The organism is Pseudomonas sp. F007 (assembly GCF_057814275.1).
The window spans coordinates 108,089-165,759 of the sequence record NZ_JBVATA010000001.1 but is presented as its reverse complement, the minus strand read 5'-3'; the positions used below and the strand labels follow the sequence as shown (position 1 = coordinate 165,759).

46 protein-coding genes (2 of these 46 running past the window's edge) are annotated in these 57,671 nt (G+C 58.2%); 36 read left to right on the top strand and 10 right to left on the bottom strand.

Annotated elements, in window-relative coordinates:
• Positions 1-927, top strand: partial view of a SulP family inorganic anion transporter gene (locus ACZYR5_RS00810; protein WP_489088323.1) — the 3' portion only. 840 nt of this gene lie to the left of the window's left edge; the window shows 927 of its 1,767 coding nt (coding positions 841-1,767); its start codon lies off the left edge, out of view; its stop codon occupies positions 925-927.
• 2 nt (positions 928-929) lie between these two features.
• On the opposite strand, the gene mnmC is transcribed toward ACZYR5_RS00810, so the two are convergent.
• On the bottom strand, positions 930-2,918 hold the full coding sequence (gene mnmC, locus ACZYR5_RS00805; protein WP_489088324.1) for a bifunctional tRNA (5-methylaminomethyl-2-thiouridine)(34)-methyltransferase MnmC2/FAD-dependent 5-carboxymethylaminomethyl-2-thiouridine(34) oxidoreductase MnmC1: 1,989 nt from the start codon (positions 2,916-2,918) through the stop codon (positions 930-932).
• A gap of 248 nt (positions 2,919-3,166) precedes the next feature.
• Between mnmC and pap the strand changes: the two genes are divergently transcribed.
• From pap to ACZYR5_RS00790, 3 genes are all read left to right on the top strand, one after another.
• The gene (pap, locus tag ACZYR5_RS00800; protein WP_489088325.1) at positions 3,167-4,690 is read left to right on the top strand and encodes a polyphosphate:AMP phosphotransferase; all 1,524 of its coding nucleotides are present in this window, start codon (positions 3,167-3,169) and stop codon (positions 4,688-4,690) included.
• Between the two features lie 105 nt (positions 4,691-4,795).
• Positions 4,796-5,980, top strand: coding sequence for a thiolase family protein (locus ACZYR5_RS00795; protein WP_489088326.1), 1,185 nt, complete (start codon positions 4,796-4,798; stop codon positions 5,978-5,980).
• 114 nt (positions 5,981-6,094) lie between these two features.
• The gene (locus ACZYR5_RS00790) at positions 6,095-7,060 is read left to right on the top strand and encodes a DMT family transporter (RefSeq protein WP_489088327.1); all 966 of its coding nucleotides are present in this window, start codon (positions 6,095-6,097) and stop codon (positions 7,058-7,060) included.
• A 37-nt stretch (positions 7,061-7,097) separates the two neighbouring features.
• On the opposite strand, the gene ACZYR5_RS00785 is transcribed toward ACZYR5_RS00790, so the two are convergent.
• The gene (locus tag ACZYR5_RS00785) at positions 7,098-8,492 is read right to left on the bottom strand and encodes a class II fumarate hydratase (RefSeq protein WP_489088328.1); all 1,395 of its coding nucleotides are present in this window, start codon (positions 8,490-8,492) and stop codon (positions 7,098-7,100) included.
• Positions 8,493-8,685: 193 nt separating this feature from the next.
• On the opposite strand from ACZYR5_RS00785, the gene ACZYR5_RS00780 reads away from it, so the two are divergent.
• The 5 genes from ACZYR5_RS00780 (at position 8,686) to ACZYR5_RS00760 (ending at position 13,086) form a co-directional block, all read left to right on the top strand.
• Positions 8,686-9,207, top strand: coding sequence for a DUF2059 domain-containing protein (locus ACZYR5_RS00780; protein WP_489088329.1), 522 nt, complete (start codon positions 8,686-8,688; stop codon positions 9,205-9,207).
• Between the two features lie 12 nt (positions 9,208-9,219).
• Positions 9,220-9,516, top strand: a complete 297-nt coding sequence (locus tag ACZYR5_RS00775; protein ID WP_489088330.1) for a BolA family protein — start codon at positions 9,220-9,222, stop codon at positions 9,514-9,516.
• Positions 9,517-9,695: 179 nt separating this feature from the next.
• A complete protein-coding gene (trhO, locus tag ACZYR5_RS00770; RefSeq protein ID WP_489088331.1) occupies positions 9,696-10,637 on the top strand; it encodes an oxygen-dependent tRNA uridine(34) hydroxylase TrhO in 942 nt (313 codons plus the stop codon).
• Positions 10,638-10,673: 36 nt separating this feature from the next.
• Complete coding sequence (locus ACZYR5_RS00765) at positions 10,674-11,276, top strand: DsbA family protein (RefSeq protein ID WP_489088483.1); 603 nt, start codon at positions 10,674-10,676, stop codon at positions 11,274-11,276.
• Entirely contained in the window at positions 11,269-13,086 is a 1,818-nt protein-coding gene (locus ACZYR5_RS00760; protein ID WP_489088332.1) for an ABC transporter ATP-binding protein, read from the top strand. The genes ACZYR5_RS00765 and ACZYR5_RS00760 overlap by 8 nt, the downstream gene beginning before the upstream one ends.
• A 1-nt stretch (position 13,087) precedes the next feature.
• Here ACZYR5_RS00760 and ACZYR5_RS00755 read toward each other — a convergent pair whose 3' ends face one another.
• Positions 13,088-17,548: a hypothetical protein gene (locus ACZYR5_RS00755; protein ID WP_489088333.1), complete on the bottom strand. Its 4,461-nt coding sequence runs from the start codon at positions 17,546-17,548 to the stop codon at positions 13,088-13,090.
• Between the two features lie 270 nt (positions 17,549-17,818).
• Here ACZYR5_RS00755 and ACZYR5_RS00750 point away from each other — a divergent pair, with 270 nt between their 5' ends.
• Both ACZYR5_RS00750 and ACZYR5_RS00745 read left to right on the top strand, forming a co-directional pair.
• A complete protein-coding gene (locus ACZYR5_RS00750; protein WP_489088334.1) occupies positions 17,819-20,278 on the top strand; it encodes an EAL domain-containing protein in 2,460 nt (819 codons plus the stop codon).
• Between the two features lie 45 nt (positions 20,279-20,323).
• Positions 20,324-21,118, top strand: coding sequence for an iron-containing redox enzyme family protein (locus ACZYR5_RS00745; RefSeq protein WP_489088335.1), 795 nt, complete (start codon positions 20,324-20,326; stop codon positions 21,116-21,118).
• Positions 21,119-21,163: 45 nt separating this feature from the next.
• Here ACZYR5_RS00745 and ACZYR5_RS00740 read toward each other — a convergent pair whose 3' ends face one another.
• From ACZYR5_RS00740 to ACZYR5_RS00720, 5 genes are all read right to left on the bottom strand, one after another.
• Positions 21,164-22,090, bottom strand: a complete 927-nt coding sequence (locus ACZYR5_RS00740; protein ID WP_489088336.1) for a GGDEF domain-containing protein — start codon at positions 22,088-22,090, stop codon at positions 21,164-21,166.
• 130 nt (positions 22,091-22,220) lie between these two features.
• Positions 22,221-22,961, bottom strand: coding sequence for a YciK family oxidoreductase (locus ACZYR5_RS00735; protein WP_489088337.1), 741 nt, complete (start codon positions 22,959-22,961; stop codon positions 22,221-22,223).
• Between the two features lie 149 nt (positions 22,962-23,110).
• On the bottom strand, positions 23,111-23,782 hold the full coding sequence (gene mupP, locus ACZYR5_RS00730) for an N-acetylmuramic acid 6-phosphate phosphatase MupP (RefSeq protein WP_489088338.1): 672 nt from the start codon (positions 23,780-23,782) through the stop codon (positions 23,111-23,113).
• A gap of 4 nt (positions 23,783-23,786) precedes the next feature.
• A complete protein-coding gene (gene ubiG / locus ACZYR5_RS00725) occupies positions 23,787-24,485 on the bottom strand; it encodes a bifunctional 2-polyprenyl-6-hydroxyphenol methylase/3-demethylubiquinol 3-O-methyltransferase UbiG (RefSeq protein ID WP_489088339.1) in 699 nt (232 codons plus the stop codon).
• A gap of 63 nt (positions 24,486-24,548) precedes the next feature.
• Positions 24,549-25,880 (bottom strand): TRZ/ATZ family hydrolase, encoded by a 1,332-nt coding sequence (locus tag ACZYR5_RS00720; protein WP_489088340.1) that lies wholly within the window; start codon positions 25,878-25,880, stop codon positions 24,549-24,551.
• Positions 25,881-25,988: 108 nt separating this feature from the next.
• Here ACZYR5_RS00720 and mtnA point away from each other — a divergent pair, with 108 nt between their 5' ends.
• The 22 genes from mtnA (at position 25,989) to ACZYR5_RS00610 (ending at position 53,341) form a co-directional block, all read left to right on the top strand.
• Entirely contained in the window at positions 25,989-27,065 is a 1,077-nt protein-coding gene (gene mtnA / locus ACZYR5_RS00715) for an S-methyl-5-thioribose-1-phosphate isomerase (RefSeq protein WP_489088341.1), read from the top strand.
• A gap of 404 nt (positions 27,066-27,469) precedes the next feature.
• Entirely contained in the window at positions 27,470-30,124 is a 2,655-nt protein-coding gene (gene gyrA / locus ACZYR5_RS00710; RefSeq protein WP_489088342.1) for a DNA gyrase subunit A, read from the top strand.
• A gap of 213 nt (positions 30,125-30,337) precedes the next feature.
• Positions 30,338-31,423 (top strand): 3-phosphoserine/phosphohydroxythreonine transaminase, encoded by a 1,086-nt coding sequence (gene serC / locus ACZYR5_RS00705; protein WP_489088343.1) that lies wholly within the window; start codon positions 30,338-30,340, stop codon positions 31,421-31,423.
• A complete protein-coding gene (gene pheA / locus ACZYR5_RS00700; protein ID WP_027620100.1) occupies positions 31,423-32,517 on the top strand; it encodes a prephenate dehydratase in 1,095 nt (364 codons plus the stop codon). The genes serC and pheA overlap by 1 nt, the downstream gene beginning before the upstream one ends.
• A gap of 11 nt (positions 32,518-32,528) precedes the next feature.
• Positions 32,529-33,641 carry a histidinol-phosphate transaminase gene (hisC, locus tag ACZYR5_RS00695; RefSeq protein WP_489088344.1) on the top strand — a complete coding sequence of 371 codons (1,113 nt, stop codon included), beginning with the start codon at positions 32,529-32,531 and terminating at the stop codon, positions 33,639-33,641.
• A 28-nt stretch (positions 33,642-33,669) separates the two neighbouring features.
• Positions 33,670-35,877 (top strand): bifunctional prephenate dehydrogenase/3-phosphoshikimate 1-carboxyvinyltransferase, encoded by a 2,208-nt coding sequence (locus ACZYR5_RS00690; RefSeq protein WP_489088484.1) that lies wholly within the window; start codon positions 33,670-33,672, stop codon positions 35,875-35,877.
• Positions 35,874-36,563 (top strand): (d)CMP kinase, encoded by a 690-nt coding sequence (gene cmk, locus ACZYR5_RS00685; protein WP_489088345.1) that lies wholly within the window; start codon positions 35,874-35,876, stop codon positions 36,561-36,563. The genes ACZYR5_RS00690 and cmk overlap by 4 nt, the downstream gene beginning before the upstream one ends.
• A 119-nt stretch (positions 36,564-36,682) precedes the next feature.
• On the top strand, positions 36,683-38,377 hold the full coding sequence (rpsA, locus tag ACZYR5_RS00680) for a 30S ribosomal protein S1 (protein WP_027620104.1): 1,695 nt from the start codon (positions 36,683-36,685) through the stop codon (positions 38,375-38,377).
• A gap of 192 nt (positions 38,378-38,569) precedes the next feature.
• Positions 38,570-38,851: a hypothetical protein gene (locus ACZYR5_RS00675; protein ID WP_489088346.1), complete on the top strand. Its 282-nt coding sequence runs from the start codon at positions 38,570-38,572 to the stop codon at positions 38,849-38,851.
• Positions 38,852-39,012: 161 nt separating this feature from the next.
• Positions 39,013-39,309, top strand: coding sequence for an integration host factor subunit beta (gene ihfB / locus ACZYR5_RS00670; RefSeq protein WP_003218804.1), 297 nt, complete (start codon positions 39,013-39,015; stop codon positions 39,307-39,309).
• Positions 39,310-39,333: 24 nt separating this feature from the next.
• Positions 39,334-39,570: a lipopolysaccharide assembly protein LapA domain-containing protein gene (locus ACZYR5_RS00665; RefSeq protein ID WP_489088347.1), complete on the top strand. Its 237-nt coding sequence runs from the start codon at positions 39,334-39,336 to the stop codon at positions 39,568-39,570.
• 375 nt (positions 39,571-39,945) lie between these two features.
• Positions 39,946-41,373, top strand: coding sequence for a lipopolysaccharide biosynthesis protein (locus ACZYR5_RS00660; protein ID WP_489088348.1), 1,428 nt, complete (start codon positions 39,946-39,948; stop codon positions 41,371-41,373).
• 86 nt (positions 41,374-41,459) lie between these two features.
• Positions 41,460-42,863 carry a hypothetical protein gene (locus tag ACZYR5_RS00655; protein WP_489088349.1) on the top strand — a complete coding sequence of 468 codons (1,404 nt, stop codon included), beginning with the start codon at positions 41,460-41,462 and terminating at the stop codon, positions 42,861-42,863.
• A 151-nt stretch (positions 42,864-43,014) separates the two neighbouring features.
• Positions 43,015-44,223 carry a glycosyltransferase gene (locus ACZYR5_RS00650; RefSeq protein WP_489088350.1) on the top strand — a complete coding sequence of 403 codons (1,209 nt, stop codon included), beginning with the start codon at positions 43,015-43,017 and terminating at the stop codon, positions 44,221-44,223.
• Between the two features lie 2 nt (positions 44,224-44,225).
• Positions 44,226-45,260, top strand: coding sequence for a polysaccharide biosynthesis protein (locus tag ACZYR5_RS00645; RefSeq protein ID WP_489088485.1), 1,035 nt, complete (start codon positions 44,226-44,228; stop codon positions 45,258-45,260).
• 3 nt (positions 45,261-45,263) lie between these two features.
• Positions 45,264-46,382, top strand: coding sequence for a UDP-2-acetamido-2,6-beta-L-arabino-hexul-4-ose reductase (gene wbjC / locus ACZYR5_RS00640; protein ID WP_489088351.1), 1,119 nt, complete (start codon positions 45,264-45,266; stop codon positions 46,380-46,382).
• A gap of 23 nt (positions 46,383-46,405) precedes the next feature.
• Positions 46,406-47,536 (top strand): non-hydrolyzing UDP-N-acetylglucosamine 2-epimerase, encoded by a 1,131-nt coding sequence (wecB, locus tag ACZYR5_RS00635; RefSeq protein ID WP_489088352.1) that lies wholly within the window; start codon positions 46,406-46,408, stop codon positions 47,534-47,536.
• Positions 47,537-47,551: 15 nt separating this feature from the next.
• Entirely contained in the window at positions 47,552-48,805 is a 1,254-nt protein-coding gene (locus tag ACZYR5_RS00630) for a glycosyltransferase family 4 protein (protein WP_489088353.1), read from the top strand.
• Entirely contained in the window at positions 48,805-49,770 is a 966-nt protein-coding gene (locus ACZYR5_RS00625) for a UDP-glucose 4-epimerase family protein (protein WP_489088354.1), read from the top strand. The genes ACZYR5_RS00630 and ACZYR5_RS00625 overlap by 1 nt, the downstream gene beginning before the upstream one ends.
• A complete protein-coding gene (locus ACZYR5_RS00620; RefSeq protein WP_489088355.1) occupies positions 49,770-50,789 on the top strand; it encodes an MraY family glycosyltransferase in 1,020 nt (339 codons plus the stop codon). Before ACZYR5_RS00625 ends, ACZYR5_RS00620 begins: the two co-directional genes overlap by 1 nt.
• 109 nt (positions 50,790-50,898) lie before the next feature.
• The gene (locus tag ACZYR5_RS00615; protein WP_489088356.1) at positions 50,899-52,893 is read left to right on the top strand and encodes a polysaccharide biosynthesis protein; all 1,995 of its coding nucleotides are present in this window, start codon (positions 50,899-50,901) and stop codon (positions 52,891-52,893) included.
• A 112-nt stretch (positions 52,894-53,005) separates the two neighbouring features.
• On the top strand, positions 53,006-53,341 hold the full coding sequence (locus tag ACZYR5_RS00610) for a ComEA family DNA-binding protein (RefSeq protein ID WP_489088357.1): 336 nt from the start codon (positions 53,006-53,008) through the stop codon (positions 53,339-53,341).
• A 112-nt stretch (positions 53,342-53,453) separates the two neighbouring features.
• Here the strand turns inward: ACZYR5_RS00610 and ACZYR5_RS00605 are convergent, their stop codons facing one another.
• Together ACZYR5_RS00605 and ACZYR5_RS00600 are read right to left on the bottom strand one after the other, a co-directional pair.
• On the bottom strand, positions 53,454-54,011 hold the full coding sequence (locus ACZYR5_RS00605) for a TetR/AcrR family transcriptional regulator (RefSeq protein ID WP_489088358.1): 558 nt from the start codon (positions 54,009-54,011) through the stop codon (positions 53,454-53,456).
• A 156-nt stretch (positions 54,012-54,167) separates the two neighbouring features.
• Positions 54,168-54,335, bottom strand: a complete 168-nt coding sequence (locus ACZYR5_RS00600) for a DUF2897 family protein (RefSeq protein ID WP_071554261.1) — start codon at positions 54,333-54,335, stop codon at positions 54,168-54,170.
• Between the two features lie 264 nt (positions 54,336-54,599).
• Between ACZYR5_RS00600 and kdpF the strand changes: the two genes are divergently transcribed.
• The 3 genes in view from kdpF to kdpB are tightly spaced (at most 23 nt apart) and all read left to right on the top strand, a layout consistent with a single transcriptional unit that may run on beyond the window.
• Complete coding sequence (kdpF, locus tag ACZYR5_RS00595) at positions 54,600-54,689, top strand: K(+)-transporting ATPase subunit F (RefSeq protein WP_489088359.1); 90 nt, start codon at positions 54,600-54,602, stop codon at positions 54,687-54,689.
• Positions 54,690-54,697: 8 nt separating this feature from the next.
• On the top strand, positions 54,698-56,392 hold the full coding sequence (gene kdpA / locus ACZYR5_RS00590) for a potassium-transporting ATPase subunit KdpA (RefSeq protein WP_489088360.1): 1,695 nt from the start codon (positions 54,698-54,700) through the stop codon (positions 56,390-56,392).
• Between the two features lie 23 nt (positions 56,393-56,415).
• Positions 56,416-57,671, top strand: the 5' portion of a protein-coding gene (kdpB, locus tag ACZYR5_RS00585; RefSeq protein WP_489088361.1) for a potassium-transporting ATPase subunit KdpB. 802 nt of this gene lie beyond the right edge of the window; 1,256 of the gene's 2,058 nt are visible here — the first part of the coding sequence; its start codon is at positions 56,416-56,418; its stop codon lies beyond the right edge, outside the window.

Below are 57,671 nucleotides of genomic sequence, written 5' to 3'. Positions count from 1 at the left end.
GGTGGCTGCGCGGTAGCGCTGGTCTCGTTCGCCGACACCAGCGTGCTGTCACGGGTCTACGCGGCGCGCACCCGCAGTTATGTCGACCCCAACCAGGAAATGGCCGGCCTGGGCTTTGCCAATCTGGCGGCCGGGTTTTTCCAGGGTTTTCCCATCAGCAGCAGTTCGTCGCGCACCCCGGTGGCCGAAGCCGCAGGCTCGAAAACCCAGTTGACCGGGATTGTCGGTGCACTGGCGGTGGCCTTGTTGTTGATGGTGGCGCCGAACCTGTTGCAGCACCTGCCCAATGCCGCACTGGCGGCGGTGGTGATTGCCTCGGCGATTGGCCTGATCGAAGTCGCTGACCTGCGACGGATCTATCGCATTCAGCGTTGGGAGTTCTGGCTGTCGATTGTCTGCACCATCGGCGTCGCGGTGTTCGGTGCGATTGAAGGGATCGCCCTGGCCATCGTGCTCGCCGTGATCGAGTTTCTCTGGGATGGCTGGCGCCCCTATTCCGCGGTGCTGGGGCAGCCCGAGGGGGTCAAGGGCTACCACGATATCCAACGTTATCCACAGGCCAGCTTGATCCCCGGGCTGGTGCTGTTTCGCTGGGATGCACCGCTGTTTTTCGCCAACGCGGAACTGTTCAACGACCGCGTGCTGGACGCCGTGGCTGCCTCGCCGACGCCGGTGCGCTGGCTGGTGGTGGCCGCCGAACCGGTGACCAGCGTCGATGTCACTTCAGCCGACGTGCTGGCGGAACTGGATGACACCCTGCATGCAGCGGGCATCAAATTGTGCGTGGCCGAAATGAAAGACCCGGTCAAGGACAAGCTCAAGCGCTTCGGCCTGTTCGCCCGCCTGGGGGAAGCGGCGTTCTTTCCCACCATTGACGATGCGGTCAGCAACTATCAGGCCCTGTATCCCGGCGACCGCCAGCACTGAAGTCATTGGCCGGCCTTGCCCCTGATCAATTGGCGCAAAGCGAAGCGATTGGGGTGACAGGCCTCGGCCACAGCACGCGGCAGCGGCAGGGGCTCGTTGTCCAGCCAGGCCGCCAGCAATTCGCCGGACAGCGGCGCGGTGATCAAGCCGCGCGAGCCGTGGCCGCTGTTGACGTACAACCCTTCCAGCCACGGGCAAGGGATGTCCGGAACCTGCCGTGCATCCCGGGCCAGCGCCGCATAGGCTTCGCCGAAGGCATTGCGGTCGGCGAGCGGGCCGACGATGGGCAGGTAGTCCGGGCTGGTGCAGCGAAAGGCGGCCCGGCCCTGCAACTGCTGCGGGTCGAGTTGATCGGCGTGCAGACGCATCACCAGATCGGTGGATATTTCCTTGAGCATTTCCAGGTTGCCCAGGTGCTCGGCGGTGGTCGGCGTCAGGTCGTCGCTGTGGAAATCGAAGCTGGCGCCCAGAGTGTGTTCGCCCAGGCGCGCCGGGGCGACATAGCCTTCGGCGCAGACCACCGTGGCCAGGGATTGGCTGTCGGCGGTTTGTGGCAGGCGGGTGATTTGCCCGCGGATGCGCTTGAGCGGCAATTCGGCGCTTTGCGCGAAACGCTTGATTTCGGCCGCGCCGGCGAGGACCACCAATGGCGCGCTGGACAACAAGGTTTCGCCGTCCCAGGCTTGCCACTGGTCGTCGACCTTGCGTAACTCCACGGCTTCGCGGTGACTCAGCAACTGTACGCTGGGGTGGACCGCCTGCCATTGGCACAGCGCTGGCGGATGCACCCAGCCGCCCTCGGGGTAGAACAAGCCGCCGTGCTCCAGGGCGATGCCGGCGCGAGCTTCGGCCTGCTGCTGATCAAGCTGATGCACCAGGTCGGCGGGGAAGGCCGCCGCCAGTTGCGCGTGGCGTTCGGCTTCCTTGGCATTGAATGCCAGTTGCAGCACGCCGCAGTCGTCCCAGTCAGTACCACGTTGCAGGTGTTCGAGCAGGCGGCGGGTGTGGCCGAAACCGCTGACGATCATCTGCGACAGGGCGGTGCCGTGGGCCGAGAGCTTGAGGTACAGCACGCCCTGGGGATTGCCCGAGGCTTCCTGGGCCAGATCGGCATGCCGTTCCAGCAGGCTGACCTGCCAGCCACGGGCTGCCAGGCTGGCGGCGCTGGCGCAACCGGCCAGGCCGGCACCGATCACCAGCGCGCGACGTTCACCGCGCCATGGCGCCGGCCGAGCGAACCAGGGTTTGGCGCTGGCGGCAGGCGGAGTGTCTTCAGGCCAGCCAAGAAACGCCCCGCGCAGGATCTCCCATTTATGGCCGATGCCCGGCGTGCGGCGCATTTTGAAACCTGCGGCATTGAGCAGGCGGCGCACCCAGCCGGTGCTGGTGAAGGTGCTGATGGTCGAGTCGGGGGCTGCCAGGCGCGCCAGTTCGGCGAACAGTTCGGCGGTCCACATGTCCGGGTTCCTGGCCGGGGCGAAGCCGTCGAGAAACCAGGCGTCGATCTGGGCATCGAGTTGCGGCAATTGCTCCAGAGCGTCGCCGATCAACAGGGTCAGGGTCACGCGGCCGTTATCCAGCACCAGCCGCTGGAAACCCGGGTGGATCGCCACGTACTGCGCCAACAATTGATCGGCGAAAGGTTTGAGCTGCGGCCACAGCGCCAGCGCCCGCTGCAGGTCGGGCGGGCTCAGCGGGTACTTCTCGACGCTGATGAAATGCAGGCGCGCACCGGCCACGGCCTGTTGCTCGAACAGTTGCCAGGCGTAGAGAAAATTCAGCCCGGTGCCAAATCCGGTTTCACCAATCACCAGCTTTTCGTTTGCCTTGAGTGCGGCAAAGCGTTCACTCAAGCGGTTCTGCTCGATGAACACATAGCGGGTTTCGTCCAGGCCCGACTGATCGGAGAAGTACACGTCGTCGAACACCCGCGAGCGCGGGCGGCCTTGGTCGTCCCAGTCGAGTTGGGCGTGGGGCAGTGCAGGATTCATGGCAGGCTCGGTGCGGGCAAGGCGGGCATTCTAGCTGATCGCGGCCGGGCTCACTCACCTTGTAAGGGCGAGCCTGCTCGCGAAAAACTTGTGTGCGCCCCGTTCATTCAGAATGCCCGCGTTTTCGTTGACGGCCTTCGCGAGCATTCGAGCGTCGACCGGCTGCTCCTACAAAAAAGCTGGACAGCATTGCGCACAAGAGGGCCATCAATCCGCTAGTCTTGAGCCATCTTGGAAGGGAGTCAGCCATGTTCGAATCCGCCGAAATCGGTCACGTGATCGACAAAGAAACCTATGAGGCCGAAGTCCCGGCGCTGCGTGAAGCCTTGCTCGAAGCCCAGTTCGAACTGCAGCAGCAAGCGCGTTTTCCAGTCATCGTGTTGATCAACGGCATCGAAGGCGCCGGCAAGGGCGAGACGGTGAAGCTGCTCAACGAGTGGATGGACCCGCGACTGATCGAGGTGCGCACCTTTGATCAGCAAACCGACGAAGAGCTGGCACGCCCACCGGCCTGGCGCTACTGGCGGATGTTGCCGGCCAAGGGGCGCATGGGGGTATTTTTCGGCAACTGGTACAGCCAGATGCTGCAGGGGCGGGTCCACGGCCTGTTCAAGGACGCGGTACTCGATCAGGCGATCACCGGCGCCGAACGCCTGGAAAAACTGCTGTGCGACGAAGGGGCGCTGATCTTCAAGTTCTGGTTCCACCTGTCCAAGAAACAGATGAAGGCCCGCCTCAAGTCGCTGCAGGACGATCCGCTGCACAGCTGGCGCATCAGCCCGCTGGACTGGCAGCAATCGCAGACCTACGACAAGTTCGTGCATTACGGCGAGCGGGCGATCCGCCGCACCAGTCGCGATTACGCGCCGTGGCATGTTATCGAAGGGGTCGATCCGCATTACCGCAGCCTGGCGGTGGGCAAGATCCTGCTCGAGGGCCTGCAGGGAGCGCTCAAGCGCGCCAAGCTCAAGCCGGAGAAGGTCAGCGCCGCGCCCTTGACCACCAGCGTCGACCATTTCAGCCTGCTGGACAGCCTCGATCTCAACCAGCGCCTGGACAAGAAAGACTACGAAGAGCAATTGATTACCGAGCAGGCCCGCCTGGCCGGCTTGCTGCGTGACAAGCGCATGCGCCGGCACGCGCTGATCGCGGTGTTCGAAGGCAACGACGCCGCCGGCAAGGGCGGGGCGATCCGCCGTGTGGCCGCGGCGCTGGACCCGCGTCAGTACAGCATCGTGCCGATTGCCGCACCCACCGAGGAAGAACGTGCGCAACCCTACCTGTGGCGCTTCTGGCGACACCTTCCAGCGCGCGGCAAATTCACCATCTTCGACCGCTCCTGGTACGGCCGGGTGTTGGTTGAACGCATCGAAGGCTTCTGCACCCAGGCTGACTGGATGCGCGCCTACAGCGAGATCAACGACTTCGAAGAGCAGATCAACGCTTCCAATGTGATCGTGGTGAAGTTCTGGCTGGCCATCGACAAGCAGACCCAACTGGAGCGTTTCCAGGAACGCGAGCAGATCCCCTTCAAGCGTTTCAAGATCACCGAGGACGACTGGCGCAACCGCGAGAAGTGGGATGACTACCGCACCGCCGTGGGCGACATGGTCGATCGCACCAGCACCGAGGTCGCGCCCTGGACGCTGGTGGAAGCCAATGACAAGCGCTGGGCCCGGGTCAAGGTGTTGCGCACCATCAACCGCGCCCTGGAAGCCGCGTTTGAGAAATCCGACCGACATGCAAAAAAGCACAAGGACGACAAGAAGTAGTTCGATGGGCTCGCATACGCGGGGTGAATGATTGTCGCGGTCGGCGATCAGGTGGATCTATGCTCGATCCACTTCTTTCAACGACAACAACACTCGAGGTATGCCATGCGTGAAGTAGTGATCGTCGACAGCGTACGAACCGGCCTGGCCAAATCGTTCCGCGGCAAGTTCAACCAGACTCGCCCGGACGACATGGCGGCCCATTGCGTCAACGCATTGCTGCAGCGCCATGGCATCGACCCGGCCAGCGTCGAGGACTGCATCGTCGGCGCCGGCTCCAACGAAGGCGCCCAGGGTTTCAACATTGGCCGCAATGTCGCGGTGCTCTCGCGCCTGGGCACCGGCACTGCCGGCATGACCCTCAACCGTTTCTGTTCCTCGGGCCTGCAGGCGATTGCGATTGCCGCCAACCAGATCGCCTCGGGTTGCAGCGACATCATCGTCGCCGGTGGCGTCGAGTCCATCAGCCTGACAATGAAAAGCGTCAACACCGACAACCTGGTCAACCCATTGCTCAAGGAGCAGGTGCCGGGGATCTATTTCCCCATGGGCCAGACCGCGGAGATTGTCGCCCGGCGCTATTCGGTCAGTCGTGAAGCGCAGGACCTCTACGCCCTGCAGAGCCAGCTACGCACCGCCCAGGCGCAGGCGGCCGGGCTGTTCAGCGACGAAATCGTGCCAATGGCGGTGAAATACAAGGTCGAGGACAAAACCACCGGCGAGGTGCAAATCCTCGATGGCATCGTTGACCGCGACGATTGCAACCGCCCAGACACCACCTACGAAAGCCTCGCCGGTTTGAAGCCGGTGTTCGCCGAAGACGGTTCGGTGACCGCAGGCAACTCTTCGCAATTGTCTGACGGCGCCTCGATGACCCTGGTGATGAGCCTGGAAAAAGCCCTGCAACTGGGGCTCAAGCCCAAGGCGTTTTTCCGTGGTTTTACGGTGGCGGGCTGCGAACCGGACGAGATGGGCATCGGCCCGGTGTTCTCGGTGCCCAAGCTGCTCAAGGCCAAGGGCTTGCAGGTGGCGGATATCGATCTCTGGGAGCTCAACGAAGCCTTTGCTTCGCAGTGCCTTTACAGCCGCGACCGCCTGGAAATCGACAACGACAAGTACAACGTCAACGGCGGTTCGATCTCTATCGGCCACCCGTTTGGCATGACCGGCTCGCGTCAGGTCGGTCATCTGGTGCGTGAGCTGCAACGGCGCAACCTGCGCTACGGCATCGTCACCATGTGCGTCGGCGGTGGCATGGGCGCGACCGGGTTGTTCGAAGCGGTGCGCTAGCCTGGCAGCGACCGATACAGTCCCAGCAGCGGCTGGTGCGTAACTGTCACTGTGTGTGTACGGCGAGGAAGCCTAGAATGGGCTTTTCTCGCCGTTGGTTCTTTTGGGGTTCGCATGCACATTTCGTCCGGTCGCTGGGGTTACGGTCTGTTCCTGGCGCTGTTGACCTCGTTCCTCTGGGGAATCCTGCCGATCAAGCTCAAGCAAGTATTGGTGGTGATGGACCCGATCACCGTCACCTGGTTTCGCTTGTTGGTGTCCGGCGGTTGCCTGTTCGTCTATCTGGCCGCCACTCGCCGACTGCCGAGCCGCCAGGCGCTGGGGCGCAAAGGCGGCTGGCTGGTGTTGATGGCGGTGTTCGGCCTGGTCGGCAACTACATCCTCTATCTGATGGGCCTGAACCTGCTGAGTCCCGGCACCGCGCAACTGGTGGTGCAGGTGGGGCCGATCCTGCTGCTGCTCGGCAGTGTGCTGGTGTTCAAGGAGCGTTTTACCCTGGGGCAGGGCATTGGCCTGCTGGTGCTGATGGTTGGCTTCGGTCTGTTTTTCAATGAGCGCCTGGCCGAGCTCCTGACCTCCCTGAGCGACTACACCGCCGGCGTGTTGCTGATTCTGGCGGCGTCGACGGTCTGGACCTTCTATGCCATGGGGCAAAAACAGCTGCTGACGGTGTGGAATTCGCTGCAGGTGATGATGGTGATCTACCTGTTCTGCGCAGCGCTGCTCACGCCTTGGGTGCACCCGCTGGAAACCCTGGCGCTGACCCCGCTGCAAGGCTGGCTGCTGCTGGCGTGCTGTCTCAACACCCTGGTTGCCTATGGCGCGTTTGCCGAGGCGCTGGCGCACTGGGAAGCCTCGCGGGTCAGTGCGACCCTGGCAATCACGCCCTTGGTGACCTTCGCTGCAGTGGCGCTGGCGGCCTGGATCTGGCCCGAGTATGTGCACGCCGAGCAGATCAACAGCCTGGCCTATGGCGGTGCGGTGCTGGTGGTGCTGGGTTCGGCGCTGGTGGCCCTGGGGCCTTCGCTGATTGCCGGGCTCAGGGCGCGGCGGTTGCGTGCGGTGGGCGGTCAGAGCTGATCGCCGCTGCTTGTAAGAGCAGCGGCGAGGAGCGGCATCAGCCCTGCTTGCCGGCCTCCAGCATGTTTTCCGGGCGCACCCAGGCGTCGAACTGCTCGTCCGTCAGATAACCCAACTGCAACGCCGCTTCGCGCAGGGTCAGGTTTTCGCCGTAGGCCTTCTTGGCGATCTCCGCGGACTTGTCATAACCGATGTGCGGGTTCAGCGCAGTCACCAGCATCAAGCCACGCTCCAGGTGGGCGGCCATCTGCTCGGCATCCGGCTCAAGACCGGCGATGCAATGCAGCTGGAAGTTGCTGCAGCCATCGCCCAGCAGACGGATCGATTGCAGCAGGTTGTGGATGATCACCGGCTTGAACACGTTCAGTTGCAGGTGACCCTGGCTCGCCGCGAAGCCGATCGCCACGTCGTTGCCCAGCACCTGACAGGCCAGCATCGACAGGGCTTCGCACTGGGTCGGGTTGACCTTGCCCGGCATGATCGAGCTGCCCGGCTCGTTGGCCGGCAACTTGACCTCGGCAAAACCGGCGCGCGGGCCGGAACCGAGCAGGCGCAGGTCGTTGGCGATTTTCATCAAGGTCACGGCCAGGGTTTTCAGGGCGCCGGACAAGTTGGTCAGCGGCTCATGGCCGGCCAGTGCAGCGAATTTGTTCGGTGCCGTGACGAACGGCAAGCCGGAGAGGGCGGCCAGCTCGGCAGCAATCGCCTCGCCAAAGCCGTGGGGCGAGTTGAGCCCGGTGCCCACTGCCGTGCCACCCTGGGCCAGCTCGCAGACTGCCGGCAAGGCGGCGCGAATGGCGCGTTCGGCATAGTCGAGTTGGGCGATGAACGCGGAAATTTCCTGGCCGAAGGTGATCGGCGTCGCGTCCATCATGTGGGTGCGGCCGGTCTTGACCAGTTTCATATGACGTGCGGCCAGCTCGGCCAGGCCGCCGGACAGCTCGTTGATCGCCGGCAGCAGGTGCTGTTGCACGGCCTGGGCCGCGGCAATGTGCATGGCGGTGGGGAAGCAGTCGTTGGAACTCTGCGAGCGGTTGACGTGATCGTTCGGGTGCACCGGGGCCTTGCCGCCGCGCGGGTTGCCGGCCAACTCGTTGGCGCGACCGGCGATCACCTCGTTGACGTTCATGTTGCTCTGGGTGCCGCTGCCGGTCTGCCAGACCACCAGCGGGAATTGCTCGTCGTGCTCGCCGTCGAGCACTTCGTCGGCGGCTTGTTCGATCAGCCGGGCGATGTCGGCCGGCAGGTCGCCATTGCGATCATTGACCCGCGCCGCGGCTTTCTTGATCAGCGCCAGGGCGTGCAGCACCGCCAGCGGCATGCGCTCGCTGCCGATGGCGAAATTGATCAGCGAACGTTGGGTCTGGGCGCCCCAGTAGGCGTCATCCGGGACTTCAACCTGGCCAAGGCTGTCGGTTTCTATACGGCTCATGGGTCACATTCCTTCAGGGCTGATAGCGCAGTTTAGGTCCTGTTTGTCAGCCGAGGTTCCATCGGGCGCTTTTTCTGCGCTTTTGTTGCTGCCCGTCAGGCCGGCCAAGGGGTAGGGGTTGAGCATGCGCGTTTTTTAGGCGCAGAATGGCTGCCTTTGGGGTTTAACCTCGCCAGCTAGAAAAGGACACTCGATGACTCGTCTTCGTGCCATCTGTACTGCGGTTGCCCTGGTTTGTGCCAGCGGCCAGGCTTTCGCCGATACCGCCAGCCACAACGCCAGCGCCGAGGCCTTCCTGACCCTGGCGCATGCTGACAAGCTGGGCACTCCGGTGTACATGCAGGTGCAGCAGATGTTCGCCCAGCGCTTCGCCCAGACCAAGGCGCCGGAGTCGAAAAAAGCCCTGCTGGAAACCTACCAGGCCAAGGCCAACGCCGCACTGGACCAGGCCATTGGCTGGAACAAGCTGAAGCCGGACATGGTCAAGCTGTACACCAGCAACTTCAGCGAATCCGAACTCAAGGACCTGGTGGCCTTCTACCAGTCGCCACTGGGCAAGAAAGTCCTGGAAAAAATGCCCCAGCTGACCCAACAGTCGGCCCAGATGACCCAGGCCAAGCTGGAAAGTGCGGTGCCGGTGGTCAACAAGCTGCTGGCCGACATGACGGCCGAACTTGATCCGAAAGCGGCCGCCGCCGCGAAGAAAAAGCCATAAGCGGAGCCCGTAATGACCATGCAACAACGTATTGAGTCGACGCTGAGCGCGTTGCAGCCTGCTCACCTGGACGTGCTGGATGAAAGCCACATGCACAGCCGCGGGCTGCAGACCCACTTCAAGGCGGTAGTGGTCAGCGAACAGTTCGCCGGACTCAACAGCGTCAAGCGCCACCAGAAGGTCTACGCCACTCTGGGTGACCTGATGGGTGAGTTTCATGCCCTGGCGCTGCACACCTACACGCCAGAAGAGTGGGCGAAGATCGGCGTCGCGCCGGCCTCGCCGACCTGTGCCGGCGGGCATGCTTAGGAGCAGTGGGGAGCTGTAAGCTGCAAGAAAAAGCTGGAATGCGATCCGCCTGTAACTTGCCGCTTGAAGCTTGAGGCTCAAAGCTGCTTTTTTGCTACAATCCGCAACGCGCCGCTTAGCCGGCGCGTTTTTTTTATCCGGTTCACCCTTTGCGAGGGTAGCCACCTGGAGAAATACCCATGACACAAGCCATTGTCGTGGCGGCACTGTATAAGTTCGTCACCCTGGAAGATTACGTCGCCCTGCGCGAGCCACTGCTGCAGGCGATGGTCGATAACGGCATCAAGGGCACCCTGCTGATTGCCGAAGAAGGCATCAACGGCACCGTTTCCGGCAGCCGCGAAGGCATCGACGGGCTGATTGCCTGGCTGAAGAACGACCCGCGCATGCACGATATCGATCACAAGGAATCGTACTGCGACGAGCAGCCGTTCTATCGGACCAAGGTCAAGCTCAAGAAAGAGATCGTCACCCTGGGCGTTGAAGGCGTCGACCCGAACAAAAAGGTCGGCACCTATGTTGATCCGCAAGACTGGAACGCGTTGATCAGCGACCCGGAAGTGCTGTTGATCGATACCCGCAACGACTATGAAGTCTCGATCGGCACCTTCGAAGGCGCCATCGACCCGAAGACCACCAGTTTTCGCGAATTCCCCGACTACATCAAAGCCAACTTCGACCCGGCCGTTCACAAGAAGGTCGCGATGTTCTGCACCGGTGGCATTCGTTGCGAAAAAGCCTCCAGCTATATGCTCAGCGAGGGTTTCGGCGAAGTGTTCCACCTCAAGGGCGGGATCCTCAAGTACCTCGAAGAGGTGCCGCAGGAAGAAACCAAATGGCAGGGCGACTGCTTTGTGTTCGATAACCGGGTCACGGTTCGTCACGATCTGAGCGAAGGCGACTACGATCAATGTCATGCCTGCCGTACGCCGGTAAGCGTTGAAGACCGTGCGTCCGAGCACTACGTGGCCGGCATCAGTTGCCCGCATTGCTGGGATACGCTGAGCGAGAAAACCCGCCGCAGTGCCATCGACCGGCAGAAGCAGATCGAATTGGCCAAGGCTCGCAACCAGCCGCACCCGATCGGCTACAACTACAAGCAATCATCGACCGAGGCCTGAACCATGTCCGCGCGCCTGCTCTATGTGATGGACCCGATGTGTTCCTGGTGCTACGGGTTCGCCCCGGTGGCCGAGGCATTGGTCGAGCAGGCGCAGGCCGCGGGCGTCGAGTTGCACATAGTGGTGGGTGGTTTGCGCACCGGCAGCGGCTCGGCGCTGGAGCCGACCACCCGGCGCTACATCCTCGAACACTGGCAGGCGGTCCACGAGGCCACCGGCCAGCCGTTCAAGTTCGACGGCGCGTTGCCTGACGGTTTTGTCTACGACACCGAGCCGGCGTGCCGGGCCCTGGTCGCGGCGCGCAGCCTGGCGCCGGATTGTGCGTGGAAGCTGCTGAGGCTGATTCAGCAGGCGTTTTATGTACAGGGGCGTGATGTCACCCACGCCAGCGTGCTGGTGGAGCTGGCCGAGCAAGCGGGCCTGCCGCGCATCGAATTCGCCGACGTGTTCGACCGTGCCGAGCAGCATACGGCCACCGCCGCCGACTTCACCTGGGTCCAGGACCTGGGCATCGCCGGCTTCCCGACCTTGCTGGCCGAGCGCAATGGCCAACTGGCGTTGTTGACCAATGGCTACCAACCGCTCAGCGAGCTGTCGCCGCTGCTCGGTCGCTGGCTGGAGCGCGCTGCCTGTGCATGACCAGCCTGACGATGGGCAACAATCCAAACGGGTAGATCGACTGAGTTGGGCCGAAATCCGTCGTCTGGCACTTCAACATAAAAAAGCCTTGTGGATCGCCAACGGCGTTGCCGTGCTGGCGACCCTGTGCAGTGTGCCGATCCCGCTGCTGCTGCCGTTGCTGGTGGATGAAGTGCTGCTCGGCCACGGCGACGCCGCGCTGAAAGTCATGAACCACGCACTGCCGGTCGCCTGGCAAAGTGCTGCCGGCTACATCGGCCTGATGCTGCTGATCACCCTGACGCTGCGTTGTTCAGCCCTGTTGTTCAACGTGGTCCAGGCCAAACTGTTCGCCGGGCTGGCCAAGGACATCGTCTACCGCATCCGCTTGCGCCTGATCGAGCGGCTCAAACGCATTTCCCTGGGTGAATACGAAAGCCTGGGCAGTGGCACCGTGACCACCCACCTGGTCACCGACCTCGACACGGTGGACAAGTTTGTCGGCGAAACCCTCAGTCGCTTCCTGGTGGCCATGCTCACGCTGGTGGGCACCGCCGGCATCCTGATGTGGATGCACTGGCAACTGGCGCTGCTGATCCTGCTGTTCAACCCGCTGGTGATCTACGCCACGGTGCAGTTGGGCAAGCGAGTCAAACACCTGAAGAAGCTGGAGAACGACAGTACTTCGCGCTTCACTCAAGCCCTGACCGAAACCCTCGATGCGATTCAGGAAATCCGTGCCGGCAACCGCCAGGGCTTTTTCCTCGGTCTACTCGGTACCCGTGCGCAGGAAGTGCGCAACTATGCGGTCAATTCGCAATGGAAGAGCGATGCGTCGAGCCGCGCCAGCGGTTTGCTGTTCCAGTTCGGCATCGATATCTTTCGCGCCGCGGCCATGCTCACCGTGTTGTTTTCCGACCTGTCGATCGGCCAGATGCTCGCGGTGTTCAGCTACCTGTGGTTCATGATCGGTCCGGTCGAGCAACTGCTGAACCTGCAATACGCCTACTACGCCGCCGGCGGCGCGCTGACGCGGATCAACGAGTTGCTGTCGCGCGCCGACGAGCCCCAGTACCCGGCAGGCGTCGACCCGTTCCAGGGCCGTGAAACCGTGGGCATCGAGATCCAGGGCCTGAGCTTCAGTTACGGCGACGAGCCGGTGCTGGACCAGATGAACCTGGCCATCGCCCCCGGCGAAAAAGTTGCGATTGTCGGTGCCAGCGGTGGCGGCAAGAGCACCCTGGTGCAACTGCTCCTGGGTCTGTACACGCCGCAAGCGGGGAGCATTCGTTTTGGCGGGGCCACGCAGCAGGACATCGGCCTGGCGACCATCCGCGAGAACGTCGCCGTGGTGCTGCAGCATCCGGCGTTGTTCAACGACAGCATCCGGGCCAACCTGAGCATGGGCCGTGAGCGCAGCGACGAGGCCTGTTGGCAAGCGCTGGAAATCGCCCAACTCGATGGCACCGTCAGGGCCTTGCCCAATGGCCTGGACAGTATCGTCGGACGTTCCGGGGTGCGCCTGTCGGGCGGCCAGCGGCAACGCCTGGCCATCGCGCGCATGGTCCTGGCCCAGCCCAAGGTGGTGATTCTCGATGAAGCCACCTCGGCGCTGGATGCGGCCACCGAGTACAACCTGCACCAGGCCCTGGCGCGTTTTCTCAGTGGCCGCACCACCTTGATCATCGCCCACCGCCTGTCAGCGGTTAAACAGGCGGATCGGGTGCTGGTGTTCGATGGCGGACAGGTGGCCGAAGATGGCGATCACCAGCAGCTGATTGCCGGTGGTGGGTTGTACGCCAAGCTGTATGGGCATTTGCAGCAGTTGTAGGTTATCCCCACAGCACCTGCAAAATGTCCTTGGTGCCATCGTGCCCGAACTCCTTTATCACCATTGAGCAGGATTCGCAGGGGGGCATGGTCGTGGCGACATCGACCGAGCGAAGCTCCTTCGCATCAGGGTATTTTTCGCGTATCACCCGAATCAGTTTGCTTTCACTGTCCAGCGAGGTCGGGCGAGCGAACATCGCCGTTTTGTACTGGCCGGGATCCTTGAGGGTCAAGGGCACTGCCAGCAACTGGCCCTCGCCGGTGACGTCCAGCGAAGTTCTCGGGAAACTGGTGTTGTAGTCGATGTTGATGTAAGTCGTATCACCAATACGCACATGATTGGCCCCCAGGTGGCGGAACAGCGGCAGGCGGGTCGTGGAGCCCTGGGCACCGGAGACGCTGACATAGACTTCCCGCTGGCCGGTCGTGGTGGTGACTTCGGCGTAGGCGATGTTGCGGGCATTCAGCGGGCGCTCGTAGCGGGGCAACAGGTTGTGCAGTTTCTGCATTGACTGATCGATACGCAGCGCAGCGTCGGCATTTCTCGGGGAAATGGTGGGTGACAGGAACAATGTGTCGAAAATCTCCGCCGTTCGCTCCCGAAAGACCCGCGGAGCCTCTTTGCTGCGCGTCCAACTGGCGGCACCTTCTGGCAAACGGGCGACAATCAGGCGAGTCGAGTGATCGAACATCAGCGCCTCACCGGGGCTGGTGTCGACTTTGATAAATCTCATGTTGGCCGCAGGGGTGGCCGTGGTGCCAAGGGGGATGGCGATGTCTTCCATGGTCTGCATGGCCCGTTGGACAGCCTCTGCGCCATGGAACCGCACCATATTGTTGGCATGGAGCGAGCCGGTATACACCTTGAGCAACTCAGCACCGAGCGTGCCCTCCATCAAGTCGTCAGGTTGCAGGCGCGTAAAGCTCAATTCATTGGCTGCTGTCCCCGTCCTGGGGATGGTCGCCAGGTAGTACTCGCGAGTATTGACTCGGAAGAACGCGTGATTGGCCGTGTCATCGATGGCTGGCACGACAATGGCTCCAACCTGGTGCGTATCATCGACGCCCTGATACGTACCTTTGAGGCTCACGCGGGCAAAGATGCCTTTGCGAAACTGCAGCGTCGCCTGTATCTGCGGGCTTGGGAGCAGAGGACCGCGCTTGAGTCCGAGTCGGGCCGGATCGCCGGTGAACCGTACCGGTCGGTTGTTCAGGATCTGGTAGAGCTGGGCATCCACCGCGAGAAATTCGCCCTTGCCACGAGGAACGGAACCGGGCACGGAAATCCGGTCGCCAAACCAGGGGGCGTAGCCCTTGGTTCGGTCGATGCTGCCCATGGCCGGGGTGGGGGCGGGCTCGTGGGTGACATAGCTGACACGACAGTCACCGCCACCCGGTGCGCGCGGGAGGCGGCAGGGAATCCGTGTCATGGCTGGACCGTCATCAATCAGGTCAGCCCGTCGCAGTGTCCCTGCATCCAGTCGATAGGGCACTTCGTCGATGAGCACGGTAGTGCGGCCATCGACTTCGGGAATGTGCTGAATGCGCGCCTGCTCTGGCGTCTGGACGAACACATGCGCCTCGTCTGCTTTCAGTGGAGTGAAGTGCGAGCGCCCGAGGGACATGCCGTTATGCCTCGTCGAAAGTCGTGGCCCGAAAGGCAGGTCTGTCAGGGGGTCGACCAGATGAAAACGCGGAGTAAATCTGTCGACGTTGCGAATCTGAACATCTTCAATGCCTCTGACTGTGGCCAGATGATCGGTGGAGTGGCGTGATTTCCAGCTTCCAGGGTTGTCGATTTGCGGCAGCCTGCCAACGAAATCATAGTGGCCGGCGCGCCCTCCCAGTTCGTTGATACGGGTAAGGCCAAGTTTGGCGATTTTCAGCCCCTTTGTGGCCAATGCGCGCAGCAGCATGACGATGCCGTCCACCGGATTCAGCGCTTGAATGCTTTGCACCAGCAGTTGTGCGGTCAAGGATCTGAATGCCGGCAGTCTGGCGCTCAATGTCAGTCGACTGGCGTTACCGAGCAGCTTCGCCGATCCCGAAACGAACTTGCCGATGGGTATCGCGAAGGCAATCAGGTCGATGAACAACCCGAAGGCACCATTGATCTGGCGTGTCTTGTTGCCCGACATCAGGTCCTCGATGCTGCCCCAGAACGGCACCAGCCTTTTGTAGAACTCGAGGATCTTGTTGTACGTCTCATCCTCGCGTTCGAATTGGGTTTTGCCGTTGCAGAACACGCGAAGTTGCTGCGGATCTACGTAAAGCAGGGAGTCGGTGATGCGCTGGCTGATTGCCTGGCAGCGCGCGGAGTCAAAGGTCAGGGGCTTTTCTTGATGCTCGGCGGACGCTGAAAATTCATCGCCAAGTTGTTCAATGATCGCCTGGCAAGTTGCATTGCCCTGAGGCGCAGTACCTGTCGAATGAGCGTCCCAGTCGAACGGAAGTTGCTGGTTGCGCAATACTGAGACCGGAACAGTGCCCTTCGCCAAACGCCATTGTTCAGTTTTTTGCAGGCCGCCGAACAAGCTTGGCTGAAGATTGTTGATACGGCGTACAAGGCCAACACGGGGCAATAGTTCATAGGTGTTGGTAACGCCTGCCCGGGTGGCCCGTAGAATCAATCCGTTGCGGGCCCGCAGGGGTAGAACGACTTCTGCTGTTTCATTGCCGGATTCAATTCCGCGTGTTTCCTGTCTCAAACTATAGATGTGCAGTTGACCGCATTCGATGGCCACACGGTCTTCGAAGGGGAGTGAGGTCAATAGATTGCGAAGCAGGCTTGAGTAAGCAACAGTCTGTCGCTGCACATAGTTCTGGAATTGATGGTGGAACATCGACTTGACGTTGGGTAGAACGCCTAGAGTCAATGGGATCCCTGCGGTACCTAAATAGACGGGAGAGGTGAGTCTTCTGTTCTGGTTGATGCGCAAATAATAGGGTGTGACGGCACGATCAGCTGTCGTGTAATACCACTTCTCGCTACCCCATTTATCTTCGGCGATGATGTCAATCAGTGAATAGTAGTCATACACCTCCCCGGGCGTGGTATCCCAGCGAAAATAGTCGGGTCTTTTCCTGACCATCCTGGTATTTCCCTGTACAAAATTTTTGCCGAAGACTTTGATGGCGGTTTCTTTCGCCATCTCAAGGCGTTTGGGTGGGGCTTCGTTGATTTGGGTAGTCGCGTTATTGAGTTCTGCCGTTCGTTCATCCAGTGTGCGGATTGCCATTTCGATCTCTGATTGGGTCAAGGTCTCGAATGCTTTTTCGGGGAGATAGCCTTGGGTGACGGCCCAGTCGAGGGTAGGCAAGAGCCTTGCCAGGCTGATTTCCTGGAGTTGCTCATCTGTCGCACCTTCAGCTTGTTTGATAGGCAAGTCGACCAACTGCTGAAAACTCTTGCGGTATAGCGCTTCGGGATCATGGGCGTTGATCAGGTTGACGCCGTTTAGAAAGTTCACCCAGACGATCGAGTTGCGATAGCCCATTTCGGGCGGAATATCGGTAATTCGGAACTCGACCGGAAATCGATTCAAAAACAGCCTGGCCAGAATAATCGCTTCTTTCTCTGAGGCGGCTTGGCGAGATGTGAGCAAGTGCTTTTCGAATTCACTGCGAAGGGTTGCGTAGCTCTTTCCCCAATGCGACCTCGTTTGCCAGTCAAAGCCAGCGATCTGCTGTGGATTGCGATAGGCATCTTCGAACCCATTCATCAAGGCGTTGGCCAACACTCTGAGGCGGATCGGCGGCGAGGTGGTTTCTGCGTTGTCCCCGCCATACCACTTCAAAGCCGAGAGCACGGCAGTGGCCATGGTTTCGGCAAGTGGGCTCTGCAGGATTTTTTCCAGGTAGACGCTGGGTGTCGCGCGCAGTTGTTGCTCGTTGGCATTGAGCAGTATTTCGCGGGCCAGGCAGCTGAATGGGGATGTTTCGCCTTCGGGCAAAAGTGAATTGAGCGCTTCAATGATTTCGCTGCTGATCAGCGCCTTCTGGATATCTTCCATCTCGACACTCTCAGGGTCGGATGACGCCCGTCGTGCAGCGGCAAAACGTTGGCGATCTTTTTCAATGGGTGGGCGTATCAGGCCAACAATATGGGTGCTGTGCTCCAGCATCAGGCGAAAGCTTGCCTGCTTTTCCTCGAGGGCTTTGATGACGGCGCGTAGCGCCACAGGATCGGTCGTGTCCCAGGGAGCGATGCCATAGAACATGGCCATTTGCGTAACGCTGGCCAGGCCGGCATCGTCGCGTTTTTCCACTCCCGAGAACTCGGAAGGCTTGATCCGAAGTTTCGACAGATCGATCTGCTTGCTGAGTTTCGAAGGGGTTAAGGACTGGAACAATTCATAGGGGCGCAACGTTGTCAGCAGCGCTTCATAGTCTTGCAGTTGGCTGTCATGGCGCTGTGCAGCAGTGGGTGTCGTTTTTGGTGTGGGGTTCGATTCGGTTTGCATGGGAGGATCACTTGTTCGCAGTGGTGCAGGACTTCAGGTGCTCGGATGAGCATTGAAGATGGGCTCCGATTACAGCGATCTGCGTAAAGAGTCGTGCGTTACACAAGTAGTGCGGGGATTTTGCCGGGGGCGAAGGGTTTTCCATGCTGCGCTGCAGCGTGTCGGTTGGGGAAGTGAAGCGCCGATCCGACTTGCCGGGATCCTGAACGCACCCTAGGCTAGCCGTAGCGGTCTTCTTTCGATGATGGCAGTGCGTGCACTAAGGACCTCATGAAGCAAAAAAGGACTCTCGGAACACCCCGGCTGTTGGGCATCGTCTGGCCGTTTATTGCCGTTGTGCTTTTCCAGGCCCTGCTCGGGGGCGTCAGCCTGTACATGATGTCTGCGGTGCGCGGTTATGTGGCCGGCGAGAGCCTGTGGTCCAAGGGCCAGAAAGACGCGATCTACTACCTCAATCTTTACGCCTACAGTCGCGACGAAGCGATCTACCGCAAATACCAGGAAGCCATGGCGGTGCCCCAGGGTGGGCACGAGCTGCGGGTGGCCCTGGACCGCCAGCCGCCCGACCTGGAAGCAGCTCGACGCGGCATTCTCAAGGGTGGCAATCACCCGGATGACGTGCCGAGCCTGATTTGGCTGTACCTGAACTTTCGTAATTTCAGCTACCTGGAAACCGCCATCGATCGCTGGACCCTGGGCGATGCCTACCTGGTGCGCCTGGACGAGGTCGCCCGGGAGATGCATCAGCGTATCGCCGACAATCAGGCCACACCCGAGGATATCGAGCGCTGGAAGTTCGCTATCTACGACATCAACGAAGCCGTGACTCCGGCTGCCCGGGCGTTCAGTGACGCGCTGGGAGAGGGCTCTCGGGTGATCCTGCGGTTGCTGCTGGTGATCAACCTGGCCACCGCATTGGGTTTGATCGTGCTGGCCTTGTTGCGCACCCACAAGCTGCTGGCCCAGCGGCATGCCTTTGCCGACGCCCTGCAACTGGAAAAAGAGCGGGCGCAAATCACCTTGCAGTCGATTGGCGATGGGGTGATTACCACCGACGTGGAGGGGGCAGTTGCCTACATGAACCCGGCGGCCGAGCTCCTGACCCACTGGAAGACCGATCAGGCCGTCGGGTTGCCCCTGGCGGCGTTGTTCAATCTGCTGGACGAAAATGCCCAGGCCGATGACTTTACCCTGATCGAACGTATCCTCAGCGGCCAGTTGAGTGGCGGTAGCGATCATTCCAAGCTGATTCAGCGCATCGACGGCAGTACCGTGTCGGTGACCCTGGTGGGTTCGCCGATCCATACCGCGGGCAAAGTCAGCGGCACGGTACTGGTGCTGCATGATATGACGCAGGAACGTCAGTACATCGCCAATCTGTCCTGGCAGGCGACCCACGACGCCTTGACCGGCCTGGCCAATCGTCGCGAGTTCGAGTTTCGCCTGGAGCAGGCGCTGCATCAGCTGAGTCGTCAGCCTGGCCGGCATGCGCTGATGTTCCTCGACCTCGATCAGTTCAAGCTGGTCAATGACACCTGCGGCCACGCCGCAGGCGATGAGCTGTTGCGGCATATCTGCGCATTGCTGCAATCGGGTTTGCGCGAAGGCGACACCCTGGCGCGTCTGGGCGGCGACGAGTTTGGCATTCTCCTGGAGAACTGCGCGCCGCCGGCCTGCGAGAAAATCGCCGAGAGCCTGCGCCAGACCGTGCAGAACCTGCATTTTGTCTGGAAAGGGCGGCCGTTCGTCACCACGGTGAGTATCGGCCTGGTACACGTCACGCAAGCGCCCACCACCCTCGAAGCCTTACTGCGCGCTGCCGACATGGCGTGCTACATGGCCAAGGAGAAGGGCCGAAATCGAGTGCAGCTGTACCATCCCGACGACTCGGAATTGTCCCTGCGCTTTGGCGAGATGGCCTGGGTGCAGCGCCTGCACATGGCGCTGGAAGAGAACCGCTTCTGCCTGTATGCCCAGGAAATTGCCGCGTTGGGTCACACGGAGGCCGGGGGAGGGCATGTCGAGATTCTGTTGCGACTGCATGACGAAGCCGGGCGCATGATTTTTCCCGACAGCTTTATTCCGGCCGCCGAGCGTTACGGTTTGATGACTTCCCTTGATCGCTGGGTAGTGCAGAACGTGTTCAAGATTATTGCCCAATGTATAAGTCGCCAAGAACCCGGGCCTATGGCCATGTGTGCGATTAATCTGTCAGGCAATACTATTGGCGATAATGAATTCCTGATCTTCTTGCGCGAACAATTCGTAACTTACGCTGTGCCGCCGGAAATGATTTGTTTTGAAATTACAGAAACCAGTGCCATCTCGAATCTCGCCAGTGCAATTAAATTTATTAATGAACTCAAAGAGTTAGGGTGCCACTTTTCGTTGGATGACTTTTGTGCCGGAATGTCTTCATTCGCGTATCTGAAACATTTACCTGTAGACTTTCTGAAGATCGACGGAAGTTTCGTCAGGGATATGTTGGACGATCCGATTAACCGGGCAATGGTCGAAGTGATCAATCACATCGGCCATGTCATGGGTAAGCGCACAATTGCCGAGTTTGTTGAAACCTCGCAGATCGAGCAGGCCTTGCTGGAAATCGGCGTGGATTATGCTCAGGGGTACAACATCCAGCGTCCGCAGTTGTTTACCTGCGACAGTCTGCAAAGTCGGCCGACTCGTCCGCGGCCGCTGTTGTTCAAGGCGCCCGGCACGTTCCGTTGAAGTTTCCTGTCGATCCGGATAATCACCATCAAAAGGAGTGCGACAGTGATCGAATCATTCAACAGATCCGGCCCGCTTATGGAAGCTGCAAGTTACCCAGCCTGGGCTCAGCAACTGATTCAGGCGTGCAGTGAGAGCAAGCGTCGGGTAGTCGAACACGAGTTGTATCAGCGCATGCGCGATAACCAACTCAGTGCCAGAACCATGCGTCAGTACCTGATCGGTGGCTGGCCCGTGGTCGAACAGTTTTCCCTGTACATGGCGCAGAACCTGACCAAGACCCGTTTTGCCCGGCATCCCGGCGAGGACATGGCGCGTCGTTGGTTGATGCGCAATATTCGGGTCGAGCTCAACCATGCGGACTACTGGGTGAACTGGAGTCGCGCCCATGGCGTCAGTCTCGAAGACTTGCAGGCACAACACGTGGATCCCGAACTGCACGCGCTGAGCCATTGGTGCTGGCATACCTGTTCTTCCGACTCGCTGATCGTGGCCATTGCTGCCACCAACTACGCGATTGAAGGGGCAACCGGGGAGTGGTCGGCGGTGGTCTGTTCCAACGGGATCTATGCGGCGGCATTTCCCGAGGAGGAGCGCAAACGTGCGATGAAGTGGCTGAAGATGCACGCCCAGTACGATGATGCCCATCCCTGGGAGGCGCTGGAGATCATCTGTACCCTGGCCGGCCTGAACCCGAGCAAGGCATTGCAGACCGAGTTGCGCCAGGCCGTGTGCAAAAGCTACGACTACATGTACCTGTTCCTGGAACGTTGCATGCAGCTGGAGTACACGCAACGGGCACCGCTGGTCCGTGAACGCCTGGCCTTGGCCGAAGGCTAGGGCAGTGTGACCCCGGGCAACAGCTTGCCGCGCAGCAAGCTGTTGCTATCCGGCCATCGCCAACCGATTTCGACCCTGACGCTTTGCCACGTATAGCGCATTATCGGCGCGACGCAGCAGGCTGTCGGCCGACTCGCCCGGTAACAGGGTCGAGCAGCCGAGGCTGACGGTCAGTTCGATGCGCGCCCCGTCCGCCCAATAGTCCGTGGCCTGGGTGGCGTGGCGCAGGCGCTCGCCAACCATGGCAGCAGACTCGCGGCTGGTGTTGGAGAGCAGGACCAGAAATTCCTCGCCGCCATAGCGAAACACCATGTCGACGTTGCGCAGCTGTTGCTTGATCGACGCCGCGACTTCCCTGAGCACATCATCGCCGGCACCGTGGCCATGAGTGTCATTGACCCGCTTGAAGTGGTCGATATCCAGCATCAGCAGTGACAGCGGCTGCAGGTGGCGCCGGGACATGTCGATCTCCCGTTGCAAGGTCTGCTCCATGGCGATGCGGTTACCGGTGCCGGTCAGTGGATCGCGCAGCGCGCTTTGAGTCGCCGCGCGGTACAGCAGGGCGTTGCGGATCGGGAACAATAAGGCCGAGAGCAGGGATTCGAGCTGCGCCTGGTCTTGCTCGCTGAAGCGCTGATTGCGCCGGAACACCAGTTCGCCCAAGTGCTCGCCGTCGTGATTGAGGCTGTAGCTCACCGAATGATGGCCGCGCTGGCCGAATGTCAGGCGCAGGTCGCTGGAAGCATGCTGGTAGAGCAGCGCATCCAGGGGCACCAGGCGTTGCACTTCGCGGAAAAACAGACCGAGGATGCGTTGCGGCTCCAGGCTGGTCTGCAACTGCAGGCCCATTTGCTGGCGCAGTTGGCCAAGGCTGGCGGGGCGTGCCAGCAGGGGCGGGACCTGGCCGAAACCCAGGCGTTGCAACTTGGCGCTGTCAAAGTCGATGGTCTGGGGCGGGGTAGGAGACTTCATGGTTTTATCACTCAAACACTGCCTGTTTTACGCAACTTAGAGCGAAAACCCTGCTTTCGGTTCCTTGGCGCCTAGCTCGGGTAGCCGGATCTGCCGTGACGGCGCGCCATCGCAGCAGACCCAAGGGCGGTTACTGGGCGTCGAACGCCTGGCCGTTGATCCCGGTACTGTCCGGCCCCATCAGGTACAGGTACACCGGCATGATGTCTTCCGGCGTCGGGTTGTTGTTCGGGTTCTCCCCTGGGTACGCCTGGGCGCGCATGCTGGTGCGGGTGGCCCCCGGATTGATGCTGTTGGCGCGGATCGGCGCGACGGTCTCGACTTCGTCCGCGAGGGTCTGCATCAGGCCTTCGGTGGCAAATTTCGACACACCGTAGGCGCCCCAATAGGCGCGGCCCTTGCGACCGACACTGCTGGAGGTGAAGATCACCGAGGCGTCGCTGGACAATTTGAGCAGCGGCAGCAAGGTGCTGGTCAGCATGAACATGGCGTTGACGTTGACTTGCATGACGCGCATGAAATTTTCCCCGGACAACTGCTCGATCGGCGTACGTGGGCCGATGATCGAGGCGTTGTGCAGCAAGCCGTCGAGGTGACCGAACTCGGTTTCGATCATCGCCGCCAGCTCGTCGTACTGATGCGGCAGGGCGGTTTCCAGATTGAACGGAATCACCGCAGGCTGTGGATGACCGGCGGCCTCGATTTCATCGTAGACCTGGCTCAGGTTGGCCTCGGTCTTGCCCAGCAACAGCACGGTGGCGCCGTGGGCGGCGTAGGTCTTGGCGGCGGCGGCACCGATGCCGCGACCGGCACCAGTTACCAGAATGACCCGGCCCTTGAGCAGTTCGGGGCGGGCGGAATAATCAAACATAGATACCTCTCAAACAGAAGACAGACCGCGGCGCGGCCACTCGCGGGCAAGCCCGCTCCCACAAGGATCGAGGGTGGGAGCCTGTGGGAGCGGGCTTGCCCGCGAAGGCGTCAGCACCGACACCCGGATTCACAATTCAAAACCGTGCCTCAGCAGCCGCAAAGGGCGTTGTCCAGGACCTTGCGCAATTCCAGCGGATGATCCACCACCACGTCGGCACCCCAGTTCCGTGGGTTGTCGTCCGGGTGGATGTAGCCATAGGTGACGGCGGCGGTGCGAGTGCCGGCATCCCGCCCCGACTCGATGTCGCGCAGATCATCGCCAATGAACAGCACGCTGGCCGGATCGAGGTCGAGCATTTTGCACGCCAGGATCAACGGCTCTGGATCGGGTTTGCTGTTCTTCACGTGGTCCGGGCAGATCAGCAGGGCCGAGCGCTCGGCCAGGCCCAACTGTTGCATGATCGGTTCGGCAAAGCGCAGCGGCTTGTTGGTCACCACGCCCCAGATCAGCCTGGCCTGTTCGATATCGGCCAGCAATTCGCCCATGCCGTCGAACAGCTTGCTGTGCACCGCGCAGCCTGTGAGGTAGCGCTCGAGGAACTCCAGGCGCAGCTCTTCGAAGCCGGGCGATTCCGGGTCCATCATGAACGTCGCGGCGACCATCGCCCTGGCGCCACCGGAGATCTCGTCGCGGATACGTTTGTCCGGGATCGCCGGCATCTGGCGGTCGGCCAGCATGGCCTGGCAGATGGCGATAAAGTCCGGCGCGGTGTCGAGCAGGGTGCCGTCCATGTCGAAAAGAACTGCTCTGATTGCCATGGGCTTATTCCTCGCGCAGGGTCTGGATCATGTAGTTGACGTCAACGTCGGCGGCCAGCTTGTAGTGCTTGGTCAGCGGGTTGTAGGTCAGACCGATGATGTCCTTGACGGTCAGGCCGGCGGCGCGACTCCAGGCACCCAGTTCGGAAGGGCGAATGAATTTCTTGAAGTCGTGGGTGCCGCGAGGCAGCAGCTTCATGATGTATTCGGCGCCGACGATGGCGAACAGGTAGGCCTTCGGATTGCGGTTGATGGTCGAGAAGAACACCTGGCCGCCGGGCTTGACCATGCGGAAACAGGCACGGATCACCGAGGATGGATCAGGCACGTGCTCGAGCATTTCCAGGCAGGTGACCACGTCGAACTGCTCGGGCATTTCCTCGGCCAGGGCTTCGGCAGTGATCTGCCGATACTCGACATTGACCCCGGATTCGAGCTGGTGCAGTTGGGCGACGGCCAGCGGCGCCTCACCCATGTCGATGCCCATCACGGTGGCGCCACGCTGGGCCATGGATTCGCTGAGAATGCCGCCGCCACAGCCGACGTCCAGGACCTTCTTGCCGGCCAGTTTGACGCGCTCGTCAATCCAGTTGACCCGCAGCGGGTTGATATCGTGCAGGGGCTTGAACTCGCTTTCGCGATCCCACCAGCGATGGGCCAGGGCCTCGAATTTGGCGATTTCAGCGTGGTCGACGTTGCTCATGGATATTCCTCTGAATCTGAAAAATTCTGCTGTCAGCCTTGAGGGTCGGCCCAAGGCTCCGTTCTATCGGGTGTGACCGCTGATGCGCTGGCCCCAGGCGGTGGCCGTGGCGCACAGCTGTTGTTCATCAAGGCGCGTCAGGCGCCGGTCGTCGAGCAATGGCTTGCCGGCGACCCACAGGTGTTTCACGCAGTCGCGGCCGGTGGCATAAATCAGCTGGGACACCGGGTCATAAATTGGCTGTTGCGCCAGGCCAGAGAGGTCGAACGCCACCAGGTCAGCCGCCTTGCCGACTTGCAGCGAGCCGATTTCGTTCTCCAGGCCCAGGGCGCGGGCGCCGTTGAGGGTGGCCATGCGCAGCGCGCGATGGGCATCCAGGGCATCGGCCGAGCCGGCGACGGCCTTGGCCAGCAGGGCGGCGGTGCGGGTTTCGCCGAGCAGGTCGAGGTCGTTGTTGCTGGCCGCGCCATCGGTGCCAATCGCCACATTGACGCCGGCCTGCCACAGGCGTTCCACCGGACAGAAGCCGCTGGCCAGTTTCAGGTTGGATTCCGGGCAATGGATCACGCTGCTGTTGCTTTCTACCAGCAATGCCAGGTCGTCATCGCTGATCTGGGTCATGTGCACCGCCTGGAATCGCGGTCCGAGCAGGCCCAGGCGCGCCAGGCGCTGCAGCGGTCGCTCGCCGTTCTGCTCGACGGCCTGCTGGACCTCGGAGGCGGTCTCGTGGACGTGCATATGAATGGCCGCGTCCAGTTCCTCGGTGATGACCCGCACTTTTTCCAGGTTTTCGTCGCTGACGGTGTAGGGCGCGTGAGGGCCGAAGGCGATGCTGATCCGTGGATGGTGCTTGAGGTCGCCGAACAGTTCGACGCCCTGGCGGATCGCCTCGTCAGCGTCGCTGGCGCCGGGGATCGGGAAGTCGAGGATTGGAATGGCGATCTGCGCACGAATTCCGCTGTTGTGCACCCGCTCACTGGCAACTTTCGGCAAGAAATACATGTCGGAGAAACAGGTGATGCCGCCTTTTATCTGCTCGGCAATCGCCAGGTCGGTGCCATCGCGTACGAACGCCTCGTCGACCCATTTGCCCTCGGCCGGCCAGATATGCTGTTCCAGCCAGGTCATCAGCGGCAGGTCATCGGCCAGGCCGCGAAACAACGTCATCGCCGCATGGCCATGGGCGTTGACCAGGCCGGGGCTGAGCAGCATGCCGGGCAATTCGCGGATTTCGCCCGCCACACGCTTCAGTGCTTCGCTGCGAGGGCCGATAAAGGCAATGCGCCCGTCGCGAATGCCCAGGCCATGCTCTTTGAGGACCACGCCCGCCGGTTCGACAGGCACCAGCCAGGTCGGCAGCAGGAGGAGGTCGAGCGCAGCAACAGGGGTGGGCATCAAGAATTCGGTCCGGGGCTTTTATAAAGGATGGCGAAGTATACCCGAGCGTCTTCGCGGGGGGATCGCTATAATCGACGGCTTTTGTTCATGGGTACGGGGAAAGGGATGCGCGATCGACTGTTGGCTGCGGAAAAGGTGAAAGCCATCGAGTGGCGCGATGGCACGCTGTTCCTGCTGGATCAGCGTGTTCTGCCCCGCGAGCAGACCTGGATTGCCTGCACCGACGTGTCCGGCGTGGCGGCGGCCATTCGTTCGATGCAGGTGCGCGGTGCCTCGGCGATCGGTATTGCTGCTGCCTATGGCATGGTCCTGGCCGTGCGCGAGCGGATCGCCGAAGGTGGCGACTGGTATGCGGCGCTGGAGGAAGATTTCGCACTGCTGGCTGACGCTCGTCCGACGGCGGCACACCTGTTCTGGGTGCTCAACCGTATGCATGATCGACTCGACCGCCTCAAGGACAATGCTGATCCGGTGGCGGCGTTGGAAGTCGAGGCGATTGCCATTCATGAGAGCGACCGCGAAGCCAACCTGACCATGGCCCAGTTGGGTGTCGACGTGATCCGCAGGCATCAGGGCAATGCCCAGGCGATCCTGACCCATTGCAACGCCGGCGCACTGGCCAGCGGTGGTTTCGGCACCGCGTTGGGGGTGATTCGCGGGGCGTTCATCGAGGGCATGGTCGAGCGTGTCTATGTCGATGAAACCCGTCCCTGGCTGCAGGGCTCGCGCCTGACCGCCTGGGAGTTGGTCAACGAAGGCATTCCGGTAACCCTGAATGCCGACGCCGCCGCTGCCCATATTCTCAAGACCAAGGGTATTACCTGGGTGGTCGTCGGGGCTGACCGGATTGCCGCCAATGGCGATGTCGCCAGCAAGATCGGCACCTACCAACTGGCGGTCAATGCCATGCACCACGGCGTGCGTTTCATGGTCGTGGCGCCGAGTTCGACGATTGACATGCATACGGCTGGCGGCGAAGACATTCCGCTGGAAGAGCGCGAGGGTGATGAATTGCTTTCCATCGGCAGTGTGCGGGTAGGGGCGGATGTCGAGGTCTTCAATCCCGTGTTCGATGTTACCCCGGCGGACTTGATTGACGTGATCGTCACCGAAAAAGGCATCGTGGAGCGGCCAGATGCCGCGAAAATGGCGCAATTGATGTGCCGTAAGCGCTTGCATTGAATAGGTGGCGATCTCTCGCTCCCACAGGGTTTTGAATGCTGATCACCTGTGGGGGTGGGCTTGTCGAGTCGTCGCACCGCCGCGATGAGGCCTCAAAAGGCAATGGAATCGCCCGATTCCGGTACGTTTTTCCCTCGCGACACCTCTCTGAGCCCCTCAGATCCCCCTCAAGCCTGTCATCGGTCAACTAACTATGCTCCATGCGCATCTGGGGGATAGGTGCGTGGCGGCTCTTGTGATAACATCCGGCGGTTTCCAAGGCAGCCCTGCGGGGATGCCTTCACTGCGCAGATCCATGGCTTAACTCGTTGATTTGTCGTAAGTCGATGTATGGCACTCAGCCTGCAGCGACGAGCTTCGTTGGTCCTGACGAAGTTTCACCAGAAAAAGGAATCAGGCTTCTCATGGGCGAACTGGCCAAAGAAATCCTACCGGTCAATATCGAAGACGAGCTGAAGCAGTCCTACCTCGACTACGCGATGAGCGTAATCGTCGGGCGGGCACTGCCTGATGCGCGCGATGGCTTGAAGCCCGTGCATCGGCGAGTGCTGTTCGCGATGAGCGAGCTGGGTAACGACTTCAACAAGCCGTACAAGAAATCTGCCCGTGTAGTCGGTGACGTGATCGGTAAGTATCACCCGCACGGTGATACCGCGGTGTACGACACCATCGTTCGTATGGCGCAGCCCTTCTCGCTGCGTTACCTGCTGGTCGATGGCCAGGGCAACTTCGGTTCGGTCGATGGCGACAACGCTGCGGCCATGCGATACACCGAAGTGCGCATGACCAAGCTGGCGCACGAGCTGCTGGCCGACCTGCACAAGGAAACCGTGGACTGGGTGCCGAACTACGACGGCACCGAAATGATCCCGGCGGTCATGCCGACCCGTATTCCGAACCTGCTGGTCAACGGCTCCAGCGGTATCGCCGTGGGCATGGCGACCAACATCCCGCCGCACAACCTCGGTGAAGTCATCGACGGTTGCCTGGCACTCATCGACAATCCCGAGCTGACGGTCGATGAGCTGATGCAGTACATCCCGGGTCCGGACTTCCCGACCGCGGCGATCATCAACGGCCGTGCCGGCATCATCGAAGCCTATCGCACCGGTCGCGGACGCATCTACATGCGTGCCCGCTCGACTGTCGAGGACATCGACAAGGTCGGTGGTCGCCAGCAGATCGTCATCACCGAGTTGCCTTACCAGTTGAACAAGGCGCGTCTGATCGAGAAGATCGCCGAACTGGTCAAAGAGAAGAAGCTCGAAGGTATTACCGAGCTGCGCGACGAGTCCGACAAGGACGGTATGCGCGTGGTCATCGAGCTGCGTCGCGGTGAAGTACCTGAGGTGATTCTCAACAACCTCTACGCCCAGACCCAGCTGCAGGCGGTATTCGGCATCAACATCGTTGCGCTGATCGACGGTCGTCCACGGATCCTCAACCTCAAGGACCTGCTGGAAGCCTTCGTCCGTCACCGTCGCGAAGTGGTCACCCGTCGTACCGTGTTCGAGCTGCGCAAGGCTCGCGAGCGTGGCCACATCCTTGAAGGCCAGGCGGTCGCGCTGTCGAACATCGACCCGGTCATCGCCCTGATCAAGGCCTCGCCAACGCCATCGGAAGCCCGTGAAGCGCTGGTCAGCACGCCGTGGGAGTCCTCGGCCGTAGTGGCGATGGTCGAACGCGCCGGTGCCGATTCCTGCCGTCCGGAAAACCTCGACCCGCAATACGGTCTGCGCGATGGCAAGTACTTCCTCTCGCCAGAGCAGGCGCAAGCCATTCTGGAGCTGCGTCTGCACCGTCTGACCGGCCTGGAGCACGAGAAGCTGCTGGCCGAGTACCAGGAAATCCTCAACCAGATCGGCGAGCTGATCCGTATCCTCAGCAGCGCCACGCGCCTGATGGAAGTGATCCGCGAAGAGCTGGAAGTCATCCGCGCCGAATACGGCGATGTGCGTCGCACCGAGATCCTTGATGCGCGCCTGGACCTGACCCTGGGTGACATGATCCCGGAAGAAGAGCGCGTCGTGACCATTTCCCACGGTGGCTATGCCAAGACTCAGCCGCTGGCTGCGTACCAGGCCCAGCGTCGTGGCGGTAAAGGCAAGTCGGCCACTGGCGTCAAGGATGAGGACTACATCGCTCACCTGCTGGTCGCCAACAGCCACACCACGCTGCTGCTGTTCTCCAGCAAGGGCAAGGTCTACTGGCTGAAAACCTACGAAATCCCGGAAGCGTCCCGCGCTGCCCGTGGTCGTCCGCTGGTCAACCTGTTGCCGCTGGATGACGGTGAGTACATCACCACCATGCTGCCGGTCGAGGAATACACCGAAGGTCACTTCATCTTCATGGCAACCGCCAACGGCACCGTGAAGAAGACCCCGCTGGAATCCTTCAGTCGTCAGCGTAGCGTCGGTCTGATTGCGCTGGAGCTGGACGAAGGCGACGTGCTGATTTCCGCGGCCATTACCGATGGCGAGCGTGAGGTCATGCTGTTCTCCGACGGCGGCAAGGTAACGCGCTTCAAGGAATCCGATGTACGTGCCATGGGCCGTACCGCACGTGGCGTGCGCGGCATGCGCCTGCCGGAAGGCCAGAAGCTGATTTCCATGCTGATCCCGGAAGAAGGCAGCCAGATCCTCACCGCTTCGGCGCGTGGTTATGGCAAGCGTACCGCCATCAGCGAGTTCCCGGAGTACAAGCGGGGCGGCCAGGGCGTGATCGCCATGGTCAGCAACGATCGCAACGGCCGTCTGGTTGGTGCGGTGCAGGTGCTCGACGGCGAGGAAATCATGCTGATTTCCGACCAGGGCACGCTGGTGCGTACCCGTGTCGACGAAGTGTCCAGCCTGGGTCGTAACACCCAGGGCGTGACCCTGATCAAGCTGGCGAGCGATGAAACGCTGGTAGGCCTGGAGCGGGTTCAGGAGCCGTCGGAAGTCGAAGGCGAAGAGCTGGAGGGCGAAGAGGGTGCAGTGTTCGACGGTGAAGTCGTGATCGACGACGTCGCCCAGGATCCGCAACTCGATGCCGCCGCTGACGAAGAGCCGCAGGAATAAGCAGTCGAGCAGGGGGCGGATGAAAATTCGCCCCCTTGTTGTTTATCCCTTTTGAAATTTTTGCCCCTGTAGGAGCGAGCTTGCTCGCGATGGACGACAACGATAACGCGGGAATTCTGGTATCGCGCAGCGTCCTCAGGTTTCTCGCGAGCAAGCTCGCTCCTGCAAGGGTTGATTGAATGTAGATACCACCAAATCAGAGCGAGATTGGATGTGAGCAAGAGAGCCTATAACTTCTGTGCCGGTCCTGCGGCGCTTCCCGAAGCTGTCCTGAAGCGCGCTCAGGGTGAACTCCTCGACTGGCACGGCAAGGGCCTCTCGGTCATGGAAATGAGCCATCGCAGCGATGAGTTCGTGTCCATTGCGACCAAGGCCGAGCAGGATCTGCGTGATCTGCTGAATATCCCTTCGAACTACAAGGTGCTGTTCCTGCAGGGTGGCGCCAGCCAGCAGTTTGCTCAGATCCCGCTGAACCTGTTGCCGGAAAACGGCAGCGCCGACTATATCGACACCGGTATCTGGTCGCAGAAAGCCATCGAAGAAGCCTCGCGCTACGGCCACGTCAACGTTGCCGCGACCGCCAAGCCCTACGATTATTTCGCCATCCCTGGGCAGAACGAGTGGCAGCTGTCCAAGGATGCGGCCTACGTTCACTACGCGCCGAACGAAACCATCGGCGGCCTGGAATTCCAGTGGATTCCGGAAGTTGGCGATGTGCCGCTGGTGGCTGACATGTCTTCCGACATCCTCTCGCGCCCTGTGGATATCTCGCGTTTCGGCATGATTTACGCCGGCGCGCAGAAAAACATCGGCCCGAGCGGCATCGTCGTCAATATCATTCGCGAAGATCTGCTGGGCAAGGCGCGCGCGCTGTGCCCGACCATGCTCGACTACAAGGTCGCGGCCGACAACGGTTCGATGTACAACACCCCGCCAACCCTGGCCTGGTACCTCTCCGGCCTGGTCTTCGAGTGGCTGAAAGAGCAGGGCGGTGTCGAAGCCATCGGCAAGCTCAACGAAGTCAAGCAGCGCACCCTGTACGACTTCATCGACGCCAGCGGCCTGTACAACAACCCGATCAACAAGTCCGACCGTTCGTGGATGAACGTGCCGTTTCGCCTGGCCGATGATCGCCTGGACAAGCCGTTCCTGGTCGGCGCCGAGGCGCGCGGGCTGCTCAACCTCAAAGGTCACCGCTCGGTAGGTGGCATGCGTGCCTCTATCTACAACGCCGTCGACATCCAGGGTGTCAACGCGCTGGTTTCGTACATGGCAGAGTTCGAGAAGGAACATGGCTAATGTCTGAGCAAGAACTCAAGGCACTGCGCGTTCGCATTGACGCCCTGGACACCAAAGTCCTGGAGTTGATCAGTGAGCGTGCGCGTTGCGCCCAGGAAGTCGCGCGGGTAAAGATGGCCTCGCTGGCCGAAGGCGAAGTGCCGGTGTTCTATCGTCCCGAGCGTGAGGCTCAGGTGCTCAAGCGCGTGATGGAGCGTAACCAGGGGCCGCTGGGCAACGAAGAGATGGCGCGTTTGTTCCGCGAAATCATGTCTTCGTGCCTGGCGCTCGAGCAGCCGCTGAAAGTGGCTTACCTCGGCCCAGAGGGTACGTTTACCCAGGCGGCGGCCATGAAGCACTTTGGTCACGCCGTGATCAGCAAGCCGATGGCAGCCATTGACGAAGTGTTCCGTGAGGTGGCGGCGGGTGCGGTGAACTTTGGCGTGGTGCCGGTGGAAAACTCCACCGAAGGCGCGGTCAACCACACCCTCGACAGCTTCCTCGAGCACGACATGGTCATCTGCGGTGAAGTCGAGCTGCGCATTCACCACCACCTGTTGGTCGGTGAAAATACCAAGACCGACAGCATCAGCCGCATCTACTCCCACGCCCAGTCCCTGGCCCAGTGCCGCAAGTGGCTGGATGCCCACTACCCGAATGTCGAGCGTGTTGCCGTATCGAGCAATGCCGAGGCGGCCAAGCGGGTCAAGGGCGAGTGGAACTCGGCAGCGATTGCCGGCGACATGGCCGCTGGCCTGTATGGCTTGACCCGCCTGGCCGAGAAAATCGAGGACCGTCCGGACAACTCCACGCGGTTCCTGATGATCGGTAACCAGGAAGTGCCGCCGACCGGTGACGACAAGACCTCGATCATCGTGTCGATGAGCAACAAGCCGGGCGCGTTGCATGAGTTGCTGGTGCCATTTCACGACAACGGTATCGACCTGACGCGAATCGAGACCCGTCCGTCGCGCAGCGGCAAGTGGACCTATGTGTTCTTCATCGATTTCGTCGGCCACCACCGCGATCCGCTGGTAAAAGGTGTGCTGGAAAAAATCAGTCAGGAAGCAGTGGCACTCAAAGTGCTGGGTTCCTACCCGAAAGCAGTTCTCTAAGGGCGTAGACAATGAGCGGCGACTTCCTCGCCCTGGCACAGCCGGGCGTGCAACAACTTTCGCCTTACGTTCCGGGCAAGCCCGTGGACGAACTGGCCCGTGAGCTGGATATCGATCCGGCCAGCATCGTCAAGCTGGCGAGCAACGAAAACCCGCTGGGCGCCAGTCCAAAGGCCCTGGCGGCGATCCGTGAGGAGTTGGCCGAGCTGACCCGTTACCCGGATGGCAACGGCTTCGCGCTCAAGACCCTGCTGGCCGAGCAGTGCCGGGTCGAGCTCAACCAGGTGACCTTGGGCAATGGCTCCAACGACATCCTTGAGCTCGTGGCGCGCGCCTATCTGGCCCCGGGCTTGAATGCGGTGTTCAGCGAGCACGCGTTTGCCGTCTATCCGATTGTCACCCAGGCGGTCGGTGCTGATGCGCGAGTGATCCCGGCGAAAGACTGGGGGCATGACCTGCCGGCCATGCTGCAGGCGATCGACAGCAATACCCGCGTGGTCTTCATCGCCAACCCGAACAACCCGACCGGGACCTGGTTCAGTGCCGAAGCGCTGGACGAGTTCCTGCAGGACGTGCCTGAGCATGTGCTGGTGGTGCTGGACGAGGCGTACATCGAGTATGCCGAGGGCAGTGATCTGCCGGATGGCCTGGATTTCCTCGCGGCGTACCCGAACCTGCTGGTGTCGCGCACTTTCTCCAAGGCCTACGGTCTGGCGGCGCTGCGCGTGGGCTACGGCCTGTCGACGGTGGTGGTCGCTGATGTGCTGAACCGCGTACGCCAGCCGTTCAACGTCAACAGCCTGGCGCTGGCTGCGGCCTGTGCCGCGCTGAAAGATGAAGAGTACCTGGCAGAAAGCCGTCGCCTGAACGACGCTGGCATGCAGCAACTGGAGGCGGGTTTGCGCGCCCAGGGGTTGAGCTGGATTCCTTCGCGGGGCAACTTCCTCTGCGTGGATCTGGGGCAAGTGGCTGCGCCGATCTTCCGGGGGCTGTTGCGTGAGGGGGTGATCGTGCGCCCGGTGGCCAACTACGGCATGCCGAACCACTTGCGTGTCACCATCGGCTTGCCGGCAGAAAACACCCGCTTCCTCGAGGCGTTGAGCAAGGTCCTGGCACGTGGTTGATGTGATTGCCGCGGCACCTGTCGCACCTGTGATCGGCCGCCTGGTGGTGGTCGGCCTGGGCTTGATTGGTGGGTCGTTCGCCAAGGGGCTGCGTGAAAGCGGCGTGTGTCGGGAAGTGGTCGGCGTCGATCTGGATCCGCAATCGCGCAAGCTCGCCGTTGAGCTGGGTGTGGTGGATCGCTGCGAGGAAGACTTGGCCAGCGCTTGCGTCGGCGCTGATGTCATTCAATTGGCGGTGCCGATCCTGGCCATGGAAAAACTGCTGGCGATCCTGGCTGGCATGGACCTGGGGGCGGCGATCCTCACCGACGTCGGCAGTGCCAAGGGCAACGTGGTGCGCGCTGCGACCCGGGCTTTCGGCGGTATGCCGGCGCGCTTTGTACCGGGGCATCCGATCGCCGGTTCCGAGCAGAGTGGGGTGGAGGCTTCCAATGCCCAGCTGTTCCGTCGGCACAAGGTGATCCTTACCCCGCTGGAGCAGACCGATCCGGCTGCCCTGGCGGTGGTCGATCGGCTGTGGCGTGAGTTGGGTGCCGATGTCGAGCACATGCAGGTCGAGCGCCATGATGAGGTGCTCGCCGCCACCAGCCATTTGCCGCACTTGCTGGCCTTTGGCTTGGTTGATTCGCTGGCCAAGCGCAATGAAAATCTGGAGATCTTCCGTTACGCTGCGGGCGGTTTCCGCGATTTCACAAGAATCGCCGGAAGCGACCCGGTCATGTGGCATGACATCTTCCTCGCCAACCGCGAAGCTGTCCTGCGTACACTCGATACATTTCGCAGCGATCTCGACGCCTTGCGCGACGCGGTCGATGCAGGGGATGGGCACCAACTGTTGGGCGTGTTCACGCGCGCCCGGGTTGCCCGCGAGCATTTCAGTAAAATCCTGGCCCGCCGGGCCTATGTGGACGCTATGAATTCCAACGATCTGATTTTCCTGGCTCAACCTGGTGGCCGCTTGTCCGGTCGGATTCGCGTACCAGGCGACAAATCGATTTCCCACCGTTCGATCATGCTTGGCTCGCTGGCTGAGGGTGTCACCGAAGTCGAAGGCTTCCTCGAGGGCGAAGACGCCCTGGCGACCCTGCAGGCTTTCCGCGACATGGGCGTGGTCATCGAAGGTCCGCACCATGGTCGCGTGACCATCCACGGCGTCGGCCTGCATGGCCTGAAGCCGGCTCCGGGGCCTATCTACCTGGGCAACTCGGGCACCTCGATGCGCCTGCTGTCCGGCCTGCTGGCCGCGCAGAGCTTCGATAGCACGTTGACCGGCGACGCTTCGCTGTCCAAGCGCCCGATGAATCGCGTGGCCAATCCGCTGCGTGAAATGGGTGCAGTGATTGAAACCGCCGCTGAAGGTCGCCCTCCAATGGTCATTCGTGGTGGTCATGCGCTCAAGGGCCTGACCTACACCATGCCGATGGCCAGCGCCCAGGTGAAATCCTGCCTGTTGCTGGCGGGCTTGTACGCGGAAGGTAAAACCACCGTGACCGAGCCGGCGCCGACACGTGACCATACCGAGCGCATGCTGCGTGGCTTCGGCTACCCCGTGAGTGTCGAGGGTGCGACCGCGTCCGTGGAGTCCGGCCATAAGCTGACCGCGACACACATCGAAGTGCCGGGTGATATTTCCTCTTCGGCGTTCTTCCTGGTTGCCGCCTCGATTGCCGAGGGCTCGGAGCTGGTGCTTGAGCACGTCGGCATCAACCCGACCCGTACCGGTGTGATCGACATCCTGCGCCTGATGGGTGCCGATATCACCTTGGAAAACCAGCGCGAAGTCGGTGGCGAGCCAGTGGCGGACCTGCGGGTGCGTGCGGCCAAGCTGAAGGGTATCGAGATTCCTGAAGAATTGGTGCCGCTGGCGATCGACGAGTTCCCGGTACTGTTCGTCGCGGCCGCCTGTGCCGAGGGCCGGACCATCCTGCGCGGTGCCGAAGAGCTGCGAGTCAAGGAATCCGATCGCATCCAGGTAATGGCGGACGGTCTGCTGGCGTTGGGCGTGAAATGCGAGCCTACGGCGGACGGCATCATCATTGATGGTGGTCAGATCGGTGGCGGTGAAGTGCATGGTCACGGCGATCACCGCATCGCCATGGCATTCAGCGTTGCCTCGTTGCGGGCCAGCGCACCGATCCGCATCCATGATTGCGCGAACGTCGCGACATCCTTCCCGAACTTCCTCGCGTTGTGCGCGCAGGTCGGTATCCGCGTCGCCCAAGAGGCTCAGTCGTGAAAAGCATTGCTCCTGTGATCACCATCGACGGCCCAAGCGGTTCCGGCAAAGGCACTGTTGCTGGAATCCTCGCCAATCGACTGGGCTGGAATCTGCTGGACTCTGGCGCCTTGTATCGCCTGCTGGCTTTCGCGGCGGGCAATCATGGGGTTGACCTGACCAACGAAGAGCTGTTGAAGCAACTCGCTGCCCATCTGGATGTGCAATTCATCGCTGCGACGGAAGGTCAGTTGCAGCGGATCATCCTTGAAGGGGACGAAGTCAGCACGGTCATTCGCACCGAAAGTGCCGGCGCTGGTGCTTCGCAGATCGCTGCATTGCCAGCTGTGCGCGAGGCGCTGCTGCAGCGCCAGCGCGCGTTTCAGGAAGCGCCGGGGTTGGTGGCCGACGGTCGCGACATGGGTACCGTGGTGTTTCCTGATGCGCCGTTGAAGATTTTCCTCACCGCCAGCGCCGAGGAGCGAGCTCGTCGCCGATATTTGCAGTTGAAGGGCAAGGGCGAGGATGTTAGTCTGTCGAGTCTGCTAGATGAGATCCGTGTACGCGATGAGCGCGACACCCAGCGCGCGGTAGCCCCGCTCAAGCCGGCGGCCGACGCGATTCAGCTGGATTCCACGGAGTTGTCCATCGATCAGGTGCTTGAACGCATCATGAGCGAGATCGCCATTCGCGATATCGCCGGGTGACCAAGAGGGCCGCAGGGGACCAGTCATAGTCCTGCGGTGCTTCTTTTAAATGAAACTGACCCACATCGTCTGGGATGTGGAGATGGGCGTATTTTTCGCCCTTATCAACAGGAATTAAAATGAGCGAAAGCTTTGCGGAACTCTTTGAAGAAAGCCTAAAGACCCTGAACCTTCAGGCAGGCTCCATCATCACCGGTGTTATCGTTGATATCGATTACCAAGCTCGCTGGGTAACCGTTCACGCTGGCCTGAAGTCCGAAGCACTGATCCCGCTGGAGCAGTTCTACAACGACGCTGGCGAACTGAACATCAACGTCGGTGACGAAGTTCACGTTGCTCTGGACTCGGTTGAAGACGGTTTCGGTGAAACCAAGCTGTCCCGTGAAAAAGCCAAGCGCGCTGAATGCTGGATCGTTCTGGAAGCAGCCTTCGCAGCTGAGGAAGTGGTCAAGGGCGTTATCAACGGTAAGGTTAAAGGCGGCTTCACTGTCGACGTTAACGGCATCCGTGCGTTCCTGCCAGGTTCCCTGGTTGACGTCCGTCCTGTGCGCGACACCACGCACCTGGAAGGCAAAGAGCTGGAATTCAAGGTCATCAAACTCGACCAGAAACGCAACAACGTTGTCGTTTCCCGTCGTAGCGTCCTCGAAGCCGAGAACTCCGCTGAGCGTGAAGCTCTGCTGGAATCCCTGCAGGAAGGCCAGCAAGTCAAAGGTATCGTCAAGAACCTCACCGATTACGGCGCATTCGTCGATCTGGGTGGCGTCGATGGCCTGCTGCACATCACCGACATGGCTTGGAAGCGTATCAAGCACCCATCGGAAATCGTCAACGTTGGCGACGAGATCGATGTCAAGGTTCTGAAGTACGATCGCGAGCGCAATCGTGTTTCCCTGGGCCTGAAGCAACTGGGTGAAGATCCATGGGTTGCTATCAAAGCTCGTTACCCAGAAAGCACTCGCGTGACCGCGCGTGTAACCAACCTGACTGACTACGGCTGCTTCGCTGAGCTGGAAGAAGGCGTTGAAGGTCTGGTACACGTTTCCGAAATGGACTGGACCAACAAGAACATCCACCCTTCGAAAGTCGTACAAGTCGGCGACGAAGTGGAAGTTATGGTTCTGGATATCGACGAAGAGCGTCGTCGTATCTCCCTGGGCATCAAGCAGTGCAAATCCAACCCATGGGAAGATTTCTCTGGCCAGTTCAACAAGGGCGATAAAATCTCCGGCACCATCAAGTCGATCACCGATTTCGGTATCTTCATTGGTCTGGACGGTGGCATCGACGGTCTGGTTCACCTGTCCGACATCTCCTGGAACGAAGTGGGCGAAGAAGCCGTACGTCGTTTCAAGAAGGGCGACGAGCTGGACACCGTTATCCTGTCGGTTGACCCAGAGCGCGAGCGCATTTCCCTGGGTATCAAGCAACTGGAAAGCGATCCGTTCTCCGAGTACGTTCAAGAGAACGACAAAGGCGCAATCGTTAAAGGCATCGTGAAAGAAGTTGACGCCAAAGGCGCCATCATCACTCTGGCCGACGATATCGAAGCGACTCTGAAAGCCTCCGAAATCAGCCGTGACCGCATCGAAGATGCACGTAACGTTCTGAAAGAAGGCGAAGAAGTAGAAGCCAAGATCATCAGCGTTGACCGCAAGAGCCGCGTAATCCAGCTCTCGATCAAGTCGAAAGACGTTGAAGACGAGAAAGAAGCTATCCAGAGCCTGCGCGACAAGCCAGCCTCGGACAGCATCGCTGCTGGTCCTACCACTCTGGGCGACCTGTTGCGTGCACAAATGGAAAAACAGAACTAAGTTCTGTCAGACCATGAAAAAGGGCGACTTCGGTCGCCCTTTTTTGTGCCTGGAATTCAGTGCCTGGCACGCAGGTGAAACCAAAAGCCGTGTACCGTTGTCTTTTTCTTCAAGCAGATCATTCGTTTATTTAGGCTAGGCTTAGCCTGAAGTCATCGGTGACAGGGCCAGTGGTCCCGTCTAGGGAAGTGAATGAACAGATTCTTAGCCGTGCTTGGGGTGTTGGTATTGGCAGGCTGTACCACGAACGCGAAGACTCATGCGGTACGAGGGGTCAGTGGTATCGAAATCGACTGTTCTGGGTTAGGGTCAGGCTGGGACAGGTGCTACAAGCGTGCAGACAAGGAGTGCAAGGCTCAAGGGTACAAGGTGGTTGTCAGGTCGAACGATGCCAAGGAGGAGGAAGCGGACTACCCCTTTGGCTGGAATCCGGCGGGCTACCTGACCCGGACGATGCTGGTCATCTGTCGGTGATCCTGTGTAGGAGGAATTCGAGTCATATGTCAGAAAAATTACAATTGTTCAACGAGCTGCCTCTCCCGCAGATTAGTCAATACATGGGCTGTTCAAATACCGTCGGGCATGCTAAAACCTTTGAAGCGCTGACCTAGCTGCTTGAAAAAGAAGGGAAAAATATGACGAAGTCGGAGTTGATCGAACGAATTGTCACCCATCAGGGCCTGCTTTCATCCAAGGATGTAGAGCTGGCTATCAAGACTATGCTCGAACAGATGTCCCAATGCCTGGCCACCGGCGATCGCATCGAGATCCGCGGCTTTGGCAGCTTCTCACTGCACTACCGCGCGCCTCGTGTAGGACGCAACCCGAAGACGGGTCAGTCCGTCAGCCTCGATGGCAAGTTTGTGCCGCATTTCAAGCCGGGCAAGGAGTTGCGGGATCGGGTGAATGAGGATGAGGAGGAGGGGGTTTGAGGGGGAATAAATCTGGAGTGGACTATGCGTAGTGTTGGTCGAATAGCGCTTGTTTTCGGCATGATCCTGCTTGTTCTGGCTGTTATCGCCTTTGTGCTGGAGAATCAGCAAGGGGTGAGGTTGTTGTTTCTGGGGTGGATTGCTCCGCAATTACCTTTATCCGTAATAGTGACGATTGCGCTGCTGACAGGCATGCTGATAGGTCCTGTAATGGCGTGGTTAAGGCGTCGCTTACTGCGTGGGCGGCATAAGCACGCATAAGCATCTGGCTTAGCTCAGTAAAGAATTTTTTTAAATGAGATTGCATGCTAGATAGGGTGTGGATGGCGAACTTTCGTGGCGGTCTGCCTGGGCGTCCAGATGGCACGTTGCAGGCTCGGCGCCTCTAGTGCGATTGGTCCTACATGAAATTTAGTTAAGTCCTACAAGTGCTTGTTTTTGGCAAAAATGTCGCGCCTTGCCTGTCGAGCGTAAACATGCGATCCTTTTCGCAAGTTTTGAAACGAAAAAATTGTTGCGTTGGGTTCGGGGTTTTAGATTTTTTCATTTTTATGGCTTTGAGCTTTAGGTAATAATTTAAAAGAAACATGGCTGTTTGTGTTTTTCGAATTGCAGAAATGAGTTAATCGAAAATAAATGAATATAAATGCTTTTCTTCGAAAGCTCATGTTGTACGTGCCGGTAAAAATGGTGCCGGCATTTTCTGGGATATTTCTGATTTTCTTTTTGTTTAAGTTGTTTTCTGAGGGGCAGTACGTAAGTTACTCTGTTAGTGTGTATTGTTCTCTCGTTGCCGCTCAATTATGTGCTGGTTGGGTCGGGAATTCTTTTATTTACTATTATTCAGGCGTGGATGATAAAGGTTTATTTGTTTCAAGTTGTATTGCTGTCATTCTGTTCATTGCTCCGGTTGCATCTCTATTGGGGGCCATGGCTTCCGTTTTCTTTACTTCAGAAGACTATGTGTTTGGCTGTGTGTGGCTGCTGTGCTTTAGTCAAATAATGTTTTTTTTCTTGTCCTCTGTGTCTCAGGCAGGTTTTCTAGTAAAGCAACAATTGATAGCGGTGTTGCTGCAGGCTGTTGTCCAGATTGGCCTGATTTTAATCGTTTTTAACATTGTTGGGCGTGATTTCAGGTATGCGCTGCTCTCACTTTCGGTTGGGTACTTTGTGGCGGCATTTGTGATGTTGTTTGCCACGCTGCGCTCGCTTGGGGTGACGAATCCATTTGCTGATCGGGCTTTATTTAAATCAAACTTCAAACTGATCTACGAGTATGGTGCTGCGCTGTCGCCCTGGATATTGGGTATGTTGGTTATGGCTGGCGCAGATCGGCTGGCAATTGGTTATTTTCAGATTGATCATGGTGATGCGTATCTTTCGTTAAAAGACCTATTTATAGGGGCGGCCGGATTGCTGAGCATGCCTTTGCTGATGATGGTTCACCCGTTCGTTATAAAAAGGTTTAGGGAGGGGCAGTTTGCAATTCGGATAATCGAGAGCTCATCAAGTTTTTTAATAGTCGTATTTTCTTTGCTTTGGTGTGCGCTGTATTTTGTCGGGTTTGACTTGTTCGAAAAAATAACGGGGAAGACGATAGCTGCGCCCAAGGACGTTATTTTGTACGCCTTTATCGGTGTGTTTCTCAATAGCGCTGCTGTTTATTTTCAAAAGCGTCTTGAGGTGCATCGAAAAATGAAACTATTGGCTTATCTCTCGATTATCTGCGCATTGATTTCCATATTGTTTGCCTGGTTAGGCGGCCGATACTGGGGGATTTATGGCGTATCGCTTGGCGTTCTATTGGCTCAGGCGATGTATTTCGCGTTGGTCACCCTCAGTATAATGAAGCGTTTTCACCTGTATCATGGCTTTGGAAGGGCTATATTGGCCTCAGCGCTGGCATTGGCGGCGGGTTATTTATTTTCAATCGGGCTTGAAAGCGCTGGCTCTTTGGTCTGGTGGGAAAAGTCAGTCATTTGGATGCTCGGGTTTACAGTGGTGTCATTAATTACCCTGTGGAAGGGTGTCAGATGGAGTGAATTCATGAAAGCCACGGTGTGATGACTGCCCCGACGTCGCTGGATCCCCGTCCTCCTGTCTTGTACGGATGATATTCATTAGCTGATTCTGAGTAGGATGTATTGGAAATGGTTTTCCTTGATAAGTTCAGGTTCTGGATATCTCGAAATCTGGCCCCTCTCATTTTCCTTTGCGCATACCTCGTGACGGTTGTGTTGGGGAATATCATTTATTGGTTGCCATTTGGTCGCCTGCAGCTGGAAAAGAACGGTTATACGTCAGCGATCCTAGCATTCGAAACGTTATTTACTCCAGGTTTTTGGTTGTTGTTGTTTTTGCCCTTTCTCGTGACCCCTCCGATCGTGATGTTGGTTCGTAAGTGTTGTGCCGGTTTTTTGCAGAAGCAAGCTGATTTTATTCCGGAATTTTCAAAGTTTGAATACGCTGCGGTGACGGCAGTTTTTTACATTTTTGTGCTGTACTCACTGTTCAGGGTTGATGCATTTTCGTTATTTTTATCCGGAGCGGACTCGGTTTCATCAGTAGAGGCTAGATTTCAAATCAGGAACCGGTTGGGGTTTCTTCCATTGGTGGTGTTGATGTCGCTGCTGCACTTCCTGTCTATTTATTCTCTAGTCCGCTGGATGATGGTCGGGGGGCGATTCTGGATTGCTGCAACAATAGGGAGTGCAATTTTTATGTCGGCATTTCTGATGATGCTGAACATGAAATGGCCAATTTTGATTTTTTATGCAGGCTTGGTGCTTGCGGTTTTCGTATACGCTAAACGCTATGCTTACCTGAAAACTGTCGTCGGTGGTGTGCTACTTATCAGTATGTACTTTATGGTATCTGCATTTGTGTTTCGACTAGTACCCGCGCCAGAGCAAGGAGTTAGTGTTGCTCAGGCGCCTTTGGAGCGCCTTGAGGCGCTTGATTCCACTTCTAATCCTTTGCAAGGCAATGAACGCGAGATGCTGCGGGGCGAGGGTTCCGACGTCCTTGGCGGAGTTGCTAATGTCGGTGCTGCAGCAGCTTACAATGCTCCAATGTTGATGTTTAACGTAGTGAACCGGATGGCAATCATCTATCCCTATTATTACCAGGTGTTCACAAAAGAAGGTCAGGTCTGCGGCAGTGTTTTAGCAGCAGCGAGAGTGGGGGTTGCTTGTCGACCAAGTACGTTTATATATACTCGGATGTTCAATGATAGTTTTAATGGTCGTGGTACAGCACCTGCTGCGGTTCATATTTCAGGCTATGCTCTGGGCGGTTGGCCAATCGCGTTGTTTGCTTTGGTATGTGCGTCAGTGGTACTGGGGTTGTTTGCCTCCCTGCCGCTGCATGCCGCCTCAAGTGCTGGCGCGCTGGCGATTACAGGCGGCATAGTAGGCTACCACTTCTCGCAGTTACCTGGTGAGGGGCCGATATTCTACGATCACGGCGTATTCTGGGTGCTGTTAATGCTATTGATGTTCAAATTCTGGCGCTGGATTGTTCTGCGCGTTGGGCCTAAGTCGCGAGGCGAGTAAACATTGATAGGAGATCTTTAGCGTTTCGTGCCTGAGATGATCGAGGGCGGCGGCTCAAAAAGGTTTGGTCCGACTCGCCCTAGATTGAACTATCATTGTTAAGGTGGCGCGTAGCGTAAGAAGTCGCGCAAGCTGTATCGAGAATTTGGATATGATCAAGAAAGTAGCATTGTTGGGTTTTTATGTCGGTGATGATTATTTTGAGCGATATTCGAAAGGCGACGCGTTTCCGCAGGTAGCAGCTTTCAAACTCGAGAAACGTTTTCTAGATGCTTTGCGTATCGGTGGGGCAAAGGTTGCTACTGTCGCCAGCATTGCTGTTTCGACTTACCCGCGCAACAAAAGAATTGTCTTTCCTGGTGGTTCTTTCATTGATGATGTCGGCGCCACGGGTGTCATAAAACCACTGATCAATTTACCACTGCTAAAGGTATTCGTTCGTTTGTTCGGCTCGTTTTTTGGATTGGTCACTCAAAAGAAGGCTGGGCTTGATGCGGTCTGTGTTTATGCGGCCCACACGCCGAACCTATTGGCAGCCTATGTTTTTAGCAAGCTCTACAATGTCCCCTTTTTTGTCTACATACCGGATCTGCCGTCATACATGGATATGGGGATGAACAGATCTGCTCTACTACGAGCGCTAAAAAAAATTGATGCCTGTATTATTGATTTTCTGGTCTCAGCATCTTCAGGCGTTTTTGTAATCAGTCGGCACATGGTAGATGATAACGCTACCTGGATCGGCAAGCCTTATTTAGTGCTTGAGGGAATCGCTAGCTCTGGAGAAAATCTGGTTACTCCGGTATCACCCCCCGATGAAAATAAGAAATACATTTTTTACGCTGGTGGTCTCAATAGGGCGTATGGAATAGTCGAATTGGTAGAGGGGTTTATTAAGTCGGGAGTCGATTGTGAGCTGTGGTTGTGCGGGCGTGGTGAGCTTGAATCCTACGTTAAAGATGTTTCGGTAAGATATCCGTCCGTAAAGTACCTCGGTTTCCTGAGTGTCTCCGATGTCGAGCGTATTCAAGGTGAAGCATCATGTCTTGCACTCACTCGAAATCCTGATCAGAGGTATACCCGTTACTCGTTTCCGTCCAAGTTACTTGAATATCTTGTGAGTGGGGTTCCGGTTTTGACAACCCGTCTTACTGGGGTTCCTGATGAGTATTATCAGTTTTTAAACGTAATTGATGACGCTTCGGTAGAGGGGGTCAGCAATGCGCTGAGAACCTTTTTTGCCGTAGATCAGCATTTTTTGTTGGAAAAGGCCGCCTGTGCTAAAATTTGGGTCTTGGAAAATAAGTCCAGCACGGCCGTCGGGCGAAAAATCATAGATTTTATGGAGAAGAATAATTGACTATTTTTAGCGGTAAGAAGCTGTTGATCACCGGCGGAACGGGTTCTTTCGGTAACGCCGTGCTGAAGCGCTTCCTTGATTCTGATATTGCCGAAATTCGTATTTTTAGTCGTGATGAAAAAAAGCAAGATGATATGCGTAAGCGCTACGCGAATTCGAAGCTCAAGTTCTACATTGGCGATGTACGTGATTATCAAAGCATACTGAACGCGACGCGTGGTATCGACTATATTTTTCACGCGGCGGCGCTCAAGCAAGTACCTTCGTGTGAGTTCCACCCTATGGAAGCGGTTAAGACCAATGTCCTGGGAACTGAAAACGTACTCGAAGCGGCGATTCAGAATGGCGTCAAGCGAGTTGTTTGTCTCAGTACTGACAAGGCTGTTTATCCGATCAACGCGATGGGCATTTCCAAGGCCATGATGGAAAAGGTCATGGTCGCAAAATCCCGTAACGTTGATGAAACAAGAACGGTGATTTGCGGTACGCGTTATGGCAATGTCATGGCATCTCGTGGGTCAGTCATCCCGTTGTTTATTGAACAGATTCGCGCAGGTCAGGCGCTTTCGATCACGGATCCGAACATGACCCGCTTCATGATGACCCTAGCCGATGCCGTAGATCTGGTTCTTTATGCTTTCGAACATGGAAACAACGGCGATCTTTTTGTCCAGAAAGCTCCCGCTGCGACAGTCGAAGTACTTGCACAGGCGTTGACTTCCATGATGGGGCAGCCAGTGCACCCGATTCAGGTTATTGGCACGCGACATGGCGAGAAACTCTATGAGGCGCTCTTGAGTCGAGAGGAAATGGCTTGTGCAGAGGACATGGGCGATTACTTCCGTATTCCGCCAGATCTGCGGGACTTGAACTACAGCAAGTTTGTCGAGCAAGGCGAAGAAAAAATTTCGACCATGCAAGATTACAACTCACATAATACTCAGCGCTTAGATGTCGACGGCATGAAAACGTTGCTTCTCAAGTTGGATTTCATGCATGCCATTCAGCGTGGCGAGCACGCAGTCCCTGAGGAATAAGCAATGAAAGTCCTTGTCACCGGTGCCAATGGATTTGTTGGTAAAAATCTTGTCGCTCATCTGCAAGAGCGAAAAGACATAGAGGTGCTGCAGTTTTGTCGCGAAGATGATATCGCCACTTTGCAACCACTTGTATCCGAAGTGGACTTCATTTTTCACTTGGCCGGCGTCAATCGTCCGCAAAATGTCGAAGACTTTAAGTCGGGTAATGCTGATTTGACCCAGACGTTGTGTGCGGCGGTGGTGGCGAGTGCTCGTAAAATTCCTGTGCTCTATACGTCGTCAATTCAAGCTGAGTTGGACAACGCATATGGAATGAGTAAGCGTGGCGCAGAGGAAGCTCTGATACAGCTTTCCGCACAGTTCGGCAGCGATGTACATTTGTTCCGACTGCCAAACGTTTTCGGTAAGTGGGCGCGTCCGAATTACAATTCGGCGGTAGCAACGTTTTGCAATAATATTGTTAACGGCTTGCCCATCAGCATTAACGACGCCAATGCGAAGATTTCACTCGTCTATATCGATGATGTCATCACTGCATTCATCTCCGTCATGGACGGCGGGCGATCTGGCGATCCCTTCGTCGTCGTCGAGCCGGTTTACTCAATTTCAGTAGGTGAGCTTTCGTCGCAGTTGTACGCCTTCAAGGAGAGTCGGCAATCGATGGTCTCCGAGCGGGTCGGGACCGGCCTGGTCCGTGCGTTGTATTCAACCTACCTCAGCTATCTGCCGCCTGCCGACTTTACGTATGAAGTTCCCAAGCATGGAGATGCTCGAGGCGTTTTCGTGGAGATGCTGAAAACCAGGGACTCGGGTCAGTTTTCTTATTTTACTGCGCACCCGGGTATTACTCGGGGCGGACATTACCATCACACCAAGACAGAAAAATTTCTGGTTATCAGGGGCAAGGCCTGCTTCCGCTTCCGGCACATTACCTCTGGTGAGTACCATGAGTTGTTCACCGATGGCGACACGCCAACAATCGTAGAGACGGTGCCCGGCTGGAGCCACGACATTACCAACGTGGGCGACAGTGAAATGGTTGTCATGTTGTGGGCAAACGAGATTTTCGATCGTGAACTCCCAGATACCTACACTATGCCTGTAGGCACCCACGCCTGATGGCATTAGGAAAGAGCATTGCAATGAAAAAGTTGAAGATAGTCACTGTTGTCGGCACCCGTCCAGAAATTATTCGCTTGTCGCGCGTTATCACTGCGTTGGACAAACATTGTGACCATGTCCTGGTTCACACTGGTCAGAACTACGACTACGAACTGAATGAGATATTCTTTCAGGATCTTGGTGTTCGCAAACCGGATCACTTTCTCAACGCAGCGGGTAGCAACGGTGCGGAAACCATCGGCAATGTGATCATTGCAGTAGACCGTGTGTTGGCTTCGATCGAGCCTGAAGCCTTGCTGGTGTTGGGCGATACCAACAGTTGCATGGCGGTGATTCCTGCCAAGCGACGCAAGATTCCTACGTTCCATATGGAAGCCGGCAATCGATGCTTCGATATGCGAGTTCCAGAAGAAATCAACCGCAGGATCGTCGATCACACCGCAGACATCAATCTGACCTACAGCACTATTGCGCGGGAATATTTGCTCAAGGAAGGCTTGTCGCCAGACCGAGTGATCAAAACGGGCAGTCCGATGTTCGAAGTTTTGAATCATTACCGTGATGGTATCGAAGCCTCGGATGTGTTGTCCCGATTGGGCCTAGAGCCGGGCAAGTTTTTTGTCGTCAGCGCACACCGCGAAGAGAATATTGACTCTGACAAGAATCTCTTGAAACTCGTCGACGCCCTGAATACGGTAGCCAGCACCTTTGGCTATCCTGTTATTGTTTCAACCCACCCGCGCAGCCAGAAGCGATTCGATGCAATGGGAGTGGTATTCGACAAGAACGTAAGACTGCTCAAACCATTGGGCTTTAAGGACTATAACAAGTTACAACTGGCGTCCAAGGCGGTGCTTTCCGACAGTGGCACGATCAGTGAAGAGTCGTCGATCCTCAACTTCCCTGCGCTGAATATTCGCGAAGCGCACGAACGTCCAGAAGGCATGGAAGAAGCCGCAGTGATGATGGTTGGACTCGAGGTTGAGCGTATTTTGCAGGGGCTAATGATTCTGGAAACCCAAAGCAGCGGAATTGAGCGAACATTGCGTTTGGTTGAAGACTACAGCATGCCCAACGTCTCTGAAAAAGTAGCGCGTATTGTCCATAGTTATACTGATTATGTGAATCGGGTCGTCTGGAAACGCTACTAAATTCGAGTTGTGCTCATGCCTGGAAAAAAACTGAGGGTGCTGGTAGTTACGCAGTATTTTTGGCCGGAAAATATGCGTATCAACGATTTGGTTCGAGATTTTACCGAGAAGGGACATTCCGTTACGGTATTGACAGGTGTACCTAACTATCCCGAGGGCAAAGTGTTCTCGGAGTTTGAAGCGGCGCCAGAGAGTTTCAATAATTACTTTGGGGCCGACGTCGTCCGGGTGCCGATGCTTACGCGGGGTAAACGCAGCATTACCCTGATGCTGAATTACTTCAGTTTTTTTACCAGTGCTTCGGCTATAGGCGCCTACAAATTGCGGGGAAAAGAGTTCGACGCCGTCTTCGTCTACGCAGTTTCGCCAATCATGGCGGCTATCCCGGCGTTGGTGTTGGGGCGGTTGAAAAGAGCCCCCGTCTTTGTCTGGGTGCTCGACCTATGGCCTGAAACATTGCGAGCAGTAGGCGTTCTCAAGAATCCAAAATTGTTGTCGCTGGTCGGCAAGATGGTGTCTTGGATCTACAATCGAACCGACTATCTGCTTATGCAATCCCACGGTTTTTTCGAGAACGTGAAAACGTACTGCACTAAAGACATAGCACCTGAACGCTTGGTGTATTTTCCTAGCTGGGCCGAGGACGATTTTTCAGCTGCACAAACCCCAGATTCTACCTTGCTCGCCGCTGACGATAACGTCTTTACCGTCGTCTTCGCCGGTAATCTTGGCGAGGCTCAGGATCTGCCTGCCGTACTCGATGCAGCTGAACAGTTGGTTGGGAAGGTAGCAGTGCGCTGGGTCATTGTTGGCGACGGGCGTATGAGTGAGTGGCTTAACCAGCAGGTCCAGTCCCGAGGACTCGACAACGTGTTGTTACTCGGGCGGCATCCACTGGAGGAGATGCCCGGGTTGTTCGCACAGGCGGATGCGTTGCTGGTATCCCTGAAGACCAACGACGTATTTGAAAAAACCATACCTGGAAAAGTACAGGCGTATCTGGCTTCCGGTAGACCGCTTCTCGGGATGATTAACGGCGAGGCGGCAAGAGTGATCGACGAGTCCGGTGCCGGTTTCACCTGTGCTTCCGGTGATGCGCAGGGACTCGCAAGAATCACTTTGTCCCTGGCGAATACAGAGGCGATGCAATTGCAAGTCATGGGGGAGTCCGGGCGGGAGTACTACTTGAAGCACTATTCAAAATCCCGTCTCTTGGCCCGACTGGAGGAGCTTTTCCAGAAAGCCACTTTAAGAAAGGTCAGCCACTGATGCGCAACCATATTGTTTTGACAGGCGCGACAGGCTTTGTCGGCGGAGCCATCCTTGATCGTTTGCAGCGCGAACAGAAGTACCCGGTGATCGCGGTTGTTCGTGGCGAGTCCTCCCTTCAGGCGTCGGCTGTTTCGGAGATACGCATTGGTAGTTTCGACGGTGATACCCAGTGGCATGACAACCTCGATAATGCCGATGTAGTCATTCATTCGGCGGCCCGAGTGCACGTCATGAATGATGTCGAGTCAGATCCGTTGGCGGCGTTTCGCAAAGTCAATGTGGAAGGTACGTTGAATCTCGCCAGGCAGGCGGCCGCATCCGGTGTGCGGCGATTCATTTTCGTCAGCTCGATCAAGGTCAATGGGGAAGGGACAAAACCAGGTACGGCCTATACCGCCGATGACGTTCCTGCTCCAGCGGACCCTTACGGCATCTCGAAGATGGAGGCAGAGCATGGACTTCGAGAACTGGCAGCACGAACCGCAATGGAAGTTGTAATCGTCCGTCCCGTGTTGGTTTATGGGCCAGCCGTCAAAGCCAACTTCCTGAACATGATGCGCTGGCTTAGCAAGGGCATCCCCTTGCCTTTCGGAGCGATTCACAACCGCCGAAGCCTGGTTGCACTGGATAATCTAGTCGACCTGTTGTTGACATGTATCACCCACCCGGCAGCGGCCAACCAAACCTTCCTGGTCAGCGATGGCAATGATTTGTCCACGACTGCTTTGCTGAGCAAGATGGCTAGAGCGCTTCAAAAACCGGCAAGGCTGATCCCGGTTCCTAGTTGGATACTTGAATCAGGAGCGACGTTTCTGGGGAAAAAAGCGCTTTCCCAACGACTCTGCGGATCGCTCCAGGTCGACATTACAAAGACGCGTACGCTTCTGGGATGGACGCCCCCGATCAGCGTCGACGAGGCATTGATGGCCACGGCGTTACACTTTAAGGAACATCAAGAATAATGAGTTACTTGTGGTTGATACTGGCTGTTGCCGTACTGTCCCTGGTGTTGACGGCCGTGTTGCGCCGCTATGCCTTGAGTCGAAGTATTATCGATATTCCCAATGCGCGCAGTTCTCATTCCATCCCAACGCCTCGTGGTGGGGGCGTGGCAATCGTTATTGCCTTTCTCGTATCCCTTCCGTTTCTCGGTGCCTTTGACTTGGTCCCATGGTCGCAACTGATCGCCGTCGGTGGCGCAGGGGCTATGGTTGCTGTCATCGGCTTTATGGATGACCACGGACACATTGCTGCTCGCTGGCGCTTACTGGGGCATTTTGCGGCTGCCATATGGTCGCTGGCCTGGATGGGGGGGTTGCCTCCGATCGTCATGTTCGGTTTGAGCCTGGATCTGTATTGGTTCGGGCACATTCTTGCGGCCATTTATCTGGTCTGGATGCTCAATCTCTACAACTTCATGGATGGCATTGACGGAATTGCCAGCGTGGAAGCGCTGTGTGCATGCCTCGGCGCCGGTTTGATTTATTGGCTCAACGGCGTGCCAGCTTTCGCATGGGGGCCGCTGATTCTTGCGATGGCTGTCCTTGGTTTCCTGTACTGGAACTTCCCCCCTGCACGTATTTTCATGGGGGATGCCGGGAGTGGCTTTCTGGGTATTGCGTTGGGTGTGTTCTCTGTTCAGGCTGCCTGGGAGTTATCGGCATTGCTGTGGGTCTGGCTGATCCTTTTGGGCGTCTTTATCGTTGATGCGACATTTACCTTGATGCGTCGATTGATTCGCGGCGATAAAGTCTACGAGGCGCATCGCAGTCATGCGTATCAATTTGCCTCGCGTCAGGTCGGTCGCCATTTGCCCGTCACGCTGGCAGTGATCTTCATCAACTTGGTCTGGCTGCTGCCGATTGCAGTAAGCGTGGGCGTGTACGGTTTTGATGGTTTGTCAGGGCTTATTTTGGCTTATGTGCCTCTTATTTTGCTGGCCATCAGGTTTCATGCCGGAGAGCTGGAAAAGGTAAGTTGAAATACGTTTGTCCGATCATGGGGCAAGCAGCTGTTCAGGTGTTTTAATGTCTGAATGCCTGGATTTACAGGATTGAGTGCTGGGAGCTGCAGGGGTGCGAAATAGGGTTATGGATACTGTTAGGGCGTACTTGTTAAATCTGCCGCGTCGCCAGAAACGCACGCTGCAAGTCATCACGGACTGCCTCCTAGTCTGGCTGGCGTTGTGGATGGCATTTGCGGTGCGATTGGGCATCGATGAAATGAGCAACCCTTTGACTCAGCATTTCTGGTTGTTCATTGCGGCACCCATTGTCGCTATTCCACTGTTTATTCGCTTCGGCATGTACCGCGCCGTCATGCGTTATTTTGGTAATGATGCGCTTATCGCGATCATCAAGGCCGTAAGCCTTTCATCACTGATTTTGGGCATTGTGGTGTATTGGTATAGCAACCATCAGAATGTCGTACCACGCTCGATCATTTTCAATTACTGGTGGCTAAGCCTGATTCTGGTGGGCGGCCTGCGCTTGGCAATGCGTCAGTACTTCCTCGGTGACTGGTTTTCTGCTGCCCAACATGTCCCATTCACGAGCCGGGACGATGGTCTGCCACGTGTCGCTATCTATGGTGCTGGCGCGGCTGGCAATCAGTTGGTAGCTGCATTGAGAATGGGGCGTGCCATGCGTCCTGTAGCATTCATTGATGATGACAAAAGCATTGCCGACCGAATCATTTCCGGGCTGCAGGTTTACAAGCCGAAGCACATCCAGCGAATGATTGATCGCACTGGCGCTCAAGAAATACTGTTGGCAATTCCCTCATCAAACCGCGGCCGCCGCCGAGAAATCCTGGGTTTTCTGGAAAGTTTTCCACTTCACGTTCGCAGTGTCCCGGGCTTCATGGATTTGGCCAGCGGTCGAGTCAAGGTCGATGATATTCAAGAAGTCGACATTGCCGATTTGCTGGGGCGTGACGCTGTTCCCGCACAAGGCGATTTGCTCGAGCATTGCATCAAGGATCAATCGGTCCTGGTAACCGGGGCAGGAGGCTCTATCGGTTCGGAGCTGTGCCGGCAGATACTGGCGTTGCAGCCGACCACACTGTTGTTGTTCGAACACAGCGAATTCAACCTCTATTGCATTTTGTCGGAGCTTGAACAACGCATAGCCCGCGAATCACTGTCCGTTCGCCTGTTGCCCATCCTGGGATCAGTGCGCAACCAGGACAAACTCCTGGACGTCATGAAAACCTGGCACGTCGATACGGTCTATCACGCGGCGGCCTACAAGCATGTGCCGATGGTCGAGCACAATATTGCCGAAGGTGTGCTGAATAATGTCATCGGCACACTCAATACCGCCCAGGCCGCACTTCAAGCAGGGGTCGCGAACTTCGTATTGATTTCAACCGACAAGGCGGTGCGCCCGACCAATGTGATGGGCAGTACCAAGCGTCTGGCTGAGTTGACCCTGCAGGCCTTGAGCCGTGAACAGGCGCCAGTGATGTTCGGCGACAAGACCAATGTGTCGCGCGTTAACAAGACCCGGTTCACCATGGTGCGCTTCGGCAATGTGCTGGGATCCTCGGGCTCGGTCATTCCGCTCTTCCACAAGCAGATCAAGTCAGGCGGCCCATTGACCGTCACGCACCCGAAAATTACCCGTTACTTCATGACTATCCCGGAGGCCGCGCAACTGGTGATCCAGGCAGGTTCGATGGGGCAGGGCGGCGACGTGTTCGTGCTTGATATGGGCGAGCCGGTGAAGATCGTCGAATTGGCGGAAAAGATGATTCACCTGTCGGGCCTGAGCGTACGTTCGGACAAGAACCCCCATGGTGATATTTCGATAGAGTTCTCGGGTCTTCGCCCCGGCGAGAAGCTCTACGAGGAGCTACTGATCGGCGACAACGTCGCCCCGACCCAGCATCCGATGATCATGACCGCCAACGAAGATCATTTGAGCTGGGATGTGCTCAAGGTCAAGTTGAGCGAGCTGCTGAGCGCTGTCGAACATGATGACTACGCGCGAGTCCGCCAGCTTTTGCGCGAAACCGTCAGCGGCTACGCCCCCGACGGCGAAATCGTCGACTGGATCTATCAGCAGCGTCGTCTCGAGCCCTGATTGTTACACACTCTGCAACGGACCGGTTTTTGACAGATTCCGCCCATGACCTAAGTTTGTGAGGCAGCTTCGGAAAAGCTGCTTCTTCCCACTAGGTCATGGAGTGTCACTTATGCTCAATAGCTACTTCCGTTCTCTGGTTCTCGCTGTACTGACCAGCCTCTCTGTTGCCGCCACCGCTGCACCCGCGGCAAAAAATGAACCTGCCGCGCCTGCTGCCGTTGTGCAGCCTTCGTCATCGACGATGATGGAAAAGATCGATCTCAACAAGGCGGATGCGGTCACCATGCAGCGTGAGCTGGCAGGCGTCGGTGAGACAAAAGCCAGGGCGATTGTTGCGTACCGCGAGAGTAATGGGGCGTTCAGTTCGGTGGACGAGTTGTTGGAGGTCAACGGCATCGGTAAGGCAATTCTGGAGAGAAACCGCGAGAAGCTGGTCGTCAACTGAGTCATCGACGCTAGCGCCAGGGGCCGATCATTGATCGGCCTTTTTTGTGCGGTGTTGTTGGGCCCGAATCTCTTCAGGGATACCCCCGCCGCTCGCTACCTCAGGTAGGGTTTTACTCGGTCTGTTTTTTCAGGTGTTCACGGTTCACGTCGAGGATGCGCTGGGCCAGCTGCGGGTCCTCGACGCTGCGTGACAACAACAATGCTCCGACCAGCGTCGACATGATGACGATGCTCTGGTCGCCAGCGTGCTCGCCTTCCAGGTTGTGTTCGATTTGATCCAGTCGAGCCTGGAGCACGGCATCGGTTGTTGGGCTGGGTTGGCCGCGCAAGCCCAGCTCCGAAGAAATGGTCAGCAACGGACAGCCTTCGTGGGGTGAAGTGACATGCCATTGGGACAGGTAGGTTTCAATGAACGCCCAGAGCGGTTGCTCCTCTGCGAAGATCTGTGCGCACAAACCATCCACCTGTGCGCCGGCTTCCTGCAGGGCCTTTTCGACCAGTTCATCCTTGGACTTGAAGTGCGAGTAGAACCCGCCGTGGGTCAGCCCCAGTGCTTTCATCAAGGGCTGTAAACCAGTGGCGCCAATTCCATCGCGACGAAAGCGTGCTGCAGCTTCCTTGATGATGCGCTGATGGGTCTGGGCTTTATGGTCTTGCGAGTAGCGCATCAATAATCTCCACGACAATGCGCCAGTTTAACCAAGGTAAATTGAATGGTGATTGTACTTTTATTTGCAAAAGCCATGCAGATGCAACCAAGTTGTACTGCGCCAGCTGCGATATCGAAGTCAATGACCTGAGTTCGCAGTTGGCGCGTTCGCCATTCAACGGTCCTGGGCGTCCTTGGCATCCATTTCCGCATTACGCTCCGCCACGCGTTTACGTTGCTCATCGGTCAGTTCGACCTTGTTGGCGGTGTCGCGCAACATCATCAAACCACCCACTATCGATCCGATTGCAACGACCAGAATCAACCAGGCATACCAAGGCATAGGGCTCTCCTTAAGGGCAGGGTCGGGGCGAACGATTGCGCGCCAACGCCATGCATATCCACTTTGAGTCGCAATAAATCTTCGTGGTTCCATTCTAGGCCTGTTATACCCGGATCACCCATTTCCAGGGTGTTTCAATCCGGCACGATAGTCATTCTTTACACTTTCTTTATGCCGCATCCATCCCCTCGGTCTCGCTCTTTTACACCCTGACTACGGAAAATTCCTCCACACGCGGCAGTCGCCGTACGACGGAGAAATTCCATGAGCATTCTGGACGGGGTGTCCCTGCTGTTGGCAGTGGGACTGTTCATTTATCTGTTGATCGCGTTGTTGCGCGCAGATCGGGGTTAGGGGCGGCTATGCACAGTTATGACTATTGGCTGATTCTTGCCTTCTTCGCTCTGGTGTTGATCCCTGCACCGTTTTTGGGGCGTTTCTATTACAAGGTGATGGAGGGCCAGCGTACCTGGTTGTCGCCGCTGCTCGGGCCGGTCGAGCGGGGTTGTTATCGTCTGGCGGGTGTCGATCCGCAGACGGAACAGAGTTGGCAGAAGTACACCCTGGCCTTGCTCGCCTTCAACCTCGCGGGTTTTGTGCTGCTGTTCTTGATTCTGTTGTTTCAGGACCACCTGCCGCTCAACCCGCAGAACCTGCCGGCGCAAGAGTGGACCCAGGCGTTCAACACGGCCGTCAGTTTCATGACCAACACCAACTGGCAGTCCTACAGCGGTGAGGCCAGCCTCAGCTACTTGAGTCAGGTGGTGGGGCTGACGGTGCAGAACTTCGTCAGCGCCGCCACCGGCCTCGCCGTACTGGTTGCGCTGTGCCGTGGGATCGGGCGCAAGTCGGCGCAGACCCTGGGTAATTTCTGGGTCGACATGACCCGTGCCACGCTCTATGGCTTGCTGCCATTGTGCCTGGTGCTGGCGCTGTTCCTGGTCTGGCAGGGCGTACCGCAGACCTTCGCTCACTATGTAAATGCACTGACGATGCAGGGCGTTGACCAGGTCATCCCCCTGGGGCCGGCCGCCAGTCAGATCGCGATCAAGCAATTGGGGACCAACGGCGGTGGCTTCTTCGGCGTCAACTCGGCGCACCCGTTCGAGAACCCCACGGCCTGGAGCAATCTGTTCGAACTGGCATCGATCATTCTGATCCCGGTGGCGCTGGTGTTTACCTTCGGCCACTACGTCAAGGATCTGCGCCAGAGCCGGGCAATCCTCGCCTGCATGCTGGCGCTGTTTCTGATCGGCGGTGGCGTGTCGTTGTGGGCCGAGTACCAGCCCAACCCGCTGTTGAACAACGCCGCGGTCGAGCAGGCGGCGCCGCTGGAAGGCAAGGAAGCGCGCTTCGGCACCACAGGCACGGTGCTTTGGTCGGTGACCACCACCGCGGCTTCCAACGGCTCGGTCAACGGCATGCACGATAGCCTCAATCCGTTGAGCGGCATGGTGGCACTGGTCAACATAATGGTCGGCGAGGTGATTTTCGGCGGGGTCGGAGCAGGCCTCTACGGCATGTTGCTCAATGTGCTGATCGCGGTGTTCCTCGCCGGCTTGATGATCGGCCGCACTCCCGAATATCTGGGCAAGAAGTTGCAGGCCAGGGAAGTCCAACTGTTGGTGGCGACACTTCTCGTGATGCCGCTGGGTGTGCTGGTGCTGGGCGCGTTGGCGACCAGCCTGCCAGGTCCGGCAGCCACTATCAGCAACCCCGGCCCTCACGGCTTCAGTCAGTTGCTCTACGCCTACACCTCGGCCAGCGCCAACAACGGTTCGGCCTTCGGCGGGCTGAGCGCCAATACACCGTTTCACAACCTGATGCTCGGCCTCGGCATGTTGATCGGCCGCTTCGGCTACATCCTTCCGGTGCTGGCACTGGCTGGCAGCCTGGCGATGAAAAAGACTGCACCGATTGGCCAGAACAGTTTCCCGACCCATGGTCCGCTGTTTGTGACGCTGTTGACCGTGACCATTTTGCTGGTGGGCGGCCTGACCTTCCTGCCCAGCCTGGCGTTGGGTCCTATCGCTGAACACTTGAGCCTGGGCTTCTGAGCCTCTTTTCCTGGAGCTGGATGATGAACATGCCCGCAACCCCTACCTCCGTCGCCAAGGCGCCGGAGCAAGCGAAAACCGCGATCTCGGCCCTCTGGCGGCCGGCGCTGGTGCAAGCCTTCGTCAAGCTGGATCCGCGGCAGTTGAAGCGCTCGCCGGTGATGCTGGTGGTCGAGCTGACGGCGATCCTCACCACCCTGTTGTGCCTGATTCCGGACACGGCGGTGCCGACTCTGGTCGCTGTGCAAATTGCCCTGTGGCTGTGGTTCACCGTGTTGTTCGCCAACTTTGCCGAGGCCTTGGCTGAAGGCCGGGGCAAGGCTCGGGCCGACAGTCTCAAGGCCGGGAGCGAAGGGCTCGGTGCCCGGCGCAAACAGGCCGATGGCAGCTTTCAGATGGTGCCCGCCGCCAGTCTGCGCAAAGGTGATGTGGTACGGGTCGAAGCCGGGGAAATGATCCCGGGGGACGGTGAAGTCATCGAGGGTATCGCCGCCGTCAACGAAGCGGCGATTACCGGGGAATCGGCGCCGGTGATTCGTGAATCCGGGGGCGATCGCTCGGCCGTCACCGGCAACACGCGGCTGGTGTCCGACTGGTTGCTGGTACGCATCACCGCCAACCCGGGCGAGTCGACCCTCGACCGGATGATCGCCCTGGTCGAAGGCGCCAAGCGTCAGAAAACCCCCAACGAAGTCGCGCTGGATATCCTGCTGATCGGCTTGAGCATGATTTTCCTGGTGGTGGTCGTGACCTTGCAGCCGTTCGCCCATTTCGCCAATGGCAACCTGCCGCTGGTGTTCCTCGTGGCGCTGTTGGTGACGCTGATCCCGACCACCATTGGCGGGCTGTTGTCGGCGATCGGCATTGCCGGCATGGACCGCCTGGTGCGGCTCAACGTGATCGCCAAGTCCGGGCGCGCGGTGGAGGCGGCGGGCGACGTGCACGTGCTGTTGCTGGACAAGACCGGCACCATCACCTTTGGCAACCGGCGCTGCTCGGCCATCCATGCCGCACCCGGCGTCGGTGTCCAGGAGCTGGCCGAGGGGGCATTGTTCGCTTCACTGGCCGATGACACCGCCGAAGGCAAGTCGATCGTCGACTACCTGCGCGGCCTTTATCCACAGGCTGAACCGCGCGCCGACGCCCTGACCGTTGTGCCCTTCAGTGCGGAAACCCGCTTGTCCGGCGTGGACTATCAGGGGCGCGTGTATCGCAAGGGCGCCGTGGATTCGTTGCTGGCCTTTGTCGGGCAGAACCGCAGCGACCTGCAACCGGCGAT

What these genes read in the sequence shown, in the direction of transcription:
- mnmC (WP_489088324.1), bottom strand. Translation starts at nt 2,918, where the DNA reads ATGAATCCTGCACTGCCCCACGCCCAACTCGACTGGGACGACCAAGGC.
- pap (WP_489088325.1), top strand. Translation starts at nt 3,167, where the DNA reads ATGTTCGAATCCGCCGAAATCGGTCACGTGATCGACAAAGAAACCTAT.
- ACZYR5_RS00795 (WP_489088326.1), top strand. Translation starts at nt 4,796, where the DNA reads ATGCGTGAAGTAGTGATCGTCGACAGCGTACGAACCGGCCTGGCCAAA.
- ACZYR5_RS00790 (WP_489088327.1), top strand. Translation starts at nt 6,095, where the DNA reads ATGCACATTTCGTCCGGTCGCTGGGGTTACGGTCTGTTCCTGGCGCTG.
- ACZYR5_RS00785 (WP_489088328.1), bottom strand. Translation starts at nt 8,492, where the DNA reads ATGAGCCGTATAGAAACCGACAGCCTTGGCCAGGTTGAAGTCCCGGAT.
- ACZYR5_RS00780 (WP_489088329.1), top strand. Translation starts at nt 8,686, where the DNA reads ATGACTCGTCTTCGTGCCATCTGTACTGCGGTTGCCCTGGTTTGTGCC.
- ACZYR5_RS00775 (WP_489088330.1), top strand. Translation starts at nt 9,220, where the DNA reads ATGACCATGCAACAACGTATTGAGTCGACGCTGAGCGCGTTGCAGCCT.
- trhO (WP_489088331.1), top strand. Translation starts at nt 9,696, where the DNA reads ATGACACAAGCCATTGTCGTGGCGGCACTGTATAAGTTCGTCACCCTG.
- ACZYR5_RS00765 (WP_489088483.1), top strand. Translation starts at nt 10,674, where the DNA reads ATGTGTTCCTGGTGCTACGGGTTCGCCCCGGTGGCCGAGGCATTGGTC.
- ACZYR5_RS00755 (WP_489088333.1), bottom strand. Translation starts at nt 17,548, where the DNA reads ATGCAAACCGAATCGAACCCCACACCAAAAACGACACCCACTGCTGCA.
- ACZYR5_RS00750 (WP_489088334.1), top strand. Translation starts at nt 17,819, where the DNA reads ATGAAGCAAAAAAGGACTCTCGGAACACCCCGGCTGTTGGGCATCGTC.
- ACZYR5_RS00740 (WP_489088336.1), bottom strand. Translation starts at nt 22,090, where the DNA reads ATGAAGTCTCCTACCCCGCCCCAGACCATCGACTTTGACAGCGCCAAG.
- ACZYR5_RS00735 (WP_489088337.1), bottom strand. Translation starts at nt 22,961, where the DNA reads ATGTTTGATTATTCCGCCCGCCCCGAACTGCTCAAGGGCCGGGTCATT.
- mupP (WP_489088338.1), bottom strand. Translation starts at nt 23,782, where the DNA reads ATGGCAATCAGAGCAGTTCTTTTCGACATGGACGGCACCCTGCTCGAC.
- ubiG (WP_489088339.1), bottom strand. Translation starts at nt 24,485, where the DNA reads ATGAGCAACGTCGACCACGCTGAAATCGCCAAATTCGAGGCCCTGGCC.
- ACZYR5_RS00720 (WP_489088340.1), bottom strand. Translation starts at nt 25,880, where the DNA reads ATGCCCACCCCTGTTGCTGCGCTCGACCTCCTCCTGCTGCCGACCTGG.
- mtnA (WP_489088341.1), top strand. Translation starts at nt 25,989, where the DNA reads ATGCGCGATCGACTGTTGGCTGCGGAAAAGGTGAAAGCCATCGAGTGG.
- gyrA (WP_489088342.1), top strand. Translation starts at nt 27,470, where the DNA reads ATGGGCGAACTGGCCAAAGAAATCCTACCGGTCAATATCGAAGACGAG.
- pheA (WP_027620100.1), top strand. Translation starts at nt 31,423, where the DNA reads ATGTCTGAGCAAGAACTCAAGGCACTGCGCGTTCGCATTGACGCCCTG.
- hisC (WP_489088344.1), top strand. Translation starts at nt 32,529, where the DNA reads ATGAGCGGCGACTTCCTCGCCCTGGCACAGCCGGGCGTGCAACAACTT.
- rpsA (WP_027620104.1), top strand. Translation starts at nt 36,683, where the DNA reads ATGAGCGAAAGCTTTGCGGAACTCTTTGAAGAAAGCCTAAAGACCCTG.
- ACZYR5_RS00675 (WP_489088346.1), top strand. Translation starts at nt 38,570, where the DNA reads ATGAACAGATTCTTAGCCGTGCTTGGGGTGTTGGTATTGGCAGGCTGT.
- ihfB (WP_003218804.1), top strand. Translation starts at nt 39,013, where the DNA reads ATGACGAAGTCGGAGTTGATCGAACGAATTGTCACCCATCAGGGCCTG.
- ACZYR5_RS00665 (WP_489088347.1), top strand. Translation starts at nt 39,334, where the DNA reads ATGCGTAGTGTTGGTCGAATAGCGCTTGTTTTCGGCATGATCCTGCTT.
- ACZYR5_RS00660 (WP_489088348.1), top strand. Translation starts at nt 39,946, where the DNA reads ATGAATATAAATGCTTTTCTTCGAAAGCTCATGTTGTACGTGCCGGTA.
- ACZYR5_RS00655 (WP_489088349.1), top strand. Translation starts at nt 41,460, where the DNA reads ATGGTTTTCCTTGATAAGTTCAGGTTCTGGATATCTCGAAATCTGGCC.
- ACZYR5_RS00650 (WP_489088350.1), top strand. Translation starts at nt 43,015, where the DNA reads ATGATCAAGAAAGTAGCATTGTTGGGTTTTTATGTCGGTGATGATTAT.
- wbjC (WP_489088351.1), top strand. Translation starts at nt 45,264, where the DNA reads ATGAAAGTCCTTGTCACCGGTGCCAATGGATTTGTTGGTAAAAATCTT.
- wecB (WP_489088352.1), top strand. Translation starts at nt 46,406, where the DNA reads ATGAAAAAGTTGAAGATAGTCACTGTTGTCGGCACCCGTCCAGAAATT.
- ACZYR5_RS00630 (WP_489088353.1), top strand. Translation starts at nt 47,552, where the DNA reads ATGCCTGGAAAAAAACTGAGGGTGCTGGTAGTTACGCAGTATTTTTGG.
- ACZYR5_RS00625 (WP_489088354.1), top strand. Translation starts at nt 48,805, where the DNA reads ATGCGCAACCATATTGTTTTGACAGGCGCGACAGGCTTTGTCGGCGGA.
- ACZYR5_RS00620 (WP_489088355.1), top strand. Translation starts at nt 49,770, where the DNA reads ATGAGTTACTTGTGGTTGATACTGGCTGTTGCCGTACTGTCCCTGGTG.
- ACZYR5_RS00615 (WP_489088356.1), top strand. Translation starts at nt 50,899, where the DNA reads ATGGATACTGTTAGGGCGTACTTGTTAAATCTGCCGCGTCGCCAGAAA.
- ACZYR5_RS00610 (WP_489088357.1), top strand. Translation starts at nt 53,006, where the DNA reads ATGCTCAATAGCTACTTCCGTTCTCTGGTTCTCGCTGTACTGACCAGC.
- ACZYR5_RS00605 (WP_489088358.1), bottom strand. Translation starts at nt 54,011, where the DNA reads ATGCGCTACTCGCAAGACCATAAAGCCCAGACCCATCAGCGCATCATC.
- ACZYR5_RS00600 (WP_071554261.1), bottom strand. Translation starts at nt 54,335, where the DNA reads ATGCCTTGGTATGCCTGGTTGATTCTGGTCGTTGCAATCGGATCGATA.
- kdpF (WP_489088359.1), top strand. Translation starts at nt 54,600, where the DNA reads ATGAGCATTCTGGACGGGGTGTCCCTGCTGTTGGCAGTGGGACTGTTC.
- kdpA (WP_489088360.1), top strand. Translation starts at nt 54,698, where the DNA reads ATGCACAGTTATGACTATTGGCTGATTCTTGCCTTCTTCGCTCTGGTG.